General features: G+C 52.4%; 45 protein-coding genes (2 of these 45 only partly in view). 25 read left to right on the forward strand and 20 right to left on the reverse strand.

The features are described from left to right. The 4 genes from P8N76_27205 to P8N76_27220 form a co-directional block, all read right to left on the reverse strand. A protein-coding gene (locus P8N76_27205) for an efflux RND transporter permease subunit (protein ID MDG2385389.1) crosses the window boundary here: on the reverse strand, positions 1–2244 show its 5' portion. Its footprint begins 939 nt before the window's first position; only the first 2244 of its 3183 coding nucleotides appear in the window; its start codon is at positions 2242–2244; its stop codon lies off the left edge, out of view. 77 nt (positions 2245–2321) lie between these two features. Further along, complete coding sequence (locus tag P8N76_27210) at positions 2322–3605, reverse strand: efflux RND transporter periplasmic adaptor subunit (protein MDG2385390.1); 1284 nt, start codon at positions 3603–3605, stop codon at positions 2322–2324. A gap of 217 nt (positions 3606–3822) precedes the next feature. Further along, positions 3823–5337 carry an NfeD family protein gene (locus tag P8N76_27215; GenBank protein MDG2385391.1) on the reverse strand — a complete coding sequence of 505 codons (1515 nt, stop codon included), beginning with the start codon at positions 5335–5337 and terminating at the stop codon, positions 3823–3825. Positions 5338–5343: 6 nt separating this feature from the next. After that, positions 5344–6243 (reverse strand): TIM barrel protein, encoded by a 900-nt coding sequence (locus P8N76_27220; GenBank protein ID MDG2385392.1) that lies wholly within the window; start codon positions 6241–6243, stop codon positions 5344–5346. A gap of 190 nt (positions 6244–6433) precedes the next feature. Between P8N76_27220 and P8N76_27225 the strand changes: the two genes are divergently transcribed. After that, on the forward strand, positions 6434–7300 hold the full coding sequence (locus P8N76_27225; GenBank protein MDG2385393.1) for an SMP-30/gluconolactonase/LRE family protein: 867 nt from the start codon (positions 6434–6436) through the stop codon (positions 7298–7300). Between the two features lie 44 nt (positions 7301–7344). Here P8N76_27225 and P8N76_27230 read toward each other — a convergent pair whose 3' ends face one another. The 4 genes from P8N76_27230 to nagB form a co-directional block, all read right to left on the reverse strand. Continuing rightward, positions 7345–8913, reverse strand: coding sequence for a ThuA domain-containing protein (locus tag P8N76_27230; protein ID MDG2385394.1), 1569 nt, complete (start codon positions 8911–8913; stop codon positions 7345–7347). 198 nt (positions 8914–9111) lie between these two features. Then, positions 9112–10317 (reverse strand): glycosyltransferase, encoded by a 1206-nt coding sequence (locus tag P8N76_27235; GenBank protein ID MDG2385395.1) that lies wholly within the window; start codon positions 10315–10317, stop codon positions 9112–9114. Positions 10318–10347: 30 nt separating this feature from the next. Continuing rightward, the gene (locus P8N76_27240; protein ID MDG2385396.1) at positions 10348–11607 is read right to left on the reverse strand and encodes a glycosyltransferase family 2 protein; all 1260 of its coding nucleotides are present in this window, start codon (positions 11605–11607) and stop codon (positions 10348–10350) included. Between the two features lie 151 nt (positions 11608–11758). Next, positions 11759–13696, reverse strand: a complete 1938-nt coding sequence (nagB, locus tag P8N76_27245) for a glucosamine-6-phosphate deaminase (protein MDG2385397.1) — start codon at positions 13694–13696, stop codon at positions 11759–11761. A gap of 611 nt (positions 13697–14307) precedes the next feature. Between nagB and P8N76_27250 the strand changes: the two genes are divergently transcribed. Then, positions 14308–15396: a DUF1559 domain-containing protein gene (locus tag P8N76_27250; GenBank protein ID MDG2385398.1), complete on the forward strand. Its 1089-nt coding sequence runs from the start codon at positions 14308–14310 to the stop codon at positions 15394–15396. Between the two features lie 38 nt (positions 15397–15434). Continuing rightward, positions 15435–15872 carry a hypothetical protein gene (locus P8N76_27255; protein ID MDG2385399.1) on the forward strand — a complete coding sequence of 146 codons (438 nt, stop codon included), beginning with the start codon at positions 15435–15437 and terminating at the stop codon, positions 15870–15872. Positions 15873–15905: 33 nt separating this feature from the next. On the opposite strand, the gene P8N76_27260 is transcribed toward P8N76_27255, so the two are convergent. The 3 genes from P8N76_27260 to P8N76_27270 are packed head-to-tail and all read right to left on the reverse strand — an operon-like array spanning position 15906 to position 19529. Further along, a complete protein-coding gene (locus P8N76_27260) occupies positions 15906–16250 on the reverse strand; it encodes a DUF1805 domain-containing protein (GenBank protein MDG2385400.1) in 345 nt (114 codons plus the stop codon). 5 nt (positions 16251–16255) lie between these two features. Beyond that, on the reverse strand, positions 16256–17494 hold the full coding sequence (locus P8N76_27265) for a hypothetical protein (protein MDG2385401.1): 1239 nt from the start codon (positions 17492–17494) through the stop codon (positions 16256–16258). Between the two features lie 43 nt (positions 17495–17537). Further along, a complete protein-coding gene (locus P8N76_27270) occupies positions 17538–19529 on the reverse strand; it encodes a dockerin type I domain-containing protein (GenBank protein ID MDG2385402.1) in 1992 nt (663 codons plus the stop codon). Positions 19530–19782: 253 nt separating this feature from the next. Between P8N76_27270 and P8N76_27275 the strand changes: the two genes are divergently transcribed. Further along, complete coding sequence (locus P8N76_27275; protein MDG2385403.1) at positions 19783–20550, forward strand: PDZ domain-containing protein; 768 nt, start codon at positions 19783–19785, stop codon at positions 20548–20550. Positions 20551–20707: 157 nt separating this feature from the next. On the opposite strand, the gene P8N76_27280 is transcribed toward P8N76_27275, so the two are convergent. The 3 genes from P8N76_27280 to P8N76_27290 all read right to left on the reverse strand — a co-directional run bounded on the left by P8N76_27280 (position 20708) and on the right by P8N76_27290 (position 24339). Beyond that, a complete protein-coding gene (locus P8N76_27280) occupies positions 20708–21664 on the reverse strand; it encodes a TIM barrel protein (GenBank protein MDG2385404.1) in 957 nt (318 codons plus the stop codon). A gap of 10 nt (positions 21665–21674) precedes the next feature. Next, positions 21675–23477, reverse strand: a complete 1803-nt coding sequence (locus P8N76_27285; GenBank protein MDG2385405.1) for a DUF885 domain-containing protein — start codon at positions 23475–23477, stop codon at positions 21675–21677. Between the two features lie 169 nt (positions 23478–23646). Continuing rightward, entirely contained in the window at positions 23647–24339 is a 693-nt protein-coding gene (locus P8N76_27290) for an SIMPL domain-containing protein (GenBank protein MDG2385406.1), read from the reverse strand. Between the two features lie 262 nt (positions 24340–24601). Here P8N76_27290 and P8N76_27295 point away from each other — a divergent pair, with 262 nt between their 5' ends. The 5 genes from P8N76_27295 to P8N76_27315 all read left to right on the forward strand — a co-directional run bounded on the left by P8N76_27295 (position 24602) and on the right by P8N76_27315 (position 29314). Next, a complete protein-coding gene (locus P8N76_27295; protein ID MDG2385407.1) occupies positions 24602–25603 on the forward strand; it encodes an RsmB/NOP family class I SAM-dependent RNA methyltransferase in 1002 nt (333 codons plus the stop codon). 167 nt (positions 25604–25770) lie between these two features. Beyond that, positions 25771–26292, forward strand: coding sequence for a PEP-CTERM sorting domain-containing protein (locus P8N76_27300; GenBank protein ID MDG2385408.1), 522 nt, complete (start codon positions 25771–25773; stop codon positions 26290–26292). 97 nt (positions 26293–26389) lie between these two features. After that, positions 26390–27067 (forward strand): ATP-binding cassette domain-containing protein, encoded by a 678-nt coding sequence (locus tag P8N76_27305; GenBank protein ID MDG2385409.1) that lies wholly within the window; start codon positions 26390–26392, stop codon positions 27065–27067. Next, positions 27064–27867 (forward strand): iron export ABC transporter permease subunit FetB, encoded by an 804-nt coding sequence (gene fetB / locus P8N76_27310; protein MDG2385410.1) that lies wholly within the window; start codon positions 27064–27066, stop codon positions 27865–27867. The genes P8N76_27305 and fetB overlap by 4 nt, the downstream gene beginning before the upstream one ends. Positions 27868–28033: 166 nt before the next feature. Beyond that, the gene (locus P8N76_27315) at positions 28034–29314 is read left to right on the forward strand and encodes a diaminopimelate decarboxylase (GenBank protein ID MDG2385411.1); all 1281 of its coding nucleotides are present in this window, start codon (positions 28034–28036) and stop codon (positions 29312–29314) included. A 112-nt stretch (positions 29315–29426) separates the two neighbouring features. Here the strand turns inward: P8N76_27315 and P8N76_27320 are convergent, their stop codons facing one another. Continuing rightward, complete coding sequence (locus P8N76_27320; protein MDG2385412.1) at positions 29427–30851, reverse strand: DUF1501 domain-containing protein; 1425 nt, start codon at positions 30849–30851, stop codon at positions 29427–29429. Positions 30852–30907: 56 nt separating this feature from the next. Beyond that, positions 30908–33301, reverse strand: coding sequence for a PSD1 and planctomycete cytochrome C domain-containing protein (locus P8N76_27325; protein ID MDG2385413.1), 2394 nt, complete (start codon positions 33299–33301; stop codon positions 30908–30910). 73 nt (positions 33302–33374) lie between these two features. Here P8N76_27325 and P8N76_27330 point away from each other — a divergent pair, with 73 nt between their 5' ends. Next, positions 33375–34514: a serine hydrolase gene (locus tag P8N76_27330; protein MDG2385414.1), complete on the forward strand. Its 1140-nt coding sequence runs from the start codon at positions 33375–33377 to the stop codon at positions 34512–34514. Positions 34515–34599: 85 nt separating this feature from the next. Here the strand turns inward: P8N76_27330 and P8N76_27335 are convergent, their stop codons facing one another. Further along, positions 34600–37893: a HEAT repeat domain-containing protein gene (locus P8N76_27335; protein MDG2385415.1), complete on the reverse strand. Its 3294-nt coding sequence runs from the start codon at positions 37891–37893 to the stop codon at positions 34600–34602. A gap of 484 nt (positions 37894–38377) precedes the next feature. Between P8N76_27335 and P8N76_27340 the strand changes: the two genes are divergently transcribed. The 3 genes from P8N76_27340 to P8N76_27350 are packed head-to-tail and all read left to right on the forward strand — an operon-like array spanning position 38378 to position 41636. Then, complete coding sequence (locus P8N76_27340; GenBank protein MDG2385416.1) at positions 38378–39265, forward strand: lysophospholipid acyltransferase family protein; 888 nt, start codon at positions 38378–38380, stop codon at positions 39263–39265. After that, positions 39262–40068: an ATP-binding cassette domain-containing protein gene (locus P8N76_27345; GenBank protein MDG2385417.1), complete on the forward strand. Its 807-nt coding sequence runs from the start codon at positions 39262–39264 to the stop codon at positions 40066–40068. Before P8N76_27340 ends, P8N76_27345 begins: the two co-directional genes overlap by 4 nt. Next, a complete protein-coding gene (locus P8N76_27350; protein ID MDG2385418.1) occupies positions 40065–41636 on the forward strand; it encodes an ABC transporter permease/substrate-binding protein in 1572 nt (523 codons plus the stop codon). The genes P8N76_27345 and P8N76_27350 overlap by 4 nt, the downstream gene beginning before the upstream one ends. Positions 41637–41646: 10 nt before the next feature. On the opposite strand, the gene P8N76_27355 is transcribed toward P8N76_27350, so the two are convergent. Then, on the reverse strand, positions 41647–42576 hold the full coding sequence (locus P8N76_27355) for a type 1 glutamine amidotransferase (GenBank protein MDG2385419.1): 930 nt from the start codon (positions 42574–42576) through the stop codon (positions 41647–41649). Between the two features lie 647 nt (positions 42577–43223). After that, positions 43224–43589, reverse strand: coding sequence for a hypothetical protein (locus tag P8N76_27360; protein MDG2385420.1), 366 nt, complete (start codon positions 43587–43589; stop codon positions 43224–43226). Positions 43590–44207: 618 nt separating this feature from the next. Between P8N76_27360 and P8N76_27365 the strand changes: the two genes are divergently transcribed. From P8N76_27365 to P8N76_27415, 11 genes are all read left to right on the forward strand, one after another. After that, complete coding sequence (locus P8N76_27365) at positions 44208–44675, forward strand: response regulator (protein MDG2385421.1); 468 nt, start codon at positions 44208–44210, stop codon at positions 44673–44675. A gap of 14 nt (positions 44676–44689) precedes the next feature. Next, entirely contained in the window at positions 44690–45046 is a 357-nt protein-coding gene (locus P8N76_27370) for a hypothetical protein (protein MDG2385422.1), read from the forward strand. A gap of 9 nt (positions 45047–45055) precedes the next feature. Beyond that, on the forward strand, positions 45056–45574 hold the full coding sequence (locus P8N76_27375; protein ID MDG2385423.1) for a chemotaxis protein CheW: 519 nt from the start codon (positions 45056–45058) through the stop codon (positions 45572–45574). A 51-nt stretch (positions 45575–45625) separates the two neighbouring features. Next, complete coding sequence (locus tag P8N76_27380) at positions 45626–47023, forward strand: methyl-accepting chemotaxis protein (GenBank protein ID MDG2385424.1); 1398 nt, start codon at positions 45626–45628, stop codon at positions 47021–47023. 12 nt (positions 47024–47035) lie between these two features. Continuing rightward, complete coding sequence (locus P8N76_27385; protein ID MDG2385425.1) at positions 47036–49882, forward strand: response regulator; 2847 nt, start codon at positions 47036–47038, stop codon at positions 49880–49882. Between the two features lie 11 nt (positions 49883–49893). Next, on the forward strand, positions 49894–51432 hold the full coding sequence (locus tag P8N76_27390) for a response regulator (protein ID MDG2385426.1): 1539 nt from the start codon (positions 49894–49896) through the stop codon (positions 51430–51432). Positions 51433–51462: 30 nt separating this feature from the next. After that, the gene (locus P8N76_27395; GenBank protein ID MDG2385427.1) at positions 51463–52992 is read left to right on the forward strand and encodes an FHA domain-containing protein; all 1530 of its coding nucleotides are present in this window, start codon (positions 51463–51465) and stop codon (positions 52990–52992) included. Between the two features lie 55 nt (positions 52993–53047). After that, positions 53048–53635 carry a hypothetical protein gene (locus P8N76_27400; GenBank protein MDG2385428.1) on the forward strand — a complete coding sequence of 196 codons (588 nt, stop codon included), beginning with the start codon at positions 53048–53050 and terminating at the stop codon, positions 53633–53635. A 124-nt stretch (positions 53636–53759) separates the two neighbouring features. Further along, the gene (locus P8N76_27405) at positions 53760–54782 is read left to right on the forward strand and encodes a formylglycine-generating enzyme family protein (protein MDG2385429.1); all 1023 of its coding nucleotides are present in this window, start codon (positions 53760–53762) and stop codon (positions 54780–54782) included. Beyond that, the gene (locus P8N76_27410; protein ID MDG2385430.1) at positions 54779–55699 is read left to right on the forward strand and encodes a hypothetical protein; all 921 of its coding nucleotides are present in this window, start codon (positions 54779–54781) and stop codon (positions 55697–55699) included. The genes P8N76_27405 and P8N76_27410 overlap by 4 nt, the downstream gene beginning before the upstream one ends. 16 nt (positions 55700–55715) lie before the next feature. Then, positions 55716–56417 carry a hypothetical protein gene (locus tag P8N76_27415; protein MDG2385431.1) on the forward strand — a complete coding sequence of 234 codons (702 nt, stop codon included), beginning with the start codon at positions 55716–55718 and terminating at the stop codon, positions 56415–56417. Here P8N76_27415 and P8N76_27420 read toward each other — a convergent pair. Beyond that, entirely contained in the window at positions 56404–57210 is an 807-nt protein-coding gene (locus P8N76_27420; protein ID MDG2385432.1) for a cyclase family protein, read from the reverse strand. The genes P8N76_27415 and P8N76_27420 overlap by 14 nt on opposite strands. Before the next feature lie 160 nt (positions 57211–57370). Between P8N76_27420 and P8N76_27425 the strand changes: the two genes are divergently transcribed. After that, positions 57371–57671: part of a hypothetical protein coding region (locus tag P8N76_27425; GenBank protein MDG2385433.1), annotated on the forward strand (this coding region is incomplete at its 3' end). The annotated region continues 793 nt past the right edge of the window; the window shows 301 of its 1094 annotated nt.

Here is a 57671-nt window from a genome sequence, read left to right on the forward strand (position 1 = left end):
GGCGATTTGTGTCTCGGAGATATCGAACAGTCCAAGGATGCGCGGATCAGGTTCGATGATCAGTTCCGGATTTTCTGGGCGATAATCGGATCGACAATCGAGGGTCCCGACGGTCTTGGCGAGTTTCCCGGCAAGTGACTGGCCGATATTTCCAATTTGTTCTAAATCATCTCCCGTCAATCGGATGGCGACATCCGAACCTCCGGGGGGCCCTTCCTCGACTTCTTCGATTGAGTAAAGGATGCCCGGGAAAAGATCGAGTCGCTTGTCAAACTTTTCCCGCAGTTCTTCGATGATTTCGGCTTCGTGGCGATTACGATCGAGTGGGGATAGCAGCTGTACCATAATCGTGCCAAATTCAGGGCCGACCGCAGGGTCGTTTTCAAGTCGACTTGCTAGTCCTTCGGAGGAGCCGATCGCCGAGATGAAATGCACGAGCTCACTCCGGCCGTTGAGACGCTTATCTTCAGCCAGTTCTCGCAGCGGAACGGTGAAGATTTCAGCCGCGGCAATCGTCTGTTCTATACTGTTTCCTAGTGGCAATTCGTACTTGATTTCGAACTGGCCGCGATCACTCTCGGGAAAAAATGTGAAACCAATACTGCTCATCATTTGCCCGGCCCAGATGAAGGCCAGCAGGCTGCAGGTCATAACGGCCCAGCGGTGATTGAGCGCCCAGCTGAGAAGGACCAGGTAAGTTTTGAGCAAAAAACGGTGGGCAAAGCCGAGATTTTCCTCGGGTTGTCTCTCTTGTTTCGTCGTTGGCTTGCGTTGCCGGAAAAATTTTGAGGCCAGCACGGGAATCAAAAAATGGTCGACGAGTACGGAACCCAGTAAGGCCATGCTCACCACCTTGGGCATGACTCCCATGAAATCGCCCATCATGCCGGGGACGAGTAGCATGGGAAGAAAGGCTGCCACGGTCGTTAAATCGGCAATGATCACTGGCATGCCGACCTCGCGGATTCCGTTTTTGGCTGCCACGGCTGGTTCTTCGCCCCGCTCTACGTGTCGATAGATGTTTTCTGCCACAATAATCGCACCGTCGACCACCATTCCCAACGCGAGAATAAAGCTGAAGATCACCATGTTGGAGATTGGAATACCTGTCGCGTAGGCAGCGACTAATGCGACGGCCGAACTGAGCGGAACTGCAGTCAACACCAGGAATGAGATTCGTAAACCCATGGTCCAGCCTAGAATGATCAGCACCAACATGGCGCCGAATACGAAACTCGATCCCAGTACGCGAAACATCAATGTGATCTCGTCCGAAGTGTCTCGTGTCGCTGAAAAGGTCACGAACGGATACTGCGGCTCTAATTCTTTGAGCAACGATTTGAGAGCCTGCGCCGTACCGTATGTGTTGATGTCTGATTCCTTGTAGACAACAATGGTGGCACAATCGTCTCCATCGATCTTGGCGACGTTTTTCAGGCGGCGGTGAGTGTCTTGGACGTTGGCGACGTCCATGATTCGAACGATTCGACCGCCATCCTGTTTGACGATTACTTCGCGAATGTCTTCCAATCCACGTAGCTTTGTCTCGTTGCGGACCTGGTAATCAAAAACACCCGTGTTCATCTGACCGCCGGGTAATTCTGCGTGAAAGGATGAAAGAGCGTTTCGGACATCAGCGAGCGTCAAGTCGTATTGCGCAGCGAGATCTACGTTGACGTCGACATGGACCTCGCGTTCAAGGCCACCGAACAGTTGAGTGGTTGAAACCCCAGCCAATGCCTCGATCTCGTCCTGTACCTCTTCGGCGACTTCTTTCAATGCTCGCTGGTCAAATCCTTCGGGCGCACGAATGTTGACCAACATTAATGGGGTGTTGTCAAAATCGATTTTTGTAACACTGGGTTCAATGTTGCGAAATATGTCCGGTAATTCACTGCGGACTTCATCGACCAAGTCTTTCACTTCACCGCGCGCCGTGTCCGCATCAACACCGTCAAGAAACATAACTTGAGTCACACTCGATCCACGCATGCTGGTCGATGAAATAAAGTCGACGTTGTTCAGTCCTGCCAGTGCATCTTCGATCTCTCGAGTGATCTGCACTTCAGCTTCGGTGGGAAGGGCGCCCGGATAAGGAACGGCAATCATGATCACCGCCGTACTAATTGCCGGTGCGAGTTGTACGGGAATTCTGATGGCAGCAAGCAGGGCCATCGCCAGTACGAGTACGGTCGACACGATGACGATACGCGGATGATCAATTGCGGTGTCGGTGATTTTCATCGCTTAGATGCAAGTATCCTGTTGCTGCGACATGGGTGGCTATAAGTTGTTGGTGGCGATGCTCGTTGGAGTTTCAATCAATCGACGGAAGCGGCCCGATTGCGGCGAGACACCGCCGGCGTTGTTGTCTGATTTTCGATGCCCACGATGCGGACGCGGCGATTTTGGACGAGTCGATGTTGCCCCTTTACCACAATTTTCCGGTCGTCGACGGGCATGTCTGGCACGATCAATGCTCCGTCTTGTTCGATGTAACGTTCGAGCGGGACGCGCTTCGCCTGGTAGTCCGCTTCTGCTCCTAAATTGAAGAACAAATAGTGCAAATCCGATTTCGACTGGTGCACGGAATAGATAAAAGGTTGGTCGCCTCGAAACATCACGCTTGGGATCGGAACTTGGTAGCCAGTGATTGAGTCGATCACGATTTGAGCGAGGGCAACCGAACCTGGGCGCAGCCCACCATCTTCATTTTCCAGCAGGATCTCAACTTCAAATAAGCCCGTTTTGTCATCGGCCGTTTCTCCCACGCGAAAAACCTGACCGATTCGCTTCGGCCAAGGAACACCATATCGATCCGTTCCCATCAATTGGACGTAAGCTTTGAAGATGGCGTCGCCTTGAGGATTGCTTTGTCGCAATCGTTGACGTTCAGTTTCGATTTCGTGGATGCGAGATTCGGGGACTCCCACGACGAGTAAGACGCGGTCGACTTCAACAATTTCGAACGCGGGTGCATGCATGTTGATCGATTCCCCCTCGCTCACAAATCGTTTGGAAATTCGACCATTACAAGGGGAGACCAGCGTCGCATTCTCGAGATTTTTTTGTGCGGTTGCCGTTTGTGCTTCAGCGACTGCCATGTCCGTGACCCGCTTGCGGAAATCGGCCTCCGAAATGACGCGGTTCTCCCTATTTCTGAGTTGTTTGGCTCGTGTCAAATCCTCTTGTGCCTGTTCCATCAGCGCCGTTCTTTCCTGGACACGTGCTTGCAGGATATCTTTGTCCAAGATAGCAAGTACCTGTCCTTGGCGAACGGTATCGCCGTCATCAAGGCGCTTATCCGCCTGGTTGAGTCCGAGTTCTTTCACACGACCGCTGATCTCAAAGGCCATCAAATAACGCTCGAAAGGGCGAATCATGCCTGAGTAGGTGTCAAGAATCTCAATCGACTCGGGCTTCAAATCGCGAACGACGACGGGTGCGGCTGCGCCAACTGTGGTTTGTTCGGGAGGCAGGTCACCCACCGTTTCAGTTTTTTTCCCTGACTTCGTAGCGGTGACCCACATCACGGAAAGTGCAAAGCCCGTGACAAGGATCATGGCGACCAAGCGACCAATGGCAAGCGGAGATTGTGTCTTCATAGGGAAATGGTGGAATCTTCGGAAAGGTGGTGGAAAGTGAGTCCACGAGGTCTATTCTCAACGAGTTGTAATATAGTGGTATCTTTTCTTACTGACGAGTGGAACGTACGGAGGACGCAGTTGCTGGAGGGACTCGATTCGGGGAGATTACTTGTTTTTTTATCGTGGGGAATCTTTCGGTCTGAGACCGTTTGCGTGGTGAAATGCGCTCACCGTGTCAGTTTTGCTCGAGTCGTCGAACCACGACTCGATTCCCCTGGATCTTGATGACCCGTACCTGTTCGCCCGCATCGACGAAGGTTCCGTCGGAGGTTACATCGAGATAATCCTCTCCGAACGCGACTTTGCCCGCCGGTCGAAGTGGTGATTCGGTAATACCGATCTGGCCCACTTCAATAACCGTCGCTGTGATCTCCGTCTTGGCTTGTTGGGTATTGAGCGATTCGGAGATCGCGGTTTTTGGTGGGGCAAGTGTAAATCGATTCAAGACAGGAATGCTTCCCAGTCGTGTGGTGATCCACACTGCTGCAATCAGGAAGACGAGAGCAGCACTGATTAGAATCAACAAACTCTGACCGAGAGAGTTCAAATCGCTACCTGTTTCTGGGATCAAGAATGGTTCGCTGGCGAAAACAAGGCCGAGGGTGAACAGGGTGATCCCGGTGATTCCCCAGATGCCAAATCCAGGAATGACAAATAATTCCACTACAATCAGGGCGATGCCCGAGATACAGAGAATGACTTCGAGCCATTCGGCTGTTCCTCCGAGGAAACGACTCCAGAAGAACAGACCAAAACAGATGGTTGCGACCAGACCGCCGATACCGAGTCCGGGTGAAAGAAATTCGATATAGAGGGCGATCAACGCCACCACCAACAACGCGCCCGTCATGAAGGGGTTATTGAGTATCAACACGGCCTGATCGACAGCATTCCACTCCAAATCAACCCACTCTTTGGCCCGGTAGCGTTCTTGAAGCTCTTTTCGATCCGATACATTGGCGTCTGCCAGATCGAGTTCCACAGCACGCCGCCCATTCACTTCCAGGAAATGTGCCTTGCGAGATTCGAGCACTGGCTTGATGATTTTCCATGCCTCGGGAGCATCACTTGCGTCGATCTCTGCTTGGGACATAAACGTTTGCTGGCCAGTGTCTTCGTTTTGAACCTGAAAGACTTCCAGATCCATATCGACCATCGCTTCGGCGAGGGCTGGAGGTCGATTTTGAGATTCGGCCAAGTCTCGAACACGTCGAGCCAAGTCGGTACGTATTTTTTCCGGAGCGTGGCGAAAGAGGAAATCTTCGCGCATGAATACGGGGCCCGCGTCGCCAAACACGGCTTGGGGTCCGAGTACGATTTCATCACAACCGAGCGCGAACAGTGCGGCTCCGCTTAGTGCCTCACGCGGAATATAGGCAACTGTGCGGGCGAAGGGTAGATCGCGCAGTTTGGCTGCAATACGCATGGTCGCCTCGACCTCTCCACCGGGACTGTCGATCTCTATCACCACCACATCAGCCTTCAAGCGTTCTGCCTCATCCAGCTTGCGATAGAGGTATTGTTCGCTGAGCGACTGGATCGGGCCGTTGAATTCGATCAAGACGACTCGCTCGGGAGCCGCCAACTTTTCCTGGGCCGATGCGCTCGTCCGGCTGGATGATCCTAAAGCGATCATCCAGATCAACCAGGACAGTATTTTTATGGCCGTTACAGCATCGTTAGCGATCATCGAGATTTACCACTGGTCGGCTGCGTAGATGCGTTGAGCAGCGATCCATTCATTCTCCTTCGGTCGACACTCGAGGCCGACAAAGCCGTCATAGCCAAGCTCCTTTATTTCTTGGAAAACGCGGGTGTAATTCACTTCGCCCGTCCCCGGTTCGTGACGGCCCGGATTGTCAGCCAGTTGCAAGTAACCCACGTAATCGAATCCTTCTCGTAGCTTCATGCAAAGGTCGCCCTCCACGATTTGCATGTGGTAAAGATCCCAATTAATTTTCACGTTTGGCGAATCAACCGCTTTGCAGATATTGATTGCGTCGCCGCTGCCGTAAAGGCAATGTCGTGGATGGTCGCGAGGATTCATCGGTTCGATGATGATTGTTTTTTTTCGCTTTTCGCAGAGCGGAGCGACTCGCTTTAGGCCCTTGATCGCGGCCGTGTGCATCTGGGCCTTGCTCACGCCAGGGATGTCGTTGCCGATGACGACGGTAAACAACGAGCAGTCAAGCTGATCTGCCACATCACAGCTAGTTGCGATTTTTCGCTCAAACTTGTCGTGGTCAAATTCCGGGTTGTTCAGTTCAGTGCCAAATCCCCAAGCGGTGAATTGAGACACGGCCATTTTTTTGTCTCGGAGTAATTGGGCCGCTTCCTTGATCGGTTTGTTTTCGTAGGGCCAAAACTCAATGGCAGGAAACCCCATTTCAGCGGCAGTTGAGATCTTTTGCAAGAATGGCTTGTTACCAAACCACATTTCGACATTCACTGCAAAAAGTGTGTTGGGGGTCTTTCCGGGTTTCGCGACATCGGCCGCTCGCGTTTCCGTTGGGCGGATCGCAAGGGCTGCCGCCGTGACTCCAACGCTCGTGCCAATGAATGATCGCCGTCCCAGACCTTTATTCGGTTTTGACATGTCTGATTCCTGCTGGTGAAAGTGACGTCTCATTGTAGTTGGATAACCAGTTTCCGCGAATGCCCTGATTGTAATCGAGCGAAGGGTAACCGTTCGACGGCTTGCGTCGTAGCGGAACGTCAGCGATATTTGGAGCCAATTCAGCCATGTTGTTCCAACTTTTTTCCGAAAATCTTCTGCGAGCGACCTGATGGAACTCGAAAAACTCACGCCGCCAGCAACGTTAGGCGAAGGTCCTTGCTGGCACGAAGGAGAACAAGTCCTGTACTGGGTCGATATTTTGGGGCGGAAGTTGCATCGCTTCGATCCTGCCGGCGAGAAAGACAATCATTGGGAATTCGACCAGCTGATCGGAACCGTTGCACCCCGAGCTCAAGGTGGATTGATCATCTCTTTGGAAAACGGTTTCGCATCATTTGACCCTTCCTCCGGTAAGGTTGAACCCTGGGAGTCTGTCGAAACCTCGCCGGAAACCCGTTTTAATGACGGCAAATGTGACCCGGCCGGTCGATTCTGGTGTGGGTCAATGGATAAGGCCGAGGAACGCACCCTGGGTATGCTCTATCGCGTGACTGCCGATCATGTCGTGACCAAGGTATTGGGGCCCGTCGGTATTTCTAACGGAATGGGTTGGAGTCCGGATCAAACGAAGATGTATTACATCGATTCACCCACCCGAAAAGTGTTCGTCTTTGACTATGACGCTGCTTCGGGTGAAATCATGAATCGGCGGCCATTGTTCGAACTGACAGAAAAAGACGGGTGGCCCGATGGCATGACAGTTGATCAAGATGGGAAAATATGGCTTGCCCAATGGGCGGGGGCTTGTGTGACGCGTCGTGATCCGGAATCAGGCAAAACGCTTGATCGCATTGATACGCCAGCACCCCATACCTCAGCTTGTTGTTTTGGTGGCCCTGATCTTACCGATCTTTACATCACAACGGCGCGCAAGGGATTGTCCGACGAACAGTTGGAGCAGTATCCCGATTCGGGATGTCTTTTTCGTTTAAAGACATCCACGAAAGGGAGTCCAACTTATCCGTTTGCTGGGTGATCGTCGCACGCCTACCGCATCACCCGACGATGATGGGTTAGCGGTCATTTCGTTGGTACGGTTAACTTGATGTTTCGGTAGGCAACGGCTCCGTGATCGCCTTGGAACATCAGTGGTCCGGTGGCTGCTTCGCCTTGGCCGAGATTCCCGCCGGTTGGTTGCTTGACTTCGACGTTTTCCTGGATCAGTTGGCCATTCAAGAGCACTCGCTTGAAGATCCCGTTTGCTATCTTCTTGTCGCCGTCGAACCGTGGGGCTTGGAAATCGATTGTGAACGTTTGCCATTGACCGGGAGCTTTGGCTGCATTTACGCGCGGTGCTTCTGCGCCGTAGATGCCCCCGATGTCGCCTGCTCCAATCTTTTCGCGACCGAAACTATCCAAGACCTGGATCTCATAGTTGCCATGCAGGTAAATGCCTGAGTTTGATCCTTTGGGAACCATGACTTCAAGTTCCAACAAACAGTCACCAAACTTTTCCTCGGTGAAAATGTCAACTCCCCCTGCCTTCAAGTTGACCAGTTGGCCAGTGTTCCCTTTTAACTGAAGCTTGGATGGATCGTTTGGGGCCAGCGTGACGGAGCCAGCTTGCCAATGGCTACCGGTTGGCCGTTTAAGTTTCCACCCGTCAAGGTTGTTTCCTCGAAACGGCTCGATGGTGGTAGTTTGGGTGGGCGAGTTACGCAAGCTTGCACTTGGAGTTGTATCTGCGTTGAGATCGCCCAGGGCAAATTGGATCCCGGCTAGATAATGTTGCAGCACCGTCGGGTTCCAGAAGATGTGGTCGTTATGACCAAGCACCGTATAGAACACTCGTCCCTTTCCAAAGTCACGGATCCAGCTGATTGCGTAATCATTATCAGATCGAGCGCCACGACTGACGTCGAATTTGCTGTTGTCGAGACTGAGCAAAACTCGCAGCGCGTCTCGGGAATAAGGTTGATAGCCGTTGTAAGATGCGTTTTGAGCGCGAGGGCCGAATTGATAAATCTCATCTTTGACCTCAAAACCATTTTCGGGATCGAACATGCCGGTGAGCGGGTGGTTGGGCGAATCGACCTTCAGTGGGACATTCGTGTGCCATGGATGGCTCGTGAACCAGCCCCCGATCATATCACCGTACTCTTTCCAACTGTAAAACGTGTCGGATGCGGAGTGCGTGCCGACTAATCCCTTGCCATTTTCGACAAACGATTGAAGATTTTTTTTGCGTTGCTCCAACGTCTCCTTTTCCTTGTCGGTCAGGTCACCCTTGCGGGGCGCCAGGCAATCTCCGGTGGTATTCAGCATGATCACCGCGTCAAACTGTTTGAGGGTATCCGCATCGAACATGGCCGGGTCTTCTGAATGCACCGCCGTGTAAGCTCGTGTCTTGTCGCCCATCATTTGAAAGGCTTTGACGCCCGTCGGAATCGAGCCGTGTCGAAAACCGAGCGTCTTGCTGAAGATCAAGACGTTTCGCGGTTGTTGGGGATTTGCAGCAGCTTCAACGGGCAGACCGTCTGCGATCTTCGCAATCACGTCAGAGCTGACTTTTACTTCAGCTTGAGCGTGTGGAATAAAATGAGAAGAGATGAGTAGCGTTGTGGCCGCAAAGATACTCGGGAATCTCATCGTGATGGTCTTTCTAATGGTGGGGTGAACGGGGCGGAATATCCTGGGTTGAATTCGAAAGATTCTTTCGCTGAAGATTCTTTCGCTGCTAATTATAGCTCTCGCGGAAGCAGAATGCGCCTGTCTCGCGGCGGCAGACAGTGCGTTATTGACTGGAGCCGAGCAGTTTCTTCGCGGCAGTAAGAAAAAATGGGTCGATCAGCCGGATTTTAGCTGCCGATTTTCGAGCAACTCGCGATAAATGTCCTGCAGTTGTTCTGTCCGTTGCTCGAAGCTCAGTTCCGATTCGACACGGCGTCGAGCTGCCTGGATCTGTTTTGTCGTTTGGCTTTCGTCAGAGAGAGTTTCTCGAATGGCTTGACTCAATGATGCGATGTCACGCCGATCGGTCACGCGACCGTGAACCCGGTCTCGAATGAGTTGACTGGTTCCTCCGGCGTCGGTGGCGACCACGGGGATTTCCAAAGCCATCGCTTCGACGACCACCGTTGGTGTACCTTCGTAGTCAGAGGTTTGAACGAACAGGTCAAAGGCTTGGTAAGTTTGTTTCATGTTGGCACAATGTCCTAATAAATGACATCGATCCTGGAGATGACGTCGCTGCACATCACGGCGAAGTGAATCCAGAAGACTGCCTTCACCGGCGATCACCAATCGCAGCCGGGAATCGGTTTGACTCAATTGATCAAAAAGTTCGACAAGGAGATCGAAACGTTTTTGGTGTTCGACGCGGCCGGCAGCACCCAACACAATATGCTCAGGAGAAAATCCAAGCTGTCGTCTCGAGATGAGCCTCGCTTCTGCGTTACGGGAGAATTCATGAGGATCAATGCCATTCAAAACAACCCGAATTCGCTCTGGCTGGGATCCGGAGTTGATTAGCGCGTCACGTATTTGATTGGAGACGGCAACGATACCTGGAAAGGTCCGAAGAACCAATTTATCAGCAGGATAGAGCAGGTGTCGCTCTCGAATTTTGTCCCCCGTCCAGCCATGCGAGGTGGCGAGTCGAATAATGTTCTTGTATCGGCGGTTGATCATCGTGGCGATGAAGCTTGCCTTGTAGTCGTGCGAGTGAATAATGTCGGGCTGGAAGGCGTCGGTGATTTGTCGGATTTTTTTGAAGATCGTTCCATCGAAAGGCCCATGATGCGTTTCAGTGTAGTGCCTAAGTCTCAAGGCAGCGGCTCGATCCGCCAAATCGTATTCCCGATCATCGACGTGGTGCATGAAGCACACCGCCATTTGTACCCGATCGGCCGATACGCACGCCGCATTTCGAAGCATGATTTTGTCGGCCCCTCCACCCGCTCCATCAACCGCCCGTAAGGCTAATACTCGAATTGGTCGCAAGGGAACCGGTGTGACGTTCCTGATTCTTCGATGGAGTAATGTATGGCTCATGAGGATGTTGGCTTCGCAAAAGGAGGAGAATTAATGTCGCGGTGTACGGTTCCAGGAATGGTTTCGGAAGCCCAGTAACGCGAGTAAGGAAATCGATGCGATTTGGGCCAAAACCAATGGCGTGTGCAGCAAATATTGAAAACGTCGTGGAGATAGCCCAAGCATCCCGATACCTGCGAGGAGGTAAAGGCCGTAAAGCGGCAGTAAGCCGAGTGCCGCAGCGGCGAGTTGGATGGATCGATCAGTCGGTACCCACCAACACAACACACCCGCACCCAGTTGTACCGCCAGGAGGTGAGTCAAAACGAGCGGCCGACTCGTGATTAATAAGGTCCAGCCGAGATCTGCGATCCGAAGATTGCGATGTTTGATCCCCTCAAAGATTAACGGTAAAGCATTGGAGCGGCTCAAACTCAAGTTGCCACTTGCCCATCGCGTTCGCTGAACGCGGAGTTCTTTGGTTGTTTCGGCATTGATGCATTGGACGAGCGCATTTCCAATAAAATGAATTCGTTGATGCTGTCTTGCCAGTTGAATTGTGAATTCAGTGTCTTCCGCACAAGAATGGGAAGACCAGCCAGATGATTCCAAAATCGAACGATGAAAAACCATCCCTGTACCAACGAGCATCACGGATAATCCAAGTTTCGATTTGGGAACAAAAAAAAGATCGTATTCTAGCGTTCGACCTACACTTGCTGCGTAGCTGATCGGACTCGCATCGGGGTTAGATGCGCGATGATTGGCTTGCAAGATGGACGCACCTTCTTGCAGGAAGCTATCCATGACTCCCAACGCGTTTTCATCCAGAGGGCTGTCAGCGTCGAGTACCATGAAGGCATCATAGGGAAGAGCGAGCAGACGTTGGAAAGCCCAGGCGAGTGCGAAGCCTTTCCCGTGACGATCTTTGTCGTGTCGTGTCAAGACATCAACGCCTAACCGTTGGGCCAAAGCAGCCGTCTCGTCATGGCAATTGTCCGCAATGACCGTGATGTCAAATTGGTTGGGAGGATACTTCGAGGCCTGGCAAGATCGAATTGTGCGCTCAATCACCTGTTGCTCATTGTGAGCCGGGATCACGATCATGAAACGGTGTTGGGGAGCTTGCGCAGGTAACCGCGATTCCTGCAGGCCGCAACCCCGTGCGACGACCAAAAATAGGTAGTAGCACACGATTGCGTACGATGGCAGTAGTAAGCCGATCACGAATGTGAGTGTGAGTCCCATACCAAACCACAGCAGCGATTCGGCAATCCGAACGGATGCCGAGCCTAAGACCACGAAGGGCACGACGAAAATGTGCCTTTGGTTTTAGCCTGATTGGTAATGGGAAAGGATCAACTGTTCCGAGCCTCTCGTTCACCGTTTGTGACGGTGAAAGTCCGGAAAAACGTATCCTGACGACGATGCGGCCTGAAATTGGCCCTGTTGGCAGTGCCGCTTACTTCAAAAAACTTTCCTTGTAGCGGACGAATCCTTCCATGGCCTCGTACTGGGCTAATCCGAGTTGGTCAAACAATCGGGCCGTATCCGCGTTACGGGCCTCCGCTCGTTGCCAGAACTCTCGCATGTCAGGGCCGGGAAACAAGGCGCGATCCTTTTGTGATTCGTGTTTGAAAATGGCTGCCCTTTTTCTCGCGACTTCTTGCGGGCTCAAGGGGACCGCCATTTCGATTTGATCTGGACTCCATTCCTGCCAGGCACCTCGATAGAGCCAAAGTTCACATTCCTTGAACCAGTCGTCATTCTTAAGATCGTTGCATGCTCGTAAGATGGCTGTCAGGCAGGTCCGATGCGTACCATGCGGATCGCTCAAGTCACCGGCGGCGTAGACTTGATGCGGTTTAATCTCACGCATCAAATTTACGGTGATGTCAATATCATCGGCGTTCAATGGTTTTTTACGGACTCGCCCGGTCTCATAGAACGGAAGATTGAGGAAATGCAGATTCTCGCGAGGCACACCGCAACATCTGGCACCTGCGACTGCCTCACAACGACGGATCAAGGCTTTTGTCTGTTGGACTTCGTCGCTGTCGACTTGTCCGGCTTTCTTGTTCTTTAGAAATTCTTCAATGTGATCTTCGAGTTGGATGGTGCGCTGCAGGTCGATGTCAAAGTGGCGGTTGAATTCGGTTGCGAACTCGATAAACCGAATGGCATCGTCGTCGAAGACAGCGATGTTGCCAGAAGTTTGGTAAGCGACGTGAACTTCGTGTCCCTGATCGACTAAGCGAATCAAAGTCCCGCCCATCGAAATCACATCATCGTCCGGATGTGGCGAGAAAACGATAACCCGTTTGGGGAAAATCGAATCAAAGCGTCGGTTACGATCGCCGGGTTGCTTTGCGTGTTCTGGCTTACCACCAGGCCAGCCCGTGATGGTTCCTTGCAGATAACGGAACACGGATAAATTAATATCGTAGGCGGGGCCTTTCTCGGCGAGCAGATCTTGTAGACCTTGTTCGTTGTAATCTTGATCGGTCAGCGCGAGAATTGGTTTTTTGAGTTTCTCCGCCAGCCAAAAAATCGCCCGTCGGGTACGATCCTCAGGCCAAGTGATGTGGCCCACCAGCCACGGACATTTGAATCGTGTGAGTTCCGAGGCAGCGGCCGTGTCGAGAATCACTTCCGCATCCGAATGCTCCTGTAGAAAACTTGCGGCGACTGACGGGGTTACCGGGCCCTCGACCGCTTCGGCCACAATCCTCGCTTTGTGCTCGCCGAAAGCCATCATGATGACCTTGCGTGCATTTAAAATCGTGCCGACCCCCATCGTGATGGCACGCCGAGGCACGTTTTCCTCGCCAAAAAAATCACTAGCCGCGTCGATTCGAGTCACCCGATCGAGCGTGATCAGCCGAGTGCGACTCTGCTTACCCGATCCCGGTTCATTAAAACCGATGTGACCTGTGCGTCCGATTCCGAGCAGTTGGATATCGATCCCGCCAGCTTGTGCAATCTTCTGCTCATACTCTTCGCAGTAGCTGAACACTGTTTCGGGAGGGGATTGACCATCCGGAATGTGGATATTTTCTGGCTTGACGTCGATCAAGTTGAAGAGATGCTCGTTCATGAATCGAACGTAACTTTGCAGTTCGTTCGCTGCCATCGGAAAGTATTCGTCCAAGTTGAACGTGATGACATTTGCGAAGGAGAGTCCTTCTTCGCGATGCATGCGCACTAGCTCGTTGTACACGCCCACTGGCGTTGATCCCGTAGCGAGACCGAGCACGCAATGCTTTCCTTCAGCACTTCGACTTCGAATGAGAGCGGCAATTTGTTGAGCGATTGTCGCCGATGCATCCAAAATGTTAGGGAAAACGGTGCAACTAATATTTTCTCGAATCGCGAGCTCTGATGACGTTTGTGCTGACATAATTGATCTCCATCCCAAAACCGATGATCGCTACGATTCAATTCACGCGGAAGTCCAGACGATGAAAAGCAGGAACTGCGCCGTCTGACACGTCCGTTAGAAATTGCCCATGTTCTCAAAGTCCGGTAGGTGTCAAGTTTTTCTAACGGAAAGCAATGATCAGGGATCCCGTTGTTCACTACTGTTATTGGGAATGGGAGCGAGTCCCGAAGCCAATCGACTTGCCCCCGTGCCCCCGTGCCCCCGTGCCCCCGTGGGCCGGCAGATTATATCGATTTCCGACCTGTCTCGTTAGCCGTCGACCGGCACTTTCTGCCCGTTGGGACGCGAAGTCTTGTTTGACTGTCAGACAGACTCGTTGGGGGCGCCTTGCACGTTTTGGCGAAATTCGTCACCGGATTAACTGAGTTCATTTGGATTGTGGGCTCGATAAGTCAACGAATCTTTGAAGAAGTGGTAAAATAACGTCTCAGATCGATGTTTCTTTGGCCGGTGGTCAAAATCGCCCAAGCGACTTTATTTGCAGAATAGCCAGTCCGGTTATCATAGAATCAGAGGATGCGGCGGGGCCAGACGCTGCAAAACATGAGTTCAGTAATGGGACGATCGTCATGATCAAACGGAATGAAGTTGCCAAAACGGCTAGAAAGTCGCGGTCCAACGCGTTCACGTTAGTCGAACTGTTGGTGGTGATTGCCATCATTGCCATTCTGGTTTCCCTGCTCTTGCCCGCCGCGAATTCGGCTCGCGAAGCCGCGCGTCGGATTCAATGTACAAACAAGATTAAGCAAATCGCGACGGCGGTGATCAACTACGAGAGCACCCATCGCCGACTGCCAGCCAGCGGCCAAGTGGGCGAAAACTATGATCCCAATGTCGGTTTTGGGAAGTACGATCCACAAACGGGTAAGATGACAAGTTGGGCTGTCGCCGTTCTCCCGTTTTTGGAAGAAGAAGCACTCCATCAGCGGTTTGACCCGAATCTAAACGTCCTGGAGTTGCCAAGCCGACCTCAAGCGGTCCATGTGGATGCCTACGTCTGTCCAAGCGATTCAGCAGCTGGACGTGTTTTTAAGCATCCCGATTTGACCAATTCTGTTCCGTTTGCAAAGGGCAACTACGCCGCCTTCGTGAGTCCTTTTCATATTGATCTCCAGGTTGAGTATCCTGGCGCTTTAGGAGGTGGCCGTTGGTCGCGCGACGGAACAAAGCGGATCGGCCAGTCCTTGGTGAAGGTGCGCGATGGTTTGGTAAAGACGCTAATGATCTCGGAGGTCCGAACCCGAGATGACCCGCGTGATCAGCGAGGCGCTTGGGCACTTCCCTGGTCGGGATCCAGCCTGCTTGCCTACGACATGCATCATTATCCTCTCAGTAATCGTCCCTACGAACCGTGGCTCTACACGCGGCAGGGTGCACAGCGTCCAAACAATCGCGGTTTTAACGTTGATATGCTTTACGACTGTCCGGACATCGATAAAGCACAGTTCGAAGGGATGCCGTGTGCCGAGTGGGATCGTGATTCGGCTAATTTTTATCTTTCCGCCGCTCCTCGCAGTCGCCACATGGGAGGAGTCGTTGCTGCTGCGATGGATGGTCATGTGCAATTTCTGTCGGATGACATCGATGACGTGGTGATGGCGTTGTTGATTAGTATCAACGATGGGCAAAATGGTCGGATTGACGAATTGACTCGCTAACGGATGCGGTGAGATCCCGCCAGCTTTCGGAAAGCTTTATGTTGAAAAGCACATCATTTGCCACCGGCCTAATATGTTTCGGACTCGCACTCCTCGGGTTATCCTACGCTTGGCCCCTGTTCGTTCCCCAAGAGTTGGTTTGGTCAAAAGAGCAAGCGATGGAAAATTCGGACGCGTCTGCCGGATTGCATGAAATGACTCACATGGCCGCCCATTCTGACATCAGCACGGATTCGCCGGCCAAGAAGGAGCAGATGAAACTGCAATTGGAAAAGGCGCAGCAACGATTCAGCGACTCTCGGGCTCAACTTGATCGTGCTCGTAACGTACGGCAGACAGCGGCCCAGGTTTTACGCTGGGGAGGGATCTCGCTGGCCGTCATCGGCGTTATTCGTTCCCTGGCGATTCGTACTGGGGGCGAGCAAAGACGGCCGAGGAAACGACGGCCCCGAACGAAAACGGCCGATCGTGCTTGATCGCCGACTGAAGAGCCAATCGGTGCGCCGATTTCAATCCGAGATCGCTGCCTGAAGCATACGTTCGACAGCCTCCCGACCACTCATGCCGAGCTCAATTCCAAGTTTGGCCGCTTGCGGGGTGCACCCCACGATCTGGGCTTCGAACAGATCCTCCGGTTCGCAAAGCGGATTGCTGGGCGTCCCCTTGGCGATAGCGATTGCTTGACCAAATTCAGCGGGTGTGGTCAGGTCGTAGATGCCGCAGCCCACGATTCCTGCCTTGGTCAAGATCGAACAATATTGTCCTTGATGCCAGCGATGGCTCATCCCGATCGCGGTTCCGTGTTCGAATTGGAGTGTGCGATGGCTGGTGCGAGGTAGCTGATTATCAGGCATGGGTTTTATTCCTGGTTTGCTTTCGGTGTGTGGAGGTTGGGTTGGGTCGGACGAAGTAGGTAGGCACCTGCTTTGACTGAATCGCCCAAATCTTTGGACTGCCACGCTAGCCACCCTCCGATGCGGTTCTGGTCGTCAATGGTTCTTGCCGTACTGAAAATCTCTTTCCGGTCGAACTCGATAGGCTCCAGTTCTCGCGTTTTCAAACTCCAACGAAAAGCGGTTGAGCCACCATTCGGTCCCGGAGGATCATCACTTATTCCAATCGCGATGCCTTGATTATTGACGTCGGTCACGGTGGTGCTTGCATCACCAGGCAGAGGCTTCAACAGACTTACGCCGGTATTCGGCTCGTAGACAAAACCCATGCGCTTTCCGCGTTGAGTAACTCGACCAACCACCATGCTTTGGTTATTGATGTTGGCGAGATGCACCGCAGAATCGGTTGCGTTACGACCTTGCCAACGTCCCGCTTTGTCCCGTCTCCAAATGCGAAGCTGATTGCCCGACCCATCTTGTTCGTCGTTTTTGGCCACGCTGGCAGCGGCCGATCGCCCATCGTCACTAATCACGACACGACCTGCCGAAAGAAACGGATTGTACATCGCGACGGTTGGTAGCAATTGGCAAATCCAGTCGTCTGCTCGGCGTTGCCAGACGCAAGGTATGACTCGAGGTGGATCCCGTCCCACAATGAAGCCACTTACAACACTGCCGTCTGCCGAGATATCAAACGCGCAGCTATCCCGGAATAAGGCGGGCGGGTGGAGGGCCTCTAATTTATCCGTTTTCCAATTCCATACAAAAGCTCTTTGACTCCCCTGCGGATGCCCCAGCGATCGGACCGCAAAGCCGACAACTAGACCTGAGTGGCTGAGCTTGAAGGCGTTGACCGTCGTGAAGCGATCCAGAATAGGAATCGGCAGAGCTTGAGTGTTTTCATTTGGTAGCACGAAGCTTTTCAACGCGGTACTAAACTTGCCGTCCGCCACTTCTCGTTGAATCAGCTGATCACCTTCAGGTGTCAGATCTTGCACTTCGGCGAAATAATCCGTTGGCGATGCGGTCAAGTTCGATTCATCGGCATCAAGGCGGGAAAAGGTTGGCAAGAGTAACACCACGGTAATTAGCCATGGAGCGTTGATCAGCAGGGGCGTTTTCCGCCCGAACCGACGAACCGCTTGGAAGATGTTGGAGCGACTGTGGCTGGAAATATTGCGGCTGTGTGGAGTTCGAATTGGCATAGCCGCTCATTGTAGACAAACTGGTGGTTTGCTCGAAATCCCCTCAGACGACTTCTTTTCGGTCCTTTGCATCGAGGGCTGCGGCCAACGCCGCGGACGTTAGAGAAACGTGAGCTGCTTTGGGATTTTCGTAACCACCGGCTTGGAACGCAGTGACGAGGTCCGCGGAGTCGAATTCACCATCGCAATTCCAGTCTCCTTGTGCCCAGCCGGAATTTCCAGCTAGGTCGTCCTCGTAATGTCCATTTTGAAAGACTTGGACTAAATCGCTTGAATCAAAAACCTGATCGAGATTTGAGTCGCCGAAGGTTGAACCGAGTAATGTGTCAATCAAGTATGCAAAGTCGGCCTGGTTTGAACTACCGTTGTTGTCGAGATCAAGTTGTGAGTCCCGAGGATTTTCATTGATTCGCCGGCAGAATAGGTCGACATCCACGGTGTCGACCTTTTGGTCGCCGTTGAAATCACCGGGAACCAGCGCGGATTGGCGGAAGGAATAGTAGCCAATATCGATTCGCGTTCCATCCGGGTCTGGAGAAGCCTGGGGATCGCCCTGATCGATGGCCGCTGAATCTGGCTGCAGTCGGAAATTATTTGTTGTTGCGTCAACGAATCCGGGTGGAGACGAAAGGTTGCCCGTTCCGCTGCCGTCATGATTCCACAGTTGCCCAAGCAGCGAATAGTTAATGTGTAGGTCGGCTGGATCGTAGTCTGAACGAATGAACTGTCCCCCGGGATTGACGTGCAAGATCGAATTCGAGATGTCGTAACTAATTAACACGTTGGGATCGGGGGAGCCTTTGTCGCGTGATGAGATCGCTAAGTCAACGTTGGCGATTGTCGATTGACGAATGGTGGTATCTGGCGTTGATGAACCAGAGCCTTTTGTTTCAACGCCAATTGCCGAATTGACGATTAAGCCCCGTTCGATGGTCACAGCGCCATTGAACGCGCTGACTGCTTTGTCGGCCGCATCGCGAACAATTGTGTCTCGCACCGTGACGATTGAGCCGAGGGTGTCGATCGCGTCGTCTTGAACCCCGGCCACCACCGAGCTGTTGATTTCGATTTGTTGTCCCGATTTTTGCCCATGCAAATAGATTCCGTCGTTGTCGTCCACCTTGCCATTGTGATGGAAACGTCCCGCCATATCTGTGATCCAGCTGTCATTGAACGCCAGTCCCGTACCTTTAATTTCAGGTCCCATGACGGCGCGGCTCAACAGGGATCCCGTGATTTCCAGTTGCCCTGAGGATGCTTGTAGGATTTTTCCATTGATATCGGAGATTGAGCTGTCTGAAAGCGATAGAAAACCGTCGTCGCGAAGGCGCAACGCCGGGCCCGTGTTGGTGTGGCCTCCCCTTGGGGATGAACCCGCGCGAGTCAAAAAGGTATGGTTGAACTCCACGGAGCCGCCATCCACGTCGATTTGTCCCCAGGGTTGACTGGGGTCAGCGGCCGTCAAGGTGATCGGTTGTTCTTCGTTACCAAGCGATCGTAACGTGCCTTGGACGACGATTTGTGTACCGGTTTGGCTGTCGGCAGCCCCATCGAGCAGAATGAGGGAGCCGGCCGCGATCGTCAACTCGACTCCTGTCGGGATGATTAAATCGCGTTCGATGCGGATGACTCCGGAAACCGTCAGGTCGGATTCGAGCTCCCCCGAAAGGTTCTGAACGGGTGGCGCGACCAACGCTGACAATTGGACGCTGGTTGCTAACTCTCTCCATTGAGCCTGTAACGTAATGTCCACCGCATCCTCGAGCGTGACCAAGGTACTGCCGCGGCCGTTCACCAATTGAAGCGGTTCAGCTGTAAAGCTTCCTTCGCTACTTGTTAGCTCAACCGTGGCGTCCCACTGATCGCGTGCTGTTTCTCCTGTTTGATCCGCTAGCTCCGCATGGATCAGTACGGGGACTCCGGGCAGAAAGTCATTTCTCGCCACCAGCTGCAGCGACAAGTCGGCGGCTAGCAGTTGTCGTTGTTCAAGAGATTCCAGTTGAAGGCGTCGTCGGTTTGAAATTCTATTTTTCATGATCTAATTCTACACCGAAATGAAAAAATGGTTGTCAGATTTGTCAAAGCGAAAAACGGATTTCAGCCAAGGTTCAATTTGAACTGTTTTGCTCCGGTTTTTGAATCTTGCAGCCAGCCAAATTGGTCTTTCGGAAAAGTTTTCGCAAAACGTGCAAGGTTTCTGACAGGCACGGCAACCTTTAGGTATTGGTTGTTAATGTCGTGACCATTCAGCAACGTTATCCGTTTCAGATTCAGAGGAGTTTCAAGAAATGTATAGACGCGTAATCGCCCTGTCCGCTGCGTTAATCGGGATTCTTGCTGGTGGTTCTCTCGCCTTGGCGCAGGATACACACCCGCATGAGGCATTCAAAGCTTTTCGAACCGATGGCAAGAATCTGTTCGTGGCTACTCCCGATGGAAAATGGATTCGAGTTCAACCACGAGTCCAAGAAAATAGCAACGTCGACTCCGATAGTGCACCTCACGCAACTCGGTTTGTATCCCAGCAAAAGCTTGGCGATTACTACATCGGGCTGGCACTTGGAGATGTGAGCGATACTTTGCGATCGCAACTGAAATTGGATGATGGAGTGGGGATTGTTGTTGCAGACGTTGCGGATGAAACTCCTGCTCGTGAGGCGGAACTGATGCAGCACGACGTTTTGGTTCGAGTTGACGGTGAGCAGGTTGTAAGTCCGCAAATGTTAATCGACGCAGTACAAAACGCCGGTGGGGAAGATCGCACGATGCGTGTGGAGTATCTGCGAGCTGGCGAGATGAAAGAATTGGAACTCAAGCCGCAGAAACGCAATGCGGACGATCGAGTCCAATTTCCACGTTCGGTAGAAGCTACGCCGGAGCAAGAACAAGCATTTGCTCCCCGCTTACCCGAGACGGGCCAGATTACCCCTGAGTGGATTTTGGAGAATCTTCAACGAGGTGGAAACCAGGCCGAACTCCAGGAGCAGATCGATCAAATCCGCGAGCAGCTCGAAGGCTTGCGAGGCGTATTGGAAGATCAATCGGGCAACGAATGACCCATCGTTGCCCGAGCGATGGGAGACTTGCGTCTCTATCGCGCAAAAGCTCGAGGTTGTGCTTCCCGTGGCCAACCTCGAGCTTTCTATTGCGCCTCAGCGCAGGAAAAGTGATACGCTGGTTGGTGTCGAAAACGAGTGACATCGACGGTTTGGTTTAGACATCACATTGTTGAAAAGCTTCTTTTAGTCCCTGGTAGGGGTTGCGTGTGGGAATGAACTCTTGACCGACGAAGCCTGAGTATCCTGCCTCCAAAAGCGCCTTCATCACCGCTGGATAGTTGATCTCTTGATCTTGATCCAATTCACCTCTTCCCGGATTACCCGCGGTGTGTACGTGGCCGATGTAATCTTTGTATTGGCGGATTCTGCGAATCACGTCGCCATCCATGATTTGCACATGGTAAATGTCGAAGAGTAACTTGAGGCGATCAGACCCAACCGCCTTGATGATATCGATGCAGTAATCCGTGCTGTCACCTTGGTAGCCGGGGTGGCCTCGCATCGGGTCCGAATCGTCGCGCGTGTTGAGCATCTCCAGGCAGATCGTAACACCTTGCTTTTCGGCGTAACCAACAATCTGTTTAAACCCTTCCACACAGTTTGCAGCGCCTTCTTCGTCCGAGAAGCATTCGCTGTCAGGATTTGTCGGGTCCTTGGCACGGAAGCCGGTGAAGGCGATTACGTTGTCGTACCCGTTAGCTGCAGCGGCATCAATGGCTTCACGAGTGGCTTTCAGAACCATCGGGTGAAAGTTGGGATTGTTGTAACCCCGCATAAAAGCTGGGCCAGGCTGAATCTGAGTCCCCACAATTGCACAGGTAAGTCCGTGTTGTTTCAGGGTTGGAAAAGCATCGGGGGATACCAATTCCACACTTTGGTAGCCCAGTTCACGAGCCACGGAACACGTTTTCGCCAAATTCCATTTTTCGCCCCGAGATCCAAAGCACCATTGGACGATTGACTGATTGATTCGGCCGGTCGCCTTGTTCTGATCGTCGGCGATTGTTGGCGCATGGCTGATCCAACTTGCTCCACCGCCAACCGTGACCGCTGCTGCACCTTGCAAGATTATTCGGCGACTGACATTCGGGTTTTTGGACGGTTTGAGCATCGCATACCTCTCAGGGAAGGGGGGATTTGGAATCAGGCGTCGTCTTGATTTGGAGGATCCACTGCTCGATTTGTGCGGTGAGTACGTCGAGAGGGACCGAACCTTGCAGCAGTAATGCGTCATGGAAGTCGCGGATGTCAAAACGATCTTGCAGCTCGTTTTCGGCGAAGGAACGCAATTCACGAATCTTGATTTCACCGATCTTGTAGCCTAAAGCCTGGCCGGGCCAAGCAATATACCGGTCAACTTCGCTGCGAATGTCGTGCAGCGACAATGCCGTGTTATCGGCCATGAAGTCGATTGCTTGGGCACGTGTCCAGCCGAAATAGTGAAGACCCGTGTCGACGACGAGGCGGCAGGCACGCCACATCTCGAAGGTCAATCGTCCAAAGTTACTATAGGGCTCTTCATAAAATCCTACTTCGAGCCCGAGTCGTTCTGCGTACAATGCCCAGCCCTCGACGAATGCAGTGAACGAGGCAAAACGACGATACGGAGGTACGTCGGGCATTTCTTGTTGCAGTGCAATTTGCAGGTGATGTCCCGGAACCGCTTCATGTAGCGACAAGGCTTGTAAGTTATAAAGCGGGCGGCTTTTCAGGTCGTAGGTGTTGAGATAATAAAAGCCCGCTTGAGAACCATCACCGGGCGGCGGCATGTAGTAAGCGGAAGTCGTTTGAGGTGCGATATAGTCCGGGATTTGTTTGAGTCCGTAAGGCGTGCGGGGCAGCTTGCCAAATAATTTGGGAAGCTGACCGTCCATCTGTTTGAGAATAAATGATGTGCGGGTCATCAGTTGCTCAGCCGAAGTCGGCTGAAACTGCGGTGCTTCACGCAGAAATTTTACAAATTCGCCAAAGCTACCTGCGAATTCGACCTGTTTGATCACCGCTTGCATCTCACTCCGAATCCGTTTTACCTCGGCAAAACCAATTTGATGGACTTCTTCGGGTGATAGTTCAAGTGTGGTGAAGCGTCGCACGCGATGTCGGTAGAACTCACGACCGCGCGGCAGGGCGGATGCGCTGATGGAACCGCGTGCTCCCGGGACATATTCGTGCGCCATGAAATTGAGGAAAGCAGTGTAGCCCGGCACAATGCTAGTTTGAATCGCAGCGAGAGCGGCTGCTCGTAATCGGTCTTTTTCCACCTGCGGAATGGTCGCGGGTAACTCTTTAAGTGGCTCGAAGAATAAACTCTCTTCGGCTTGTTTGACGAGATGGACTTCGATCGGATCGCGAAATCGTTGCAGCACGACCGACGGCAACGTCAGTCCTTGCTTGAGTCCTTGCCGCATTAGCTGAATGTGACCGTCGGCGTAATCTTTGAATCCTTGAAGCCGAGCAATGTAGTTCTCGAAATCCGCCACCGTTTCCAGTCGCATGCGTCGCCGTAAATCAGGAAAGGAAATGTGGAACCCTGCTCGATTCGTAATTGGGATCAGGTAGGCACGGAAATCTCCCTCAGCGATTTCGGTGGCTAAGAAGCGTCTGAGAATCTCGAAATTGATTGGGTTGGCGCCCGTGAGGTCGCGCTGGTTAATTTGACCTAGGCGGTGTTGAAATTCTCGGTAGGCCGCCTGAGCAGAGAGCGAATTTGCTTCACTGATCTTGGGTAACTGATGGTCAAATCTGCGATCGCCGGTCGATGTTGCCAAGAGGGGATTTTGCCGAAGTCGGAATTCCCAGATCTGATCGCCCAACGTAGAGAATTTGTCATCGACCGTTTCAGCAGGGCTCAGTCTGCCCATGCATACGGTCAAGAGAAGGCCGCCGAAGATCGATAGGAACGGTCCAACTCGCGTGCGAAACATGGTCAACACCTACTGGAAGAAGCGTCAAAGGCTCCCATCGTTTTAAGCCATGAGGAAGCATCGATGCAAGTGTTGTCAATCGCCGTCCAGGCCTGCCGAGCAAACGGCAGGCTAGACGGGGCACGCTGGGGATGGAGGTTACGGGCAGCAAGACGGCGAGTAGCAGGGCTCAATCGATGCCAAAAACGATGTTGATGGTTGCCGTCAATTGCTGTTCACCGGCGGCGATGGGCACGGCCGAATCAGCCATGGCGCGAGCGGCCATGAATTGGGGTCTCGGTGTGGCAATCGCTGCTTCACTGATCGAGATGACGGGACCCACTTTGACGCCCATGGCACTCGCATACAAAGCGGCTTTGCTCGTTGCATTCTTGATGGCTCGGTTTCGAGCTTGATTGAGCAATCCCTCGGGCTCGTCGATTCCGAAGGTGATTCCATTAATACGGTTGCTGCCAGTTTTGACAAGCGCGTCCAATACACCTCCCAAGGACGGCAGGTTGTGGACTTTGACGGTCAACTGATTCGACACTCGATAGCCGACGATTTCAGGTTGGGTGCGCCCCCGATCATCACGGCGATACTCCGGACTGACTGAGAAGTTGGAAGTTTGAATATCTTTGGAAGCGATTTCTTGTGTCTTCAATTCCTTCATGATTCGTTGCATGATTTCGGTGTTCGCCTTCAACGCTTCGCCCGCCGTTGCTGCCTGCGTGATCACACCCGTGTTAACGCTTGCCACGTCCGGAGGAGCTGATGCCGAACCGCGACCGGTGACAGAAATGGTGCGTTGGGCAACCGTGTCAGCGGCAGCAACTTGCGACAAGAAACAGGCCAACAGGGTTGGAATCAGAAAAAAACGCATGGTGATCTTCTCCGTGAAAAGGTGAAATCGCGACATTTGAATTGCGTTATATAAGCTTAGACGCGAATCGATTTCTTCGAGTTCCATCTGGAATTTAGTAATCTGTACAAAACCCCACTGGCTCGCTTGCAATCGGGCCGTACGGCAAAAGTAACTCACATTCATCGCTGCGGCGGCACGGAGTATAAATGGTGTCCGCCGCTTTGTGCCACCGGCTTGACAGCAAGTGGGAATAACTGATTTTGCCCGATTCGAGGATCTTATGTCGGAGTTGCCAACATCGGAACTGCCTGAGGAATTCGTAGACCGACTCCGAGAAATTATCCCGGCGGGTTACCTTGAACCAGTGATGGCGAGCTTTGCAGAGCCGAAACAGGTTAGTTTTCGCGTCAATACCTTATTGACGGATGCGGAGGCCGCGCTGAACGAAGTGGAGAAACTTGGGGTCGTCTATCGCTCCGTCGATTGGTGTCCAGAAGCTTTTTCTGCTAGGCCAGAACGACGACAACACTTGGTCGATTCGGCCGCCTTCCGGGAAGGGAGAATTTATATTCAAAATTTATCCAGCTTGTTACCCGTGCTGTTACTCGATCCTCAGCCCGAACAGGCCATCTTGGATCTTGCCGCCGCGCCCGGTGGGAAAACGCTCCATCTAGCTGCTCGAATGCAAAATCGTGGCCGGCTCGCCGCCGTGGAGGTGGTGCGAGCGCGTTACTATAAAATGTGCCAAAATCTGAGGACGGGAGGGGCGTCGATGGTACGCACCTTTCTCAAAGACGGACGTGTCGTTGGCAACAAAACTCCTGAGCAATTTGATCGCGTGTTGTTGGATGCGCCCTGCTCCTCGGAAGCACGGTTTCGGCTCGAAAGGCCTGAAAGCTGGCAGTATTGGGGAGCCCGCAAGATTCGCGAGCAGGCACGGAAGCAAAACGGACTGCTGAAATCGGCCGTCAGAGCTTTGAAACCCGGCGGTCGATTGTGCTACTGCACTTGCTCGTTTGCCCCGGAGGAGAACGAGGTCGTCGTGGATCGATTACTGAAAAGGGAAGATTCGATCGAAGTTGTGCCGATTGACTTCCCGGCGGAGTTTCCCACCGATTTCGTCCAACCGGGACTCGTGCAATGGCGCGATCGATCGTTGTCACAGCAACTCCTACATGCCCGTAGAATTTTGCCATCAGCCCAAATGAGCGGATTTTTCTTATGTCTCATCGAGAAATCTGAACGGATTCAACCCGCTCCATGGCGGAAAAAACGGCGTTAAATCGCTGAAACTTGGGCTGAGGGGGGATTGAAGCGGTCACAGCTCGGGCGCGCTCGTCTTGCCGCTGAAAAGAATATTGCAATGTTTGGGGTCTCTGAATACACTGGGGATTACAGGCATTTTTTGAGTTCGAGATGTTCCCCGACAGAGGGCTAGAGGTAACGCCAATGACGACCAACTTAAAGCTCCTTTTAAACTCCCTGGGCATTGCCCTTTTCTTTGTTTCAACGGCCGCAGCACAAGTTGCCGATCCGCTTCCGTTGACTCCCGAATCGGAACCTTCCTCCGACGGTCTTTCGATTATCTATTCCGTAGAAACAGGTAACCTTGCCGTTGAAGCAACCGGTGGTACCAGTTTGACAACGATTCAGATCGACAGTCAGTCCGGTTTATTTAATGGAAACTGTGTGGGATTTTACGGTCCCTTTGACGTGTGCTCGTCCGACAAGGTGTTCACGATTAACACCGATGGATTTGAGACGCTCGACTTCGGCGATGTGCTCGAAACTGGGCTTCCGTGGGAAGAACTGGAAGCCGATTTACTGGTAAATGGATCTTCGAGCGGCGGTGGGTTTGATGTTGGCACGGGCCCGTTTTTGGTTCATGCAGGAGTTCCTGAACCTTCTGGCCTCTTTGGCTTGCTAACGGGTATTGGATTGTTGCTTGCTTGGCGACGAAAATCGGCGTGAAGTGGATTCGTCTGATTGATTTGAACAGTTGTAAGAATTGAAGCCAAAGGCCCGAACGCATAGTAAATGCGTTGGGCCTTTTTTTGTTGGGAGTGACGTGATTTGTATTCTTGATTTACGGCAGGTGGGCCGTCGGATTCCAACGGCTGATGGATGGTTGATTCGTGATGTGAGCATGGAGTTATCTCCGTCTGAACGCGTGATTGTTTCTGGCCCTTCCGGATCTGGAAAGTCGGTCCTTTTACGTGTCATCGCGATGTTGGACCCCTTTGAAGCGGGTGATATCCGTTGGAATGGTGAATTGGTTACCGATAGTGAGGTGCCCCAGTTTCGTTCGCGCGTGATTTATTTACACCAAAGAACGCCGATGTTTGACGGAACCGTAAGCGATAACTTGCGGATGCCTTTTCAGCTACAACAGCATCAGGGACGTAAATACGATGAACAAATGATTCTGGGCTGGCTGGAAGTGGTCGATCGGGATCTGAGTTTTCTCGACCGTCGGACTGCCGATCTGTCCGGTGGGGAACGTCAAATCGTTTCGCTGCTTCGCGCGATTCAATTGAAGCCGCAGGTTCTGTTGCTTGACGAACCTACTTCCGCTGCTGACCAACGTACGGTGGCGTCGATCGAACGGGTTGTACTCAATTGGTTGGAGCAAGAGACGAATCATGCATTGATTTGGGTGACTCATGACTCGGCGCAGGCCGAGCGAATGGGACAACGAGAATTGCAGATGGACCGTGGTCGAATAGCAGAGGTGACGAGCAAATGAAGGCCGAATATATCCAGTTGTCCTATTTGCAAGTCATGATGGCCACGATTCTGATTCTCGCTAACGGACTGATTTCGCTGTTCTTGCGACTCAATCTCGGGCGACGAATTGTCATCGCCTCGATTCGGACAGTCGTTCAATTGTTGCTCGTTGGCTTGGTGTTAGATCAAGTTTTCGATGTTCGGAGTGTGTTTCTGGTTCTGGCCATGATGGGGGTGATGACGGTCATTGCCGGTTTCGCAGCGGTTCGACGTACCGAGCATCGTTACTCCGGCGTCTGGTTAAATACGTTTCTCTCTGTGTGGGCCAGTTCTTGGATGATTACCGTTCTGGCATTGATCGCCATCGTTCAGGTTGAACCCTGGTATCGGCCCCAATATGCCATACCGTTGTTAGGGATGGTGTTGGGGAATTCACTTACCGGGGTGTCGCTTGGTTTGGACAGAATGGGAGACGAACTCGTGCGGGGACGCGATACGGTTGAACTCGTGCTGGCATTGGGAGGAACATCCTGGGAAGCTGCTCACCGCCCGATCTCCACTGCGGTTCGAACGGGCTTAATTCCCACACTCAATTCGATGGCGGTGGTGGGCATTGTGAGCCTGCCCGGTATGATGACGGGGCAACTCTTGGCTGGCGTAGATCCCATCGAGGCTGTCAAATACCAAGTGGTCATGATGTTTTTGATCGCCTCCGGCACAGCCCTGGGGACCGTGTCCGCCGTCCTCCTCACCTATCGGTCTCTCTTCAATAGCCGTAATCAATTCGATCATTTGGCACTCACGTCGACGGTCCGTTAGTGCAACTGGCGAGATTGCTCTGCTACCAGCACTTCTTCTTTGACAACGATCTGTCGGCGGGGGGCTACGTAGGCTTGCGAGTCGAGACTAGAATTTAGAAGATTGAAGAGGCTGCCGTTGGCCACCTCACCCTGTGATTCCGTTTGTTTTCCACCAAGGCCCGCCGATGTCTTCTCCTGTTTCCAATCAGCAAATGACCAAGAATCTCACGATCGACGAAGCGAAAATTGAAGAGATTGCCGCAAATTATCCAACCCCATTCTACCTCTATGACGAGCGTGGTATCCGCAATACGATGCGGGAGTTACGCAGCGCTTTCGCATGGTGTCCGGACTTTCGTGAATATTTCGCGGTGAAGGCAACGCCAAATCCCCGAATCCTCGAGATTCTCAAGCAGGAAGGATGTGGAGCTGATTGCTCAAGCTTTATCGAACTGGTGCTTGCCGAAAAGGTGGGGATTACGGGCGACTGGATCATGTTCACCTCGAACAATACGCCTGCCAGAGAATACGAGAAAGCCAAGGCTCTGAACGCTTTGATTAATCTCGACGATCTTACCGGTATCGATTATCTGCAGGAAACCATCGGGTTACCGGATGTCATCAGCTTTCGCTACAACCCGGGGCCTCTGCGAGAAGGCAATGCGATCATCGGGAATCCGGAAGAAGCGAAATACGGTTTTACTCGAGAGCAACTGTTTGATGGTTACAAAAAATTGAAAGAATGTGGTGTGAATCGCTTCGGATTGCATACGATGGTCGCTTCGAATGAATTAAACGCTGATTTCTTTGTCGAGACGGCACGCATGTTGTTTGATGTGGCAATCGAGTTGATGCAAAAACTCGACATCCGTTTGGATTTCGTTAATTTGGGCGGTGGAATTGGCATCCCATACAAGCCCGGTGAAGTGGCAGTTGATTTAAAATATGTCGGCGACAAAATTGAATCGTTGTACAACGAGTTGATCAAGCCGGCCGGCCTACATCCGATGAAGATCCTGATGGAAAATGGCCGCATGATTACCGGGCCGCATGGCTTCCTGGTCACTCGGGCCATTCATCGTAAGGATATCTACAGAAAGTACATCGGCGTCGATGCATGTATGGCAAATCTAATGCGTCCGGGTATGTACGGTGCCTATCATCACTTGAGCGTGTTGGGCAAGCAGCAGACGCCTCATGACCAAGTTTATGATGTGGTGGGTTCGCTTTGTGAGAACAACGACAAGTTTGCCATCAATCGCCAACTTCCTGAGATTGATCTGGGTGACCTGATCGTGATCCATGATGCGGGTGCTCATGGCCATTCGATGGGTTTCCAATACAACGGAAAGTTGCGATCTGCCGAATTGTTGTTATGCGAAGATGGTTCCGTTGAGCAGATTCGCAGAGCTGAAACCCAAGAGGATTATTTCGCGACGCTCGATTATCCCGGCCTTCGCGATTAGATCGGGCGATCCAGTCATTCAGAGTTCAGAACAACGAGAGGACTACTTGCCAGTTTATGGATCGACCGGCAGATAAGGAAGGCTTTCATCGTCTTTTCGCAGCGCGTCGATTTCAAGCAAGGATATCGTGGACCACCTTGCCGTGCACATCGGTCAGTCGGAAGTCTCGACCTTGAAAGCGAAATGTGAGTCGTTTGTGGTCGATGCCGAGCATATGCAAGATTGTCGCTTGAAGGTCGTGGACGTGAACGGAATCTTTGACGACACTCAAGCCAACTTCATCTGTCTCCCCGTAAGACATTCCCGGTTGAATTCCACCACCGGCCATCCAGATCGTGTAGCTATCGATGTGGTGGTCTCGACCGATCGGCTTACGTGATTCGCCCATCGGGGTGCGACCGAATTCACCCCCCCACACGACCAATGTATCATCCAGCAAGCCACGTTGTTTCAGATCTAAAACCAAACCGGCTGCTGCTTGATCTACCTGTTTCGTCCGTAACGGCAGGTCATTTTCCAATGATTCCGCGCCGCCATGATGGTCCCAGTTGGTGTGATATAGTTGCACGAAGCGCACGCCTCGCTCTACCAATCGGCGCGCGAGTAAACAATTGTTGGCGAAGGAGCCCTCGCCTGGGATTGCTCCATAAAGATCAAGGGTTGCTTGAGTCTCCTTGTTGATGGCCATTAGTTCCGGTGCACTGGTTTGCATCCGATAAGCCATTTCGTAGGCAGCGATACGTGTAGCGATCTCTGGATCGCCAATCACGTCAAGACGATGACGGTTGAGGTTTCCCACCGCTTGAAAGAAATCTGCTTGGTGTTCGTGGCTGAAGCCCGGAGGGTTGGTCAGATTAAGGATCGGATCACCCGTTCCACGAAAGGGGACTCCTTGGAAAGTAGTCGGCAAAAAGCCGCTTGACCAAAGCGAGGCACCCGATCGGGGGCCTCGAGGGCCGGACTGCAGGACGACGAAGGACGGCAGATCGTTGGTTTCGCTGCCCAAGCCGTAGGTGACCCACGATCCCATTGACGGCCGTCCGGGTTGAGGTGAGCCGGTGTTGGTGAATAGCTTTGCCGGTCCGTGATTGAACACATCAGTGTTCATTCCCTTGACCAAGCATATTTCGTCAACGATTTTTTGGTGATGGGGTAGCAGATCACTTAGCCATGCTCCACTTTGCCCGCATCGACGAAAAGGGCGGTAGGGGCCGAGCAGCGTCTCGGTCCCCTTTAAAAAGGCGAAACGCTTGCCTTCCATGAATTGTTGCGGAGGTTTTTGTCCATTTAGTTTTGTCAGCAACGGTTTGTGGTCGAACAATTCTAACTGGCTTGGTCCGCCAGCCATAAACAGATAAATCACATTCTTGGCGCTCGGAGGCGACATGGCCGAACGTACCGAATTGTTGTTGGCTGGAGCAGCTCGGGTGGGTGCCTGGAGTAGAGTTCCAAGCGCCATGGATCCGATACCGACACCACAATCGCGAAAAAAGTGCCGACGTGTCTGTTGTTTCAAAAGATCTTTATGGTCTTGCATGGTTCAAGATTGTCGTTGGTTATTGAACTGTGTTCCACAGGCCAAAGCTGACGCGGTTAGCTCCGGGTTACGAATTCGTCAAGGTTCATCAGCACGCGTGTCAACGCGGTCCACGCTGCCAAGCGGTCGGCGCTCAACTTGGATTGATCGGTCCTAAAGTGTTCGGCGGTGTTAGTTGCGCTTGCAAAGCTGCTGAGTTGTTGATTGAGAAACGTTTCGAGCTGCCTCAGCTCTGCTGTGTCGGGTGGGCGTCCCATGCAAATCCGGAAAGCTCGCGTGATCCGATGCTGATCATTGGCATGCTGTTCCTGGAGAATTCGTTCAGCCACCCCCTTAGCCATTTCGAGAATTGCCACATCGTTCGCCATTGTCAACGATTGGAGCGGCGTATTGGATCGAACTCGGCGTGTGCAAACGGTCTGGAAGTTGGGCGCGTCGAAAGTGGAAAGCATCGGATGAGGTGCGCTGCGATAAAAAAATGTATACATCCCCCGACGATAGCGATCTGAGCCTTGGCTATTTTTCCAGCTTAACTTGCGCTGAGTGAATGCGTAAACGCCGTCAGGTTGCGGTGGGTAAACGCTGGGTCCTCCGATGACGGAGGTCAGCATCCCACTTGCGGAAAGCGCTAAATCTCGTACGATTTCTGCGTCAACCCGTAAACGCGATTGCCGTGCCAACCACTGATTGCGAGGATCTGCTTCTAGCAATGCGGACGGTCCGTAGGCCGCACGCTGATAGGCGTCTGACAACACGATCAACCGATGGAGTCTCTTGATGGACCAACCGTCTTGGATCAACCAATGGGCGAGCCAATCCAAGAGTTGCGGATGGGTTGGAGCTGTGCCTTGGGTGCCGAAGTCATTTTCGGTTTCCACCAGCCCCATGCCAAAGAAACGCATCCATACGCGATTAACAGTGACTCGGGCGGTCAAGGGATTTTGCACATCGACCAGCCAACGCGCTAAGTCGAGTCGGTTGTAGTGATTCTCTTGCGCGGGCAATGACGGCAGGATAGAGGGGACGTTCGATTGAACCCGTGCGCCCGGTCGAAGGAAATCACCTCGAATGTGCAGGTGAGTGTCACGAGGTTCTTTCAGCTCTCGCATGATCATTACATTGCCAAAACGCTGTTCAAAACGACGTTTGCTTTCTTCTAATCGTTTGACCGCCGTTTTCACTGATTCGTTAAATTCGTGATTCTTGGTGTCGTCTTCGGAGATGGCCCGTTTGGCAGCCCCGATCGACTGATTCAGATTGTCGAAAATGAACTTCTGGTCGGTTGGGATCGGGGTGATCCGAGGATCGTGACTGTTTTTGTCTTCGGTGGAATTGAAAAAAGCAAAAAAACGGTAGTATTCTGTTTGCGTAATGGGATCGAACTTGTGGGTGTGGCATTGGGCACAACCGATCGTCAGCCCCAGCCAGACCGAACCGGTTGTGTTGACCCGATCGACGACAGTTTCATTCCGGAATTGCTCGGGATCGCTGCCACCTTCCTGGTTGACCAACGTGTTTCGGTGAAAAGCGGTTGCTACAAGTTGATCCTGGGTGGGTGACTCGAATTGATCACCGGCGATTTGTTCGATCGTAAATTGGTCGAATGGCATATCTTCATTGATCGCAGTGATGACCCAGTCGCGATAGGGCCACATGACGCGAGCGCCGTCAATCGCGTAGCCATCGGAGTCGGCGTAGCGTGCTTGGTCAAGCCAATGGCGTCCCCACCTTTCGCCGTAGTGCGGGTTTGCAAGTAAGCGATCGACGAGTCGTTCAAAAGCGCCCGGTCTGGCGTCATTCACGAATTCGTCGATCTGCTCCGGTGTGGGTAAAAGCCCAATGAGGTCCAAATAAACGCGGCGTGCTAAGGTGATCCGATCAGCGCGCCGCACCGGGTGAAGCTTTTCCGTTCGAAGACGTGCGAGGATGAACGCATCGATTGGGTGACGGGCCTCTGACTCGGCTGGCACAACGGGGGAGTGGATCGGTTGAAAAGACCAGTGCCCTTGCCATTCCGCGCCCTGATTAATCCACCTTCGGAGAATGGTAAGCTGCTGCGCGCTGAGCGGCTTTTCAAATTGAGGCGGCGGCATCACCTCGTCTGGGTCGGTTGAGGTCAGTCGTCGTATTAACTCACTCTTTTCTGCAGATCCTGCCACAATTGCCGCGTAATCACCGCGGTCCGATTTGGCATCCTGCTCGCGGTCGAGCCGTAAATCGGCTTCCCGTGATTCTTCATCCGGACCATGGCACTGGAAGCATGAGTTTGCCAGGATTGGTAGAATGTCACGACTGAAGTCGACATGGGATGAGGCATCCGGATTCGTAGCCTTTAAGGTTGGATCTACCGCGATAATTGGACCCACCGCGACAAACAGGGTCGCAACCAACGTTGCCAGGCGAATAGCATGAACTTGTACAGGTTCTCTCATAATGGGTGATTCTAACATGAGATGCTGCCACGCGGTAACAGTTCACTTCCGCTGTTTCGCGTCAGATTTCATAACCATTGGAGTACGATTTGTGAGACGCCCGCTTTCGCTTTTGACACTTTTGGTGCTGTTAATGGTCTTGCTTTCATTTGGCAGCCAGTTGCTGGCTGCTGGGCCAGAACGCCAGGATCCATTGTTGCAGAACGAACTGGCAAGGATTGTCAAGCGATACGAACTGCCAGGCATGGTGGCGGCCGTGATCTGGAAAGGTCGAGTCTGTCGAATGGCTGCTTCGGGTGTACGCAAGATGGGGGAGTCGGTGCCGATTACCGTCGACGATAAAATTCATTTGGGTTCGTGCACCAAAGCCATGACGGCGACGCTGTTAGCGACTCTTGTTGAGCAACAGAAAGTAGCTTGGGATGCTGTGCTGCCACAGTTGTTGCCAAATCTTAAAGATGTAATGCATGAGTCGTACCGCGATGTGTCGCTAAAACAGTTGTTGATACATCGATCAGGTTTGCCGGCAAATTCCGCACGGATGTTTCTTGTTGGCAAGGAGAAATCTCCGACCGAGCAGCGGCGTGAGTTGTTCCGAACCGTCTTGGCACAACCCCCTCAAAATGTTCCCGGAACCGAGTACCTGTATTCGAATCTGGGCTACATGTTGGCGGGTCTCGTCGCAGAAGAGTCGACAGGAGAAAGTTGGGAGTCGCTTATGTCGACCAGGATTTTTCGGCCACTGGGTATGGAAACAGCCGGTTTTGGCGCGCCAGGTACGTTGGGGGAAATTGATCAGCCTTGGGGCCACGACGAATCTCCTCGACTTGGGCTACGACCCCTGCAACGCGATAATCCGTCTATCTTAGGCCCAGCAGGAACCGTACATGCAAGCCTGGGAGATTGGGGGAAGTTCGTCGCTTTACATCTCAAGCATCAGCCTATTGAGCAGATTATCGAAAATCAAACAATTGACGAATTGCACCAATTAGAGCCGCAACACAAGTATACGATGGGATGGATTTCTGTCCCGCGTGAATGGGCTGATGGAAATGCCTTGACTCACACGGGAAGCAATACGATGTGGATGGCCGTTGTTTGGTTAGCTCCCGCCAAGGATCTGGCCTTTTTGGCTGTCACGAACAGCGGACAGCAGGTTGCCGGAAAGGCCTGTGATCAAAGCATTCGCTTTATGTTGGAGAGCTTCAGCCCGCAATTCCCATGTCGGTGAGCATAGCTTGCTGCAATTCGCCTGTTGCGGCGAAGCGACGGGCGATACACAACCGTTTTTCTTTGGGGTGAAAGGATGTCAGCCTTTAGGGCTTGCCCTTCAATTGAAGCAAGTAAGCCAATAGGTCTCGAATCTCGTTTGGCGTGAGATTCTCCGCCTGTTTTGGCATCGGAGACGAAATGGGAGATCTTTCTTCGATCTGCTCGACGGGAATCTCGATGGTATTGCCCGTCGGCGTCTTCAGCACGAGTGCCTGCTTGTCATCGTCGAGAATGGTGCCGGTGGCGGAAGTTCCGTCGGCTAGGAAAACAGTTACGGACCCGAAGCCATCAACGACGTTCGCGTTAGGGTCGATAATCGATTCAAGCAATTCCTCAGCTCGCCGTAGGCGCCCAATGTCGGTAAGTGGTGGACCAGCATCGCCACCCCCACGGTCTCCTTGGTGGCATTTCATACAGACGCCTTGGTTCTGAAAAACCAATTGACCTCTCACTGGATCGCCGCCCTCGCGTGTGAAGTCATAGCTGTTTAATCCCTGTTGTGCCAGAAAGCTGTCGACCTCCGCAAGCTTTTTGTTGACCAATTTGTGGGGGCTCTTCTTCGCTGCCTGATAAAGATCCAGATGGACCGTGCGGTGAAGTTGACCCTTCATCAATTTATCGAGTTCGGATACGAGCAATTGCGCCATCGTTGCCGATTCGGATTCTTGTAAGATCCGATATGCCGTACGCAAATCTTGATCTGTTTGGAACTCAATCATGCCTTGCAGGGTTGCTGTGGATTCGTCCGGAAACGCATCGAGATAGGCCAGGGTCGCCGTGGTCCGAAGTAGCGGGGATTCGTCGACGAGTAGACTTTTCAAAAGAAGTTTTTGATCAAATCGTTGATCCGAGACGAGTTGTTCCAGTGCCACGCGTCGCACTTCTTCCGGTTGGCGACCATCTCGGATACGCTCGATTAAAGATTTTTCGCTCAATCGGATCCCAAAGTGACGCATCACGCGAATGGTCGCGGCGGCGATATCTCCGTTGGAAGATTCAAATAAATGGATGGATGGCTGGGCCAGGACTTCGCGAATCGACGTGATATCTCGCGAGGGCAGCGGGCGATATAAGCCAACCGTGGGATCGATGGAGGGTGGCGCATCGAAATGTTCAAGTGCTTTCAACGCCAACAGTCGATACTCTTTCGGTAATGTGGCGTTAGCGGCGAATTGTAGCAGTGTTTCAGCGTCCGATGGGCGAGCGCTGCGGAGGCAGGCGTTAATCAATCGGCGGAAAATCATTGCATTCGGCACGTCATTGATGCTGCCGGTATATCTCTGGCTGTAGGTCGCAAGAAGAGGCACCGCGTCCGTTAGATTTTCGTCATTGATGGCGCGAATTGCCTCATCTACGATCATCGTATTCTGATCGCTCAGGTATTTGGCGATCCGTGGATCGCGATTTCTTCGTAAGGCGAGCAGACCGGTGAGGCGGACTGGCAGACTGTCAGATTGGCTCATCGTCATAAGTTGTTGGGGGGTGGCAATTCTTGAGAGGGCAAAAACGGCTGCGTGTCGTTCGAATGGATTTGCTTGTGATTGATTGGCCGCAAATTGGATGACGGCCTTCAACGCTTGACGGTCTTGCAATTTTCCAGCGGCGATGGTGGCAAAAGTGCGAACTCGAGGTTCGTCGTCGAGAATCAAGGGGCGAATTGCAGCCGCAGCCGTCGAGTTGCCGGTGTTTCCAATCGCTCGGGCCGATTGTGCTCGAATCTCGGCATCATCGTCTTGGAGCAATTTCAGCAGCTCCGAAGTTGCCTTCAGTTGTCCAAGCCCCCAGATCGCGTGGAATCGAGCGTAGGCGGATTGTCCCTTCTGAGCGACGATGGCTAAACGGCGTTTGTCACCTCGTTTTACTAATTCAAATTGGCAACGCTGGCGTACACGCATGTCGTCGTGATCCAGTCGCGTGGCTAATTCGTCCGAGGGTAGGGCGGCAAAGCCCTGCTGAAATAAGTTAGCTGTCTCCTTTACGATGGGACGTTTGATGGATTCCAAATCGTAAAGCGAATAGATATTACCCTGGTCGCTTCGTATCCATCCCCCGCCAAAATCAGTGAGATAGATTTTGCCGTCATACCCAACGGTGACGTCCGTATTGGCAATGCCCCCGTGCAGCATGTGAGCATCTTGCATCGTATAGCCGGCCCCCGAAAGATTTACCTTGAAGGAATACAAAAAGCATAGGTTGGGCGCGCCTTTGTAATCGCAGACAAGAAAGTGGTTGCGGTATCGGTCGGGTAGACTGGTGCCGGAATCAAAAGCGAGTCCCGAGGGTCCATTTGTCAGATGGGCTATCGGTGGCAGAATGTGAGCCGGCTGTCCCGGATGCTCGAGTTGCCACATTCCTTCACTCAACCAATGTGGGATTTGATCCATCTGTCCATCGTCAATCGACGCCTTGTAAGTCGTCAGTGCCTGGGCTCCCAAATTCCAGCCTGTATCACCCCCTTCGAGTAGATAGCAGACGCGTGCCGAGTCGCCCTGATCGCAATTGTTGTCGACAGTAAACAGGTCGCCGTATTCGTTGAAAGCAATTTCCTGAGGATTCCGTAAGCGATGGTAGAAAATTTCCATCTCGCTTCCGTCTGGATTACATCGGAACACGGCACCCGAGTTCGGGTCGCTTAGGATTCGACCGTCCTCGGTCTCGCAATGAAAACCACGGTCACCCATGGAAAAATAGAGCTTACCGTCAGGCCCCCAAACCAAACCGTGCAAATCATGACCACTTAAACTGTTCTTGACTCCAAATCCGTCTTGCAAAGATTTACGCTGATCCGAAACTCCGTCACCATCTGGATCTTGAAGCAACCACAAATGCGGAATCGACGCGAGGTAAATCCCCAGCGGACCACTGAGGAGACCGATTGCCGGACCGTCAACATCTTGTCGGAATCCGTCCGCAAAAACGGTTGTCGCATCCGCTTTGCCATCGGCATTTGAGTCAACCAATCGAAGCACTCGATCCGAGTAACGAGTGAAATACTGCTCGTCCTGAAATCGATCCTTCCATTTTGCATACAAGGCCGATCTGTCTTCAACCGTGCCAGCCGCCAGATCATCCATGATCCAGTAAGTGTGATCCCGATTGTCTTCAATCCCTTTTCGCCATCGATATGTTTCCGAAACGTAAACCCGTCCCTGATCATCGAGGCACAAGGCGGTCGCGTTTTTCACTTGGCTCGAAAAAACATCGATCTGTAATTTGAGATTTGCTTCAGAAGCCGGCAGGGAAAGATTGGCTTGGCTTTCGTCAACCGGGGCTGCGAAGCAATACGTTGGAACCGTCAGGCTGAAGACCAACAGGAAAAACTGGCGAATCGAATGCATGGTGGGTTTGCCTACTCAGCTAAAACAGTTGGAATCGCAACCCGCTCGTTGGCTGGCATGTCCCTGAACGTCGAGCGAAGAAGACGGCGTGAAACACCGTCGGAATGCCTGTCAAGCAGGCCAGGACTTTCTCTTCGGTGGGAGTTTACCAGCGAGATCGCACTGTTTCAAAATACGCCGCTTTGGAAGAGTGAGCAACGGCGAATCGCAGATTTTTACCGATAACGGAAGTGATCGTGCGAAGGAAAAAAATTCTGACAAGTTTGCGTTGTAACGACTTTTGCACCGTTGCTGTGATCTTTTATCGCGAAACGTTCGCCTTTTCCCGCTCTTGGAACGTGGATATGATGATTGGCAAAGGAATTTTTTGAACGCTCCAGGAAAAGATCGATTGCTCAGGACCGAAAGAGGGTTTAGGTCGAAGGTCGAGTGCTTCGTCGGCTTTTTTTGCCTGAGAGCTGTTGGACGTTAGGAATGATAGGTCATGAGATTTTGGCTGCGCAAGCTGGTGTTGAGGGGGACGCGTCTGCTGCTGAGTCTTCGTTATCGGATCAGTGTCGAAGGGCTTGACCGGTTGCAACTCCACGAGGGGCCGACGTTGGTGCTGCCGAATCATCCGGCCTATGTGGATCCTGCGATCGTTTTGGCCCACCTTCCCTTGGCTCAGGAATGCCTGCGACCGGTCGTCTACACCGAGACCTATCGTATGCCGGCCCTCTATCCACTGATGCGAGTTGTTGATGCGGTAGAGGTTCCCGATCTGCGCCGAACTCGCCGGGCAGCCGTGCTGGAGACTCGACAACTGATCGATGAGATCGTGAATAATTTGAAGGCAGGCGAGAGCTTCTTGATCTATCCGTCTGGTCGATTGCAACGTAAAAACCACGAGTACATCGGGACGGCCCGAATGACGCACGACATCCTCACGCGCTGTGGTGAGGTGAATGTGCTGCTGGTACGAATTCGAGGTGTGTGGGGAAGCGTCTTTAGCTGTGCACCCACCGGGGGTGTGCCTGATCTTCGCAAGTTGGTGCTGGCTGGCGTGCCGCGATTGTTGGGCAGTCTGATACTGTTTTTGCCTCGCCGCAACGTGTCGTTGGTCGTTGAGCAGGTTAACAGCCAACGGCTTGCGGAATTGAATCGCCTGGAGATGAATGAACAACTGGAACGTTGGTACAACGAGGATGGAGGAGAATCACCTAGCTACGTGCCATTTCATGTCTTGTTGAAAAAGCGGCGCAAGCTTTTGTCGGTGACAAATCGGCGAAGGCGACTGTTGCGACGTCCGAAAACGACGGATGACAATCAAGTCATCGACGAAGATCAAAAATTCACGAACACAAACTCGCCTGAACCGCCGGATCATGCATGATCGAATTAAGACAAGTCAGCAAGAGTTGGGATCATGGTAAGAGCTTCGCGGTTCGAAAAATTAATCTCAAGGTGGAAGCCGGCGAGGTACTCGCATTGCTGGGGGGCTCCGGCTGTGGGAAAAGTACGACAATTAAGATGATCAACCGACTGGTTGAACCTAGCGAGGGAAAAATATTGTTGAACGGTGTGGACGTTTCGGGCCAGGATGCGGTCACCGTTCGCCGGCAAATCGGTTACGTGTTTCAAGGGATTGGACTATTTCCGCATATGACCGTTGCGGAAAACGTCGGTGTGATCCCCCGCATTATGGGGCAGCCCTTGGCGACTTACCGTGAAAAAGTGCATCAATTACTGGAGCTGGTGCACTTATCTCCGAGCGAGTTTGCGTCCCGTCTTCCCGGGCAATTATCGGGTGGCCAAAAGCAACGGGTCGGATTTGCCCGAGCCTTGGCGGCTGATTCAAAAGTGATGTTGCTGGACGAACCCTTTGGCGCATTGGATCCCGTCACACGCGATAGTTTGCAGGCGGAATTTCGCAGTCTGCAGCAACAGTTGCAGTTCACCGCTGTGATGGTGACGCATGACATGGCTGAGGCTCTGATTCTCGCCGACCAGATTGCCGTGATGCAAGCGGGACGGCTGATTCGTGTCGGCACGCCGTCTGAATTGTTGAGAGATCCGGGCGATGATTACGTGGCAGCCTTATTGGAAACCCCCCGTCGTCATGTCCGTTTGCTTCAAGATTTGGAGGCCGGGCATTGTCAGGATAATTCATTGGATCGCTCCGGGGAGAACGAATGAATAACGATCTCTGGCGGCGAATCGCTCAACAATTCGAGACCCTGCCGGATCGACTGGGCGGGCACATCTTTCTATCGCTCACGGCCCTGGCGATCGGAATGCTGATCAGCATCCCTTTGGGAGTCTGGGTGGCTCGACGGCCACGCGCCGAACAAGTTGCTTTGTTGCTGGCGAGTATCGTGCAAACGATTCCAAGTCTGGCTCTTCTCGCCTTGATGGTCTTTGCCTGGGGAACTATCGGCTGGATTCCCGCTCTGATCGCTTTGGTGCTTTATAGTGTGCTGCCGATGTTGCGGAATACGATTACCGGTCTGCAGAACATCGATCCGGCCGTCATTGAAGCGGCACAAGGCGTAGGTATGAACCAGCGGCAGTCGTTGATGTTGGTGTGTTTGCCGCTTGCCTTGCCGACGATTGTGGCAGGGATTCGAACGGCCAGTGTGTGGGTCGTTGGCGCCGCGACAATCGCACAACCGGTCGGTGCGACCAGTCTTGGAAATTATATCTTTGTCGGCTTGCAGACATTTAATCCGGTATCTTTGCTGTTCGGATGCGTGTTTGCGGGCATGTTGGCGTTGTGTTTGGATGCGCTTCTGCATCGATTAGAGATTGCCGCGCAGCAGCGAAGTCGGCGGCTGGCGGGATTTGTGGTCGGAGGTTTGCTGCTATTGATCATCTCGCCAACGCTCATTGGACAACTTGAGTTGGCTGCCGGGAAACCATTGCCCCGAGCCGTTCGGAAAATCCCAGAGTCAACTCAACAACAAAAGTTTGTTGTGGGTGGCAAAGCGTTTACCGAACAATACATCCTGGCGAATGTGGTTCGTGAACAGCTCGAGGCCGCTGGGCTTGAAGTGGAATTGCGAGATGGAATGGGGTCCGCCACAACGTTTCGAGCTCTGGAAACGGATCAAATCGATTGCTACGTTGAATATACGGGTACCGTGTGGACGAACTATATGCGCCGTAAGGAAATGGTGTCGCCGGTCGAAATGTTGATTGATGTGGCCAGCTATTTGAAACAGGAAAAGAATATTATCTGCCTTGGTCCGCTCGGATTCAGCAATGACTACGCCTTTGCGATGAAGGAGGCACGTGCGGACCATCTGGGTGTTCGGACTTTGAATGATTTGGCCAAAGTGAGTCAGACCATGAAAGGTGGGACCGATATTGAGTTTTTTGATCGACCTGAATGGACCAGTGTTGGCCAAGCCTATGGTTTGGAGTTCGCTGAAAACGTGACGATGGATCCCACCTTGATGTATGGTGCGATCGATACGGGGCAACTGGACGTAGTGATCGCGTTCAATACGGATGGCCGGATAAAAGCTTATGATTTGCGAGTGATCGAAGATCCAGCTTACTCATTACCACCTTACGATGCGGTATTATTGGTGTCTGAGAAAATGGCCCGTAATCGGGCGGCCATGCAAGCGCTTCGACCCTTGATACAATCCATCTCGCCAGCCGAGATGCGTACCGCCAATGGAATGGTCGATATCGATGGGGACTCCGTTAAGCAAGCTGCTGAATATCTGGAAAAATCAATTCGCAAGAAACGCGATTGAAGAACAAAGGTTACCATTCGTCGTGAACATGTTGGACGAATCGTCTCAGGATTTCGTTGGCCGCGGGGGTCTCTTGGCATTGCTGTCGGAACTCCTCGACGGAGATGCCAGCGATCTTGCGAATGTATTTCGGATAGGCGATCACACGTTCCATTAAACCCCGTAAATCAAGCTCGGGATGAAACTGAGTGCAGTAAATCGGCTTGTCAGAAAAGCGAAACGCTTGGTGTTCGACTCGTTCCGAGAACCCGAGCCGAACTGCATCTAAAGGTAATTCGATAACCAGGTCTTCGTGGCCCATTTGGGCTGGAAAGATTGCTGGAGACCGGACAAAGATCGGGTCCTGATCGGCGGCCGCCGTTTTGGTGATGTTGATGGTGCCAAGTTCGGCTCGAGACAGATCATGCACGACCTGTCCACCGAGGGCTCGAGCCATGGCTTGAAATCCCCAGCAGGAGGCGAACGTTGGTTGGGAGCGTCCATGGATTTGCCGTAACACGTCTAAGATTCGCTCTAACCAATCACCCTCGCCAGCTGCCGAATAGTCTCCGCTGCCGCCGAGCAAGATGATTTGGCAGGCGTCATATTCCGCCGGTGCGGGTTCACCTGCGAGTAAATTGTGAACTCGGATGTCGTTCGGATTGCATTGCAGCACACGGGAGAAGCATTCGACCTCTTGATATCGCATCGGGTCTTCAGCGTTGCGAATTTGAAGCAAGAGATAAGGTCGATTCTGCATGGTAAATGCCGTTTGTGCCGGTAGGTTCGGTGAGCTCCAGGTGGTCGACTTCGAGAAGTATAAGCCACACGCGTCTTTCCAGCGAAGGGGGTGCGACGAATCCGTGAATGCTTGACGTGATTGTTCAGCTCCATGCGAGGGCGGGAATCGATGATCGAAACAATTTGTCCCCTCTTCGAATCCTTTCTGGCGGTCACTCATTCCACTTTCGAATCAGGTGGTGTAGTCGATCGTACCCGTTCCGCACAAAAGTCGTAATTCACCCGACAATGAAGTGTTGGACTGTCGATTGATCGTGCCGATTCTCAAAGCGATCTTTTCTTTGCAACACCGTTGCCCGACTGTCCGTAGTCGATGGAGAGCAGATTCGCTGCAGTGGGCCGCGCGAAAGCGTGGCCGCAAGGCTAGCTTGGGAAATTTCACGGCAAAGGTCGTGGCTGGAGTTTAATGGGGGCAGTGGAGAAATTCGCGCAGAACGCAAGGGTAGGGAAATTGCGATTTACTTTGTGCTCTATCCGCATCCTGGAACACCGTTGGTCGGCATGAACCAAGTGCATGCTCGCTCCGGACAACGAATTCGAGCCAGGGGGTTCAAAGGTTATCGACCTGTCTGATGCGTCGGATAAGCTTCCATGTCAATCAACAAATCGTGATTGGAATGGAGCGTCCTCCGAGTTGCCTGAATGCATCAACTGGCGGTGCGATTTATCTTGGGTGCATTCGAAGAACAACTGGATGCCTGAGTCATAAACGAAGAGCGAGAAACCCTCAGGCCAGGTCGATGGTGCCTCCTGATTGCGACGATCCGAAGCAGGCTCGCTGTGGAGGAGGGAAACGCGAACGAGTTTTTACGATACGCGGGCCTTTGAGCAAACCATGTTCGATAAAATGGCCGCTAACCAGAGTCCCGCGAATCCAATCATCGCCGCATTTTTCCAACCGAAAAAGAGTGTCAGCAGCACGAAGAGCACGATGAAGGCCGAGGCGTAGAAGCGAAATCGGTTTGTTGTGCTCAGTGAGAGGATCGTCCCCCCAATCCAAAGAAAAGCGTCCAGGACAATCAGCAGGAGAACAACAAGGCTTTGATTTTCCATCAGTAGGGTCACTTCACGTTTCGAGGTCGTTTTGCGTTTGCGGTATTTTGTCTCAGTATGCCTATCATAGCCAATCCACTTGAGGGAGAGTAGTCCGGGAGCGTTGAGAGCCTCGCGCACTGGCCTAATCGTTTGAACTCGGATCGAAGATGTGGAGCTGTTATTTGGACGGCAACGTACCTCTTGGCCGATTTGCAGCTCAGATGGCTGGCGCTGGATCCCTCAGCGATCAGGTGGCAGGCCACGACGAGCCAGAGGGCGTCGTGGAAGAGCAGGCGGCGGATCGAAATCCAAACCGCTTATTGATCGATCCGTTGATAATCCTATCAAGAGCCGGGTAATTCGCGTTTTGCAGAACTCTCTCGTGTGCCGAGATGAGCCGTTTTAGGGGCATGCTTTGGCGAGGCGGAGGTGGCTGATCTGCCACTTGCGATGGCGGAACGCGACGTTGTTTCGTTTGTACCCCACAACGATGAGGGGTGTTGCATTTACGATTCGTGGTGGTCCCCTCTTTTCGTAGTTTGGAACACCGTCGGGTGTCCAGTTCGCAAGTCGCCGACGGCGATTCAGTCGTTGGCCGGAGAAAGAAAACGATCGCTACCGATTCACGCGCAATTGGTATGAACGTGACCTATATTTCATTCCGGATCTCATCTTCAATCATCTCTTCACAGCGCCCTAAGAGATATAGCGCCTTTGGCAACGCGTCTCTGTCAATTGTAGGAAAAGGTGCAGAAAATGTCAGTGCAAAAGATCTTGGTGGTAGACGACAGTCACACCGTACGAGCAGTTGTTAAGTGTACGTTGACCGAGGCTGGATACAGCGTCATTACCGCGGCCGGCGGTGTAGAAGCCCTTGAGTTGATAAAGTCCGAACGACCGGCACTTGCCGTACTCGATATTCGGATGCCAGTGATGGATGGTTACGCTGTCTGTGAGGAGATCAAAAAGCTCGGGGAGCCATTTCACCGCCTGCCGGTTATTTTTTTGACGGCTCTGGAATCCCACGCACTCGAATTGTTGGGAGATCAATGGGGCGCGTATCTTCAGAAACCGGTCAAAGCGCCCGAATTGCTGCGGGTTGTAAGTCAGGTAATCGGGCCAGCCGACCGCCAGCTAGACTCGACTAGCGAGGGAGTGGCGAAAGGTGCGGAAACAACAACCGGTCTGACCGCGGCCGATGTGGGACAGACTACGGTGAAATAAAAGAGACTTTGCAAGTGATTACTTCTGACTCAGCACAATTTGACTCCGATACAAAGCTGGCACTCTGGCGAAATGAGGTGCGCCAGTTTTGTGAAGAAACAATCCTGGAACTGCAAAAGGTGACCGCGACGCTTCAGTCAGATTTAGCCTCCACGCCAGATTGGACACCGGCGAAAAAGCAACCGACAGCAAAGAATCAGCCTGGTCAGTCGACTGCATTGACTGCATCGCCTCCAACGTCGCAGGAGCCAAAGGCGGTGGCGTGCGGTGACGACGATGTCGGCAGTTCGGAAAGTCGGTTGGAAAATCTGAAACGACAGCTGTCTGAAAAACTAAGCAAGTCCGATTCCAATCCACAAATCCTCCCATAGCAACGCACCATGATTAACTCGATAGGAAACGTGACGAACAGCCCGACTACCCAACGACCGACCGATTTGCAGACTTGCGAAAAGTACTGTGTGTTTGAGGTTGGGACCTCGACGCTCGGAGTGCTGGCAACGGCGGTTCGGGAGGTAGCGTTGCGACCGCAAATTGCCGCAGTTCCGGATGCGAATCACTTGTTGGCAGGTTTGTGTCATTTACGAAATGAATTCCTCCCTGTGGTGAATCTTCTTGATTTGGATGTTGCTTCGAAATCTCAATCAGGCGGCCAACAGGTGATCGTCATAACTGCTGGGAATGGGCCTTGGGCCTTGCTCGTCGATCGAGTGATTGGATTGGTACCGCTGGAAGTATCCTTATCATCGGAAGCTGGTACGGCACTCGGCTGGACTTCTTCCGTCATGGGTTCAGCTTCCCATGATGATCGCATCGTTCAGGTCTTGGATGCCAATTCGTTATTTCGATATTTCGATGACGCTCTCAGCGTCTTTTGGCGTGCGCAGGTTACCACTTAAACCATGTTGTTAGGCGAATGTTTATCCCTTTGAGTCAAAGGAATTCGGGCCTTGAAAATCAGCACTTTCTTCATTTGCACACACGTTGGCGCTGTCCTGTTGGGGGCGATCCCTGTCGTGATTATTCAAGCGTTGAACGGCGGATTAATTGCCTCTGGGATCAGTCTCGTCGCTTCTATCGGGGTTGCGAGTGTTGTCGTCGGCCTGATGCTGCGGCGCACGAAGCAAAGTCTTTCATCGTTGCAACGGGCGATTTCCGCTGGCGATGCGAGTCATGTGGTGATGTCTGGAATCGCGGAAATTGATACCGCGGCAGCGGAGATTGGCGACCGATTGCATCGCTGGGCTGAAGCTGCTGTCACCACACGCGAACAATTTCGCGAAATAGAACAGCTCGTCACGCAACTGACCCGACGTGGATTGTCAGCAAGCAGTAGTCGGACCCAGCCCGGTAATCAACTGCGCGAAATGCTGATGAGCATCACCGGGCAGGCGGACTCTGAACTCCATCAAATCCTGACATGCACCGAGGATATCGAACGCTATACCCGAGAAATATCTGGGGGAGCTGAGGACCAGAGTGAGGCGGTCAGTAAGACAACCACTTACGTTGAACAGATGTCGGCAAATATCGATTCCGTTTCGCACAACGCTGATGCGGCCCAAAAGGCGGCGATTGCGACCAATGAATCTGCCAGTTCTGCCTTGCAGCAAGTTCGAGAACTCATCGACGGTATGGATCGCATTCGACAGCATGTCGAAGCGAGCGAGTCTCGACTTCGTTCACTGGGCGATCACTCCCAAGAAATTGGATCCATTGTAGAGACGATCAGTTCTATCTCGTCGCGGACCGACATGTTGGCGTTGAATGCTTCCATCGAATCCGTGCGGGCGGGAGAGCACGGTCGCGGCTTCGCGGTCGTGGCCGATGAAGTGCGGAAATTGGCCGAACAAGCAGCTCAGGCGACGCGAGAAGTTGCCGGGCTGATTGAGTCGATTCAGCTTGAGACACAGGAGTCGATTGCGTTGATGGCCGAAGAACGTGAGGAAGTTGAGGCGGAAGTCAGACGCGTTGGCGCCGCAGGTGATGCTTTGGAACGCATTAACCAGATTTCGAGCGACTCGGCCTCTCAAGTGAGTGAAATCACGAACGCAGCTCAGCTGCAACTGCAATTGACGCGAGACGTCGTTTTGGCCGTGGAGCGTATTTCCGAGGTTGCCAAGTCGAGTCGTACGCGAGCGGAGGAGGCCTGCTGGACTACGGGGACGCTAACGAAACTCGCTCGGCAATTTAATACCGTGTTGGATCCGCTGCGACCCTCGCGTACAGGCGAGTTTGCCGGTTCACGAAATGCGCGTCCTTTGTCCACCACGATGCCCGTGGCGAGGCCCACAACCGATAACGATCGCGCGACGAACAAAATGGTCGATACAGTTCCAACGGCGTAGAGGAGTTTACACGTGCAAGACGTTAACGGTGAAACGGTCGTCCTTCATGAACCGCTCTGCTTGGTTCGAGATTGGTTGGAAGCCGGACGGGATAACCCTGAGAACTACGCGGCGGCGATACGAGAACTCAGGACCATTGGTGATTCGGCAGAAGATGCGGGTCGCGGTGACATCGCTCGCTTTGTTAATCAACTGGCCAACTTGACCGAGATCGCCGTGCTTTCAACTGATGACAGCGCGATGGGCTCGGAATCGGCGGAAATCCTCACTTATGTCGACGATTCACTTTCGCTGCTTCAGCAGGCATTCGACGACGTAGACGACCTGGGAGAGCCGCTCGATAAACGTCTGTCCGAAGGCGTACAGCGTTGGGGTGAATGCTTGCAGGTTTTCAATGAACAACAAAATGAAGCTGAGAGTTGGCAACCGTCCGCAAAAACGACTGATTTTGATCCAAGGTCGGAAAATGATCAGGTCAACGACGATATTGGCATGATACTCACTTCGTTGTCGGAGCTCACTTCCGCATCAACTGCCCAAGTCGCGTCAGATGAGGTGCAAGGGCAAGAAGAAGCGAAGGAGTTCTTAAGTCAATTGGCGACTGAGTCAGTTGAATCGGTGTCCGGTGAAGAGAGATCCTCGTTAAATGACGATGTGATCTTGGAAGGGGAAATCAAGGAAGCCTATCTCGACGATGCACAACGTTGCTTGGCCTCGATCGAGTCATCGTTACTTGCCTTTGAAAACTCGCCCAATCCGCAACCGCTCAATCAAGTTTGTCGGGAATTGCACACGCTGAAAGGCGCTTCGGCAAGCGTGGGTTTAGTGAAACTGGCAGCTTTTTTGCACCATGTAGAAGATGATCTGCAAGCCTCTTGCGATCGGTCCGATGGTCAAATCGACGTCGATCCGATTCTGCAAGGTGTTGATTTAGTTCGACAGCAAATCAGCCTAGTTGCTCCTGAAACGACCAGTGTCCCCGTGGAAACGAAGAATGGGAAAGATCAATCGCCAAAACCCGGGACTCCATCCGGCAAAAGGCCGGCTGCGTTCTCCGACTCCACTGCCTCCTCCAAAGATTCGGTTCGTGTTAAGTCAGCTCAACTGGATCGACTAATGGATATGTTGGCGGAATTGGTGATGCTCCGAAACCGGCGCGAATGTCGCGTTGAGCAACTCAAGGAAATTAACACGGAGCTGGTGGCTTGTGTTTCTCGCCTCCGGGCTTTTGAAGAAGATTGTCCTCCCGCGGCCTCGCTCAATTCGTTGACCATCGACCCGATCGAATATCGATCAAAGAAACCAAGACGACGGAAGGTTAGTTCGTTGACTGAAGTCGCGAACGATCTGCTCGACCTGGGTCGAAATCTACGAGAACTGTATGAACCGGTGGGTGACGAAAATCGAGCTATCTCGCGATTCATTCGACAGTTTCGTCAAGAGCTTGTGCAGTTGCGACGTGTTCCCGTAGGTGGGCTATTCGCTCGTTTGCAACGAGCTGCCCGTGACGCTGCGAAAAAAGAAAATAAACAGGTTGCGTTACAGCTTGTTGGTGAAGACGTGGGTTTGGAGCGATCAATTCAAGAACAGTTGTATGATGCACTGCTTCATATTGTGCGCAACGCCGTCAGCCATGGGATTGAGACGGAATCGCAACGAATTGCGCTGGGGAAAAATCCATCCGGCACGCTGAGGTTGGAAGCAAATGGTGGATCCAATTTGCTCGTGATCACCGTCCGTGACGATGGGCGAGGGCTCGACTATGACGCCCTCCGTCGTCGAGGTGTTGAAATGGGATTGATTGCTTCTGATCGAGTCGCAACGCGGTCGGAGTTGGCTCGACTGATCTTTCATCCGGGGTTCTCCACCAAGACAGAAACAACCGAACTATCCGGCCGTGGTGTGGGCATGGATGTTGTCGCTACGACGTTGGAGGAACTTCAAAGTTGGATCGAAGTTGAATCTGAACCCGGTCAGGGAACGATCATTCGTCTCCTGATTCCGCTGCATTCTGTGATTGAGCACGTGATGGTGTTCCGATCAGGCAATCAGGAGTTTGCTGTCCCTACTCAATTTGTGAAAGCAGCCGGACCATGGGTGCCGGAACAATCACAGGATTTCCCCCTGATTCCGTTCTCGAGTGTCTGTCCGAATACTCGTTCTCAGGACCTGAATCAAAGTCAACTCATCGTGATTGCACACGGGTGGGAAGTCACTGACAGCGATAATGAATCGGACTCAACACAACGAATTGAAAGGCGAATCGGACTGTTGGTTGATGAAATTGTTGGTCCCGAGGAAGTCGTGGTGCGTCCTCTTCCTTCCTTGCTGAAAGACCAACGAATGTTTGGCGGAGTCACCCTTTCAGGGACAGGTGATATTATGCTGCTGTTCGACGGTCAACATTTGCTTCAGCGCAGCTTGATGGTGAGTCGCGAAGGTTCGACTCTTGATCCGTCCCACTTCTCAAAGAACCGGTCCTCGACAGAATGCAAGCGGGCGTTGGTGGTTGACGATTCTCGCAGTTCACGACGGGCGCTGATTCAATTGCTTGATTCAGATCACTATCTGATTGACGAAGCATCCGATGGGCTTGAAGCGGTGAAGCTTCTTAATCAACAAGCCTATGACATTATTTTCACGGATTTGGAGATGCCACAAATGAGTGGTTTTGACCTGTTGCGGGAAATCAGGTCGCGAGAAATCTACGAAATGACTCCTGTCCTGATGGTGAGCAGTCGAGACGAAGAAGTGTTCAAAGATAAAGCTAGGAATTTGGGCGTCACCGACTACCTCACAAAACCAGTTAGTGAAAAACAGATTAACGGTGCTCTTTGTCGTTTGCAGGAACCGAACTGAGGAATCTACATATGAGTGAACGCACGATTCTTGTTATTGATGATAGCGCCACAATCCGACGACTGGTGGACGCCACTCTGAGCCCCGTTGGCTATCGCGTTGTCTTGGCTGGCAGCGCTGAGGAAGGCTTGGAACGTGCCGCGGAAGTGATGCCAGATTTGATCATTCTTGACCATCAACTTCCCGGTACGACAGGCAAAGAAGTCTGCAAACAATTGCTCGATAATCCGAATCTAAAAGATATTCCGATTGTCGGCAGTTCAACTTTGCGGAAACGTGCGTATGTGGAGTATGCCGATTGCCCCAACGTGGTTGACATGCTGCCCAAGCCGTACACCGCAGAGTTGTTGATTACGACCGTCGCTAATACGGTGGACACGGGGGCCCTAGTCGTTGATTCCCAACGTGAAGGTACCGCCGTCCCTGAGGTGATTCAGGAGGTGGGGCAAGCAGAACTCTCGGGGAGCTTTGAATGTTGTTCGATTCGTGAATTACTCGACTTTCTCAATAATGGTGATAAGACAGGCGTTTTGGAAGTCGAACTGACGCACAATCGAGTTTGGATCTACTTGTCAAAGGGACGCGTTCAGGCGGTGACGGGCAACGGGATTGACGAAAAAGTCGTGCTGGATTGCTTGCCCGAATCATTGCAAGATCTAGCGCCCGTATTGAAGTTGACCATTGCCGGAGGTTCCTGCAGTCAAATTGATGGATTAGTTCAACTCTTGGACAACAAGGTGCTTGATCCCAGATTGCTTCGGAAGTTATTGAGGCATCAAGGTGCTATGTTGTTGCTTCATTGCTTCCGCAGTGAACGGGTCGGATTTCGCTTTGAATCAGGACGGGAACCACCCTCACTTCATCACCGACTTCAACTCGATATCAGCGTGGTTGCTTTGCTTGTGGAAGCCACCTTGCGAGTGCCAAACGAAGAACTGCCCGCCGATCATGGCGAGGCTCGCTTTGTGCGGCAAGCGGTCCGTGGTCAAAACCTCGATCGAGCTGGGCTCTCTGCTCAACATCAAAAGATCGTCAGTTGCTTGGGTGACGCCATTTCCGTCAATGATCTGTCCGCTAAGTTGGGATGGGAGCACGATGAGGTCCATCGTGTGCTTGTTGGTTTCGAAATGGTAGATTTCATCGAACGACAAGTGGGGGAGCCAGGCAAGCGGGTTGTGGTACTGGAAACGGATACCGAGGCTGCCATGTCGTTGCGAGAGGCCGCACAAACAAATCAAGATGCTTGCTCATTGAAAGTGGTTCGGGATCGGCTTTCCTTGCAACTTGTTTTGAAACGCCATCGACCAGATGTCATTGTGATTGCGGTCGATTCGGAACTCGGGCAACAGGTCTGTCGTGAATTGCGAGAAATGCCACAATCTTCCTTGGAAGGAATTCAATGGATAGGGATTTACGCTCAGGGACAAGACGTCTGGGGCCAATGGGATCAAGTTCTCCACCGACCATACGCGGTAGAAAACTTATTCCAATCGATTGATGAGCTGCCTGAACCCGGCACGTCGTCAGCCTTTTGTGTTGCGGGTAGCTGATCAGTTGGGAAACGCCTAGAGGATTCTGCGATGACAAATGAACCAACAACGATTGTGAAAAAGCCGTGTCTGTCGCTTTCGGTAATTTGCCCTAACGGGAGTCGGAACGATCACGATCTCCAAGATGGAGGCAGCCTGATTATTGGCTCTGGAGGCAACTGTGGACTCCGTCTAGACGGGGATGAAATTTCAGCGATGCATTGCGTTGTCCAGTTTAATGAGGGCAAGGTGATGGTGCAGGATTGGTGTTCAGATACCGGCACGATGGTGGACGGGCATCGTATTACCGATGAAGTTCACACGGATCCGGGTGTCCAAATTGGTATCGGCCATTACACCCTGATGACGAAATTAGATGCAGGATCCGAGGAATCCGTGGTGAAAACCTCCGAGGTTGTATCGGAGATGGGGGAAGAAACGCCGCTGTTGGAATTGGACGAACCCTTATTGGAACAAGAGAAAGAAGTCGTAGAGGATCAAACCATTCACGCAGCGTTTCAAGCCGACCCATGGAATCAGGCTGAATGTCCAAACGAAGCGGATCGGTTGTCGGACGACCTGCAAGCCGATGTCGAGAGTGGGACGACTTCAGTACGGCCGATGCAGAAAAACACCTCATCGCAGGATTCGAGCTTTGTGAAAGGGACATCGTCAAGTGGGCGACGGCATCGTCTAACACCCGATCAAGCCTTCAACCAAGAAACGATTGAAATGCTCCAAGCGGAGCTGGAATGGACACAAGCAGAGTTGGCTGAACGCGATGGCCAAATCGCGGAAATGACATCTCTCATCGAATTCGACGCTCCGGAAGAGCCTTCGATAAATAAACAGGAAATGGAAGCCCTCGTTGGACGGCTCGAAGATCTACTCTCCGAATTGGAACGAAGCGACCATCGAATCCGAGCGTTGGAAGAGCTCTTGCGAGCGGAGCAAGAGACGAGTCACGCTGAACAAGAAGAACGCGTGCAAATAGAACGATGGCTGAATGACATCGAACATCGCATTTCCGAACGTGAAGCCGAATCTCGTGCCGAACGCGATATGCTCACCCACCGTTTGGTGGAATTGCGCGAACAACTCGAAGAATCCGATCGGCAGATTTATGAGGCGGCAGCAGTGATATCGCCTCAGACCGCACATGAAGGTGCTTTGCAAAATTTGCGTGAAGAAAACGATCGGCTAAGCGAGGAACTGACAAGTTCCCGGGAGGTGCATCGACAACTCGAGCATCGGATCGAAAGTCTACAAGGAACAACGGCTGCGGAGAATCAGCAAGCTGTAATTGACGAGGCACTACGTGAAGAACGTATGGGTATGGCTCAGGAACGAGCGACCCTTTCACGCGATCGAGCTGAATTAGCAAGACAGATCGCCGAATTGCAAAACGAGGATTTGCCGCGATCTGCAGCACTTGCTGATCAAAAATTTAATGCGTTTCGACAAACCTTGAAAGAGCTCCATCAAGAAGAAGACCGAGGTAATGGATCGGTGAAGCCAACATTGGCCACACGGATTTCAAGCCTTTGGCAGCGTCTTGATGGACCAACGGATACTGACTGAGGCCAGAGATAATCTTATGCAACACTCAACACCTAAGCATGATTTCGGAAGACAAATGGTCAACCGGCCGACGGTCGAATCGCCGCAATTCGATCGCAGCGTCAAGTTTACCGACCCGATCGTTATTCAGGATCAGGTGGAACATCTTCAGCTACTTACTTCGCGCATTGAAGAGTTCTTGGCCCATCAGATTAACCGCCTGCAGGAAATGAAAACGCCGGTGGTGGATCCCCCAAATACTGACTCCGTTGAGCTTGATCGATTGGCCAGCGAATTCGAAGAAGTGCGACAGAATTGGGAAATCGAGCGTCAGCGGGAAACAGAGCGTCTTCGAAGCGATGCCGAGCAACTTCAACAGGCCTGGCAAAACCTCGAAGGCGAGCAACGCGAATTGTTGACTCGCCAAGCGGCAATTCGTACCACCACCACTACCACTTCGGCTGGATCCGTACAGGGTGATGCCTCAATGGCGGTTGGTGGTAACTATCCTACGCGGTCCAACGCAACGATGCGAACGACTTCAATTCCAAGCCAACCTGCTAACAACGAAGTGCGTCCCGCGCCCTATCATAAGGCGCAAATCCAGTTTCAAAAGTTGCGGCGAGAAATGCAAAAGCACGCGCAGCAACGTGACAAAAGATAGCCGACCAATTGTTGGGGAGGTCGTGGTTGTGTTTCGATGATCACGCTCCGAGTTATTGGAAATTGAAATTCTTCAGACTTCGGCTTCGAGCATCCCGAACAGACAGCACAGGAGGAGCAGAAAAGTGACTTTGATTTCACGATTTCGGCGAAAGTCCGACAAACCATCTGCCGAAGCTGAGGAAGAACGAAACGATTCGCTCGTCGCTCAAGCCATCCCCTCGGTAGAGCAACTTCATTACTGCCGTGTCTTACAACTTCCGGTTGAGGGTGAGTCAGTTCCAGACCCAACTGCTGTCAACCTTGCATGGAATTCGCTGGAAGAACAGATGACGCCTGTACCCGAGGGCGAAGTGTCAATGTTGATGATCGATCCAGGGTATCTGGAGGGTGAACCGACGGAAAATCCGACCGAGTTGGCTTGGGTGCAGACGTTCTATTTGGATCGTTGTGCAGTGACCAACGCCGAGTTTTCACAATTCGTGGCTGAGGGCGGATACGCGCAGGAATATCTTTGGCCCGCGGAAATCTTGTCACACGTACTGCAGTTCGTCGATTCGACGGGTTGTGCCGGACCTCGTTTCTGGGTGAATGGTCAACCACCTGCCGGAAAAGAAAACCATCCGGTCGTCGGGATCTGTTGGTACGAGGCGAATGCGTACGCACATTGGCGAGGAAAACGCTTACCGACGCCCGCTGAATGGCAGCGAGCTGCGACCTGGGCAGGCTGCCAGGGCGACGCGGCGTCGCAAAGTCGCTATCCGTGGGGCGATTCATTCGATCCATCGCGCTGTAATACCTGGAATAGTGGGCTGGGGGATACCAGCGCAGCGAACGAATATTACAACGGCTGTACACCCAATGGGGTTTACCAGTTGATTGGTAACACCTGGGAGTGGACGGCCGCGCTGTTTGAAGTCGATGTCTCCCCCAATGGTGACAGGCTGCTTACGAGCGTCGCTATGGGAGAAATCCGTGGGGGTGCTTTCGACACTTACTTTGCCAGTCAAGCAACAAGTCAATTCCGGACAGGGCAAAACCTGCTGCATCGTGGTCGCAACACTGGTTTTCGTTGTACCGTCGATGCTGACGAACTTGTCCCACCATCCGATCCCTATTCCTTCCTCGAGGAAGGTGGTGAATCATGAACCATACAACCGAACAAATTATTCAGACGAGTCAGTTTCTTGATAACAAGGTTAAAGTGACTTGCGTTTGCTGTGAGCAGGAGTCATTTGATAACAATGGCTATTGCGGTGGTTGCCAAGCGCCTCTCGATCTATCGAGGACTGCTGAAAAACGTGGGGTACCGGTAAACTTTGTCTCCGTGCTTGGTGCCAGTGGAGCTGGCAAGACAGTCTTCATCGGAATGTTGCTGGATATCTTAAGTAAAGGAAGCAGTGGAATCCAAGGACTGCCGAACAATGCTTTTAGCGTCGCCATCCAACAGCAAACGATCGGCGCACTTGAAAATCGTCGGTTTCCAGAAAAAACGGCGTCGGAAGCGGAAGGCTGGCAGTGGGTCCACTGCGAAGTGTCCAACGATAAAAAAAGACGCAACTATTTGGATGTCATTACGCCCGATTTTGCAGGGGAAGCCATTGCCACAGAGCTTGAGCATCCGGGAACCTACGTGGCGATCCGAGAAGTCATTCGGCGCTCAAGGGCCGTCTTGATGTTGATCGACTCGATGAGCGTGCGTGATTCCGGACGTGACGAGGACTTTTTTGCGATGAAGTTGGCGTCCTACATTCATAATCTGCGCAGCCCAAGCGTTACTGGTCGGAAACAGAAACCCGTCAAGTTTCCCCTGGGAATTGTTTTGACGAAGTCGGATGAATGCCGCGAGGCAATGGTCAACCCCGAGCAATTTGCCAGCGATAACATGCCTGGATTTGGGAAGTTCCTCGGCAGGAATTTCTCGAGCTATCAATTCTTCGCTTCCAGTGTCGTTGGCTCTTCCGCAACCTACGCCGATCATCGTGGTTACTTTATGCCCGTTCCATTACACGTGGAACCTCGGGGAATTACCGAACCGCTGGAATGGATTATCAACTGCACTTGATGGTCGGAGGGGCACCATGTTAATTGAGCAGGCCATTTTTACTTCGCTTCGCGGGCGACGCTCTCAAGGGTATCACCTCGTCGCTCAGTCACCCTCAGTCGACTCCGAAATCTCGGGCCTGCTTTGCAAGTGGGGACCGTCGCACAGTTCGTTGCTTTGCGGATCACCGCTCTCGGAAAGTGTTAATTTTTCTTCGATCTCACCTGACTGGTTTGCCTTGTCCAGAACCACTCATGGCGGCCCTGAGTACAGTGGGCGAGGTGGACTACAGGTGTTCACCCGATTCTTGTTGCTTCAGTCACATCAGCTGGCTACCTTTGAAAATAATCCGCTGGCCCTGATCCAAACCGCTCGAATCTTGGGACACATGCGATTGCACCTAGCGCCACCAACAGAACTCGATCCGATTGAACTTCCGGAGCATGCATTGAACACGCATCCATACCGCCCCGAAACTGCAAATGTGCCGATTGACGAAGTTGTCCGGATTCTCCAATTTCAAAATCGAGTTGCCATTTTGGGACTGAAGAATCCCTATCCGACGTTAGCCCATATTCTGCAACTGATGCCCAAGTCGGAACGACTTGGATTGAGCTTCACTACGGGGTTGAAACCTTCCGTACATCGCGAATTTCGTCTTCATTTTCTGCAGAATGCGGACGCGGCCGTGCATGCTCACTTGGCGTCGCAAGGAATCGATCTTGTCACGGCAATGTAGCTGGAGATGAGTCGAGCAACGCAATGATGCGGAGTGGCCCGCCGGTCCCGGTTCGAATTTTCATCGGTAAGGCAATAATGTTGAAGCCTTCCAGTGGTAATTCGTCTAGGTTCGCCACGTTTTCAAAAGCTGGAATGTTTTTTTCAAAAAGTGTTACGTGGCTACCAAAACTTGTCGATTGACCATGGTCGATGCTGGCTGTGTCAATTCCGATCGCCTTGATCATGCGATTTTCAACCAACCACTTCGCCGCGTCAGGTGAAAGTCCAGGAAAGTGAAGTTGGCGAACAGCCTCTTCACCCCGAATGGCTGTTCCTAGATATTTCTCGCGATCAGGCCAATGACGGCCGAATCCGGTCCGAAGTAACACAATCACATCTACCAATTGTCGCTCGTGGGTCGTTTCCCACTTTCTAAAGTCATTGATCCCAATTTGATAATCTCGGTCGTTTTTGCATGCCTCCGTGACATCGATGATCACCGCATCGCCAATGAGGCGATGCAACGGGATCTCATCCACTGTCTTACCCCCTGCAAAGAAATGGATCGGCGCATCGATATGAGTTCCCCCGTGCTCAGCCAAGCGGAATCGATTGGCGGCGTAAAAATATCCGGTTTGCGTAAACCCTGCGGGCCCTTGTTCCAGTTGAAATCCTTCCTCGGTTGGCCAGAAGATCGTGTTTTCATCAAAAGAATGGGTAAGATCAATCATTGTGGCTGCTGCCAATGGCGCACTTGGATTTGCAGGCACAAGAGTTGTGGTTGAACCTATTTCCGGTTTCAGGGGCGACATTTCCCCGAAATCTTTCGGTTCGCGACAACCGATCGACAGCAGAAGACCGATGACAATGGGAAGGGCTTTGTGAAGGTTGGAGTGAGTGGTTATCATCTCGCAAGGTTTCCGGAAATATTAGTTCGAGTCAATTGAAACGCCTCTCAGCGAAGTACGACGCATGAAGGAAGTGTTTTTTACCGCGGCGATCATGGGGTTGGGCCTGTTCGTACTGGGCGGGATTCTCTACCTATTTGTTCGTGGCTTGTATGCCGTCATCCGAGATTGGCAACTCAATCGTGAGCTGGAAACGCTGCGACGCGAATCGATCGAACGGCGCAAAAACTCACCAAAGCAAGTACCCGCTAGCCAATCTCTCTCTGATCTTACCGCAACTGAGCAGACGATTGCCAGCGACGAACAAAACGCACCTCGCGAAACGCTCACCTTTGATCTCCCGCCTGGGTTGAGCTTTGAGCAAC

The sequence above is a fragment of the Pirellulaceae bacterium genome (genome assembly GCA_029243025.1).
GTDB lineage: Bacteria > Planctomycetota > Planctomycetia > Pirellulales > Pirellulaceae.

Excerpts from the sequence above, each read along its gene's own strand:
- P8N76_27400 (MDG2385428.1), top strand. The coding sequence starts at position 53,048 with ATGGTCAACCGGCCGACGGTCGAATCGCCGCAATTCGATCGCAGCGTC.
- P8N76_27415 (MDG2385431.1), top strand. The coding sequence starts at position 55,716 with ATGTTAATTGAGCAGGCCATTTTTACTTCGCTTCGCGGGCGACGCTCT.
- P8N76_27260 (MDG2385400.1), bottom strand. The coding sequence starts at position 16,250 with ATGCCTGATAATCAGCTACCTCGCACCAGCCATCGCACACTCCAATTC.
- P8N76_27350 (MDG2385418.1), top strand. The coding sequence starts at position 40,065 with ATGAATAACGATCTCTGGCGGCGAATCGCTCAACAATTCGAGACCCTG.
- P8N76_27270 (MDG2385402.1), bottom strand. The coding sequence starts at position 19,529 with ATGAAAAATAGAATTTCAAACCGACGACGCCTTCAACTGGAATCTCTT.
- P8N76_27250 (MDG2385398.1), top strand. The coding sequence starts at position 14,308 with ATGATCAAACGGAATGAAGTTGCCAAAACGGCTAGAAAGTCGCGGTCC.
- P8N76_27235 (MDG2385395.1), bottom strand. The coding sequence starts at position 10,317 with ATGAGCCATACATTACTCCATCGAAGAATCAGGAACGTCACACCGGTT.
- P8N76_27225 (MDG2385393.1), top strand. The coding sequence starts at position 6,434 with ATGGAACTCGAAAAACTCACGCCGCCAGCAACGTTAGGCGAAGGTCCT.
- P8N76_27375 (MDG2385423.1), top strand. The coding sequence starts at position 45,056 with ATGATTAACTCGATAGGAAACGTGACGAACAGCCCGACTACCCAACGA.
- P8N76_27280 (MDG2385404.1), bottom strand. The coding sequence starts at position 21,664 with ATGCTCAAACCGTCCAAAAACCCGAATGTCAGTCGCCGAATAATCTTG.
- P8N76_27355 (MDG2385419.1), bottom strand. The coding sequence starts at position 42,576 with ATGAGTGACCGCCAGAAAGGATTCGAAGAGGGGACAAATTGTTTCGAT.
- P8N76_27295 (MDG2385407.1), top strand. The coding sequence starts at position 24,602 with ATGTCGGAGTTGCCAACATCGGAACTGCCTGAGGAATTCGTAGACCGA.
- P8N76_27220 (MDG2385392.1), bottom strand. The coding sequence starts at position 6,243 with ATGTCAAAACCGAATAAAGGTCTGGGACGGCGATCATTCATTGGCACG.
- nagB (MDG2385397.1), bottom strand. The coding sequence starts at position 13,696 with ATGTCAGCACAAACGTCATCAGAGCTCGCGATTCGAGAAAATATTAGT.
- P8N76_27320 (MDG2385412.1), bottom strand. The coding sequence starts at position 30,851 with ATGCAAGACCATAAAGATCTTTTGAAACAACAGACACGTCGGCACTTT.
- P8N76_27290 (MDG2385406.1), bottom strand. The coding sequence starts at position 24,339 with ATGCGTTTTTTTCTGATTCCAACCCTGTTGGCCTGTTTCTTGTCGCAA.
- P8N76_27335 (MDG2385415.1), bottom strand. The coding sequence starts at position 37,893 with ATGCATTCGATTCGCCAGTTTTTCCTGTTGGTCTTCAGCCTGACGGTT.
- P8N76_27275 (MDG2385403.1), top strand. The coding sequence starts at position 19,783 with ATGTATAGACGCGTAATCGCCCTGTCCGCTGCGTTAATCGGGATTCTT.
- P8N76_27325 (MDG2385413.1), bottom strand. The coding sequence starts at position 33,301 with ATGTTAGAATCACCCATTATGAGAGAACCTGTACAAGTTCATGCTATT.
- P8N76_27410 (MDG2385430.1), top strand. The coding sequence starts at position 54,779 with ATGAACCATACAACCGAACAAATTATTCAGACGAGTCAGTTTCTTGAT.
- P8N76_27285 (MDG2385405.1), bottom strand. The coding sequence starts at position 23,477 with ATGTTTCGCACGCGAGTTGGACCGTTCCTATCGATCTTCGGCGGCCTT.
- P8N76_27265 (MDG2385401.1), bottom strand. The coding sequence starts at position 17,494 with ATGCCAATTCGAACTCCACACAGCCGCAATATTTCCAGCCACAGTCGC.
- P8N76_27395 (MDG2385427.1), top strand. The coding sequence starts at position 51,463 with ATGACAAATGAACCAACAACGATTGTGAAAAAGCCGTGTCTGTCGCTT.
- P8N76_27210 (MDG2385390.1), bottom strand. The coding sequence starts at position 3,605 with ATGAAGACACAATCTCCGCTTGCCATTGGTCGCTTGGTCGCCATGATC.
- P8N76_27215 (MDG2385391.1), bottom strand. The coding sequence starts at position 5,337 with ATGATCGCTAACGATGCTGTAACGGCCATAAAAATACTGTCCTGGTTG.
- P8N76_27420 (MDG2385432.1), bottom strand. The coding sequence starts at position 57,210 with ATGTCGCCCCTGAAACCGGAAATAGGTTCAACCACAACTCTTGTGCCT.
- P8N76_27315 (MDG2385411.1), top strand. The coding sequence starts at position 28,034 with ATGTCTTCTCCTGTTTCCAATCAGCAAATGACCAAGAATCTCACGATC.
- P8N76_27345 (MDG2385417.1), top strand. The coding sequence starts at position 39,262 with ATGATCGAATTAAGACAAGTCAGCAAGAGTTGGGATCATGGTAAGAGC.
- P8N76_27365 (MDG2385421.1), top strand. The coding sequence starts at position 44,208 with ATGTCAGTGCAAAAGATCTTGGTGGTAGACGACAGTCACACCGTACGA.
- P8N76_27300 (MDG2385408.1), top strand. The coding sequence starts at position 25,771 with ATGACGACCAACTTAAAGCTCCTTTTAAACTCCCTGGGCATTGCCCTT.
- fetB (MDG2385410.1), top strand. The coding sequence starts at position 27,064 with ATGAAGGCCGAATATATCCAGTTGTCCTATTTGCAAGTCATGATGGCC.
- P8N76_27340 (MDG2385416.1), top strand. The coding sequence starts at position 38,378 with ATGAGATTTTGGCTGCGCAAGCTGGTGTTGAGGGGGACGCGTCTGCTG.
- P8N76_27230 (MDG2385394.1), bottom strand. The coding sequence starts at position 8,913 with ATGAGATTCCCGAGTATCTTTGCGGCCACAACGCTACTCATCTCTTCT.
- P8N76_27255 (MDG2385399.1), top strand. The coding sequence starts at position 15,435 with ATGTTGAAAAGCACATCATTTGCCACCGGCCTAATATGTTTCGGACTC.
- P8N76_27390 (MDG2385426.1), top strand. The coding sequence starts at position 49,894 with ATGAGTGAACGCACGATTCTTGTTATTGATGATAGCGCCACAATCCGA.